Genomic DNA, 57,671 nt, shown 5'->3' with positions numbered 1-57,671 from the left:
AAGGTTTAAATATAGCATATGAACAAGATTGGGATATTATCATATTGGATTGGGATTCATTAAGTATATCGGGACCAGAAATTTGTAGACAAATACGACTTGTTAAAACGACACCGATCATTATTGTGACTGACAATATTTCTAGTAAGGATTGCATAGCAGGGCTACAAGCAGGAGCAGATGATTATATTAGAAAACCATTTGTGAAAGAAGAATTAGTAGCAAGGGTTCAAGCTATTTTAAGGAGAACTGACTATATCCAGCAAAATGAGACAAACTTTTTTCAATTTAAAGATCTCTTTGTTGATACATCTAGCAATATTGTGAAAAAAGGTAGCGAAAATCTCTCGCTTACGAAGCGCGAGTACGATTTACTTGTATTTTTAATTAAGAATAAAAATACAATATTGAGCCGTGAAATGCTTTTAAATCAAGTTTGGGGATATAACGTAGTAGTGAATCCAAATGTAGTAGACTTATATATTGGGTATGTAAGAAAAAAGTTAAAGTGTGAGAAGAGAGACAGGTATATTCAAACGATACATGGCAGAGGCTATTCAATGGTTGAATGATAAAAATAAGATAATAAAATAGTTTCTGTGAAATATGAAAAGAAGGAAACTATAAAAAGAAGATTGCTATTAGGAAATGGTCATTGTTTTGCAGTAGAAATCATGGTTCATAAGGTGCTCAATCTATTGATTAGCACGTGTGTGGACTGACTCTGGTGCGCATTAGATGAGGTTGTATCTAATTTATGTTTAATTTGATTAACTCACACCATTCACAAGATTTTCACAGAATTAATGACTATACTTATTTACAGGATGTTCAAATGAAAATGATTATCAATAGCAATTTAGATACATGAAAGTTACTATCTAATTCAATCTATGGACGTCATCATTTTCGAACTAAATTACATAATAAGGAGTATACGTATGAAAAAAACTATGCTTTTAAAATTAGTAAGTATGCTAGCAATTTTCACTTTAATGTTAGTAGCTTGCTCAGATTCAAGTAAGGAAACTTCGAAAGCTAATAAAGGTGATAGTAGTGATAAACCAAAAACGGTTGAAATCACTGATGCTCATGGAACTGTTAAAGTCCCTGTAAATCCAAAGAATGTAGTTGCTTTAGATAATAGAACGTTTGAAACTTTAGCTGATTGGGGAATTAAATTAGCGGCTGCTCCAAAGGATATCATGCCTGCGGATTCAGCATATAAAAAGGATGATTCAGTTAAAAATATCGGGAATCACCGCGAACCAAATCTTGAAATCATTGCAGCGGCAAACCCTGACCTTGTAATCGTTGGTCAAAGATTTGCTGATCATTACGAAGAAATCAAAAAATTAGTGCCAAATGCAGCTGTTATTGATCTTAATTTTGATGTTTCTGAGAAGGCTACTAAGCCTGGAGAAAACTTAGTAAAAGGACTTAAAGATTCTACAACTACTTTAGGAAAAATCTTTGCTAAAGATAAAGAAGCTAAACAATTAGTAGCTGATTTCGATAAATCTATTGAAAAAGCAAAATCTGCTTATAACGGAAAAGATAAAGTTATGAGTGTTATCGTTACTGGTGGAAATATTGGCTTTGCTGCGCCGCACTCTGGTCGCGTTTGGGGACCTATGTATGAAATTTTCGGTTGGACTCCAGCATTAGAAGTTTCGAATTCTACTGCAGGTCATAAAGGTGATGACGTTTCTGTTGAAGCTATCGCACAAACGAATCCTGATTGGCTTTTCGTATTAGATCGTGATGCTGCAACATCTGATGCAGCTAAGTCAACACCTGCTAAGGATGTTATTTCTAAATCACCAGCTCTTCAAAACACAACTGCTGTTTCTAAAAAACAAGTTGTTTATGCACCAGAAGATACTTACACAAATGAATCAATTCAGACTTATGTAGAGTTATTTGGAAATCTTGCAAAAACTTTAGCTAAGTAGTGTAAAGGGGTACGAAACAGTGTCAAAAAATATGATTTCTAGGGTTGAGAATATTTCTCAACCCCAGTTTTATAATCACAATAAAATATGGACAAAACCTTTTATAATAGCGGTTATAGTTGTTATAATTTTAGGGATTATATCACTGTTTACTGGAGTTTATGATATACGTGGACAAGAGGACGGAATGGAGATGTTTTTCATCACTCGTGTTCCAAGAACAGTTGCATTAATGCTTACTGGAGCTGCAATGGCGATGGCAGGACTCGTAATGCAACTCATTACACAGAATCGCTTTGTTGAACCTACTACAACGGGGACGATTGAATGGTCAGGCTTAGGCCTGCTTTTTGTGTATTTATTATTTCCTGCCCCGACTTTAGTTCAAAGAATGACTGGTGCAATCATTTTTTCTTTTATAGGAACTATGATTTTCTTTCTATTTTTAAGAAGAGTTAAGCTTCGTTCATCTTTAATTGTCCCGATTATTGGATTGATGCTTGGAGCAGTTATTTCTGCAGTGTCTACTTTTTTGGGACTTCTTTTTCAAATGACGCAAAGTATTGAAACTTGGTTCGTAGGTTCATTTGCTAACATTCAGGTGGGAAGGTATGAATATTTATGGCTGATTGTTATCGTTACTTTGCTTATTTTTATGTATGCTAATAGATTGACTTTAGCTGGACTAGGAGAAGATGTCGCAACAAGCCTTGGCGTTAATTACAATAGAATTGTTCTTTTTGGGACTGGTCTTATCTCTGTTGCTGTTGGAATTGTTGCAGCTGTTATTGGACACTTACCTTTCTTGGGATTAATTGTGCCAAATATTGTTTCCATGTTTAGAGGGGATGATCTTAGAAGTAATTTACCTTGGGTTTGTGTGATTGGAATGGGGACAATCACTGCCTGTGACATCATTTCTCGGACAATTATAAAGCCTTTTGAAGTCCCTGTTTCTTTAATACTTGCAACAGTGGGAGCGGTCGTGTTTATTACTATTCTATTGAGACAAAGAAAACCAAGGAGGCTGCGATGATCACATTAGATTATAGAAATAAAGAAAATGTCGAAGTCGATTCTAGCCTTCATAATGAAAGTAGATCAGCTAGTGCTTTTCATTCTAAGAAGGAGGCAAGACGTTATTGGATTGTACTGACAACATTGATTGCTTTAGGTCTCCTTTCTTCATATGGACTTTTAGTTTATAACAATCCAGTTCCGATAGATTCACCTTCTTTTATCCCGGTTGTTAAGAGAAGGATAGTAGCTATTGTTGCAATGATTATTGCTGCAGTTTGCCATAGCTTATCGACAGTTGCTTTCCAATCTATTACGAGCAATAAGATTATTACTCCTTCACTTTTAGGTTTCGAATCACTTTATTCAGCAATTCAAACGAGTACAATATTCTTTTTTGGTGCTAGTGCATTAATAAACTTTAATGGAATTGGGTCATTTTTATTTCAAGTTGTTGTGATGGTCTTCATGAGTTTGATACTTTATGGATGGTTACTTTCCGGTAAATACGGGAATTTACAACTTATGCTTTTAGTTGGAATTATTATTGGCACCGGGCTAAATTCTGTGTCAACTTTCATGAGAAAACTACTTGCGCCTTCAGAATTTGATATTTTACAAGCGAGATTATTTGGTTCTGTTAATCATGCAGACCCTGCATATTTTCCTGTTGTAATTCCTATGATCATAATTGTAGCGTTATTAATTTTTGCTCATTCTAAGAAGTTGAATGTTTTGTCACTAGGAAAGGATGTTGCTACTTCTTTTGGGGTTAAATATCAACCTAGTGTAATTTATACGCTTGTGTTAGTAGCTATTTTAATGTCTATCTCAACAGCTCTAATTGGGCCACTTACGTTCTACGGCTTTTTAGTAGCAACTTTGAGTTATCAGGCGGCGTCAACTTATGATCATAGATATATTTTCCCAATGGCTTTTGCTATAGGATTTTTAATAATGACGAGTGCATACTTTTTAATGTATCATGTATTCCATGCTCAAGGTGTAGTTTCAGTTATTATTGAATTATTTGGTGGAATCATATTCTTAACTATAGTTTTAAGGAAGAGGGCTTTATGATAAAAATCGATAATGTTAAAAAGTTCTATACTGATAAGGTGAAAATAGGACCTTTGGATATTGAAATACCAAAAGCGGGCTTTACTTCTTTAATTGGACCAAATGGCGCTGGAAAGTCTACGACACTATTGATGATTGGAAGACTTTTAGATATGGATGAAGGCCAAATTCAAGTAGCGAATATGGATGTTTCTGAATCCAAATCAAAAGACTTAGCAAAAATTTTGACTATATTGCGACAAGAAAATCATTTTGTAACGAGGCTTACCGTTAGACAACTAGTTGGATTTGGGCGCTTTCCTTATTCAAAAGGAAGATTAACTAAAGAAGATGAGGTTATCATTTCTAAATATATCGATTTCTTAGATTTAACTAGTTTAGAGAATAGATATTTAGATGAGCTTTCTGGTGGTCAAAGACAAAGGGCATATGTAGCGATGGTATTGTGCCAAGAGACTGAATATGTGCTATTGGACGAGCCTCTGAACAACCTTGATGTTGCGCGCTCTGTTCAAATGATGGAGCATTTGAGACGTGCAGCTAATGAATTCGGAAGAACAATTTTGACTGTTATGCATGACATAAATTTTGCAGCTAAATACTCTGATAAAATTTGTGCTATGAAAGATGGACAAATTGCTGCTTTTGGAACAGTAGAAGAGGTTATGGACCCAACACTTTTGACAGATATTTTTGAAACAAAAATAGAAATTATCAATGGTCCTTATGGGCCAATTGCTGTTTATTAGTTACAAAATGAGTATGCAAAAAAAGCTGCTGTCTATATTTTATAGGCAGCAGCTTTTTTTTGCGATTGCCCATTCCGCGGATATTTCATTTGCGACGCTTTGAGCGCTCAGAATATGAGGTTGTATTTATAAAAAAGTTCTTTTACATACGGTGAATGTTATTCTCTCATTTCGAAAATGTCGTAATCAAAAGAGGTGATTAACATTATGATTTAACTCACCTTCAATCATAATTTTGCTATAATAAATAAGTATTTACGTGAAGGAGAGTGTGAAATGAAGTTTAATATCGATCATTACATAGCTAGCGTTTTGCAGTGGATATTGAATATAGCGTTAATTATATTGTCCATTGTTTTATCGATCTTTTTAATTAACGAGACGATTACATTTATTCAATACATATTTTCAACAAAGGAATATACATCGTATAAATTGGTTGAGAGCATCATCGTTTATTTCTTATACTTCGAGTTCATCGCATTGATTATTAAGTATTTTAAGTCGAATTATCATTTTCCGTTACGTTATTTTATTTATATCGGAATTACGGCGTTAATTCGTTTAATTATTGTGTCTCATGAGGAACCAATGGAGACGTTATTATATGCGGGATCCATTCTTGTTTTAGTTATTGCTTTATACATATCGAATATGAGAGATTTGAGAAAAGAGTAGTGCAGACATAAGTTCGCACTACTTTTTTACGTCTTGACATTCAAGTTACTTGAAAGTTTACAATGAAATTAGGGCGTTTGAAATTGAAAAAAATTGAGAAATTAAGTGAAGAAGTTTCTTTTACTTGGAGGTTATAGCAATGAGTCAGGATTTGAAGTTACGTCCTTTAGAACGAGAAGATTTAAAGTTTGTACACGAACTGAATAATAATGCACATATTATGTCGTATTGGTTTGAAGAGCCATATGAGGCATTTGTGGAGCTGCAGGATTTATACGATAAACATATACATGATCAAAGTGAACGGCGTTTTATCCTAGAGAAAGATAATGAGATGGTTGGATTAGTTGAGTTAGTGGAAATTGATTATATTCATCGAAGAACAGAATTCCAGATTATTATTGATCCGAATTATCAAGGACATGGTTATGCAGCGGAAGCGACGCGTTTAGCGATGGATTACGCTTTTTCTGTATTAAATATGCATAAACTCTATTTAGTTGTTGATAAAGAGAATGAAAAAGCTGTACATGTTTATAAAAAAGTTGGATTTATGGTAGAAGGAGAACTTCTCGACGAATTTTTCGTTGATGGTAACTACCATAATGCGATAAGAATGTGTATGTTTCAGAAGCAATATTTTAGAACGAAATAATGGAGTGAAAAGGCTATAGATAATGATTGTCTATAGCCTTTTTGTTATGTTTAACAATAACTATTTATCGTAAAACAATAAATAGTTATTGACTGAGAATGTTAGTGGACTTATTATGATGGTAGTGATAATAGTAAAAAGGAATGCAGATAAATTAATTGTGAAATCAAAGGAGAATATATGATGAAAAAATATTTATTAGCTTCTAGTCCAATATTTTTAGGAGTGTTATGTATCATTATGTTTAATGTAATTGGTTCGGAAGTAAAACGAGATGGAACTTTAGTGGAGCCATTTTACTTAATTCCGTTAGCATATTTATTTACTTTCACTGGAATTGTTGCAATTTTGTGTGTGGCTCTTTTCTCGGTGCTTCGAAAAAAGACAGCGTAATAAAACACTTGTCATGAAATAGAAACATACGATAGGGAAGAAAAATAAAAAGTGAGCTGAATCATGGTGAATCATTATTGTTATCCTGAAAGGCAAGTTGGATCGGCTATTACTTTGGCAGGAGCACAGGGGACAATTCATGCTGTGAATCAAGCGATTCAAATGCAGCAGCAAGCATATTTTGCACAAATGATGCAAGGGCAGTATATGTCGTACTCACAGCCTCCGATGCAAATTGTACATTACGATGTGCATCCAGCGGGTTTATTCTCCATTCCATATGGCGGGACATACTTCTTATGAAAGAAAGCGACTGATAAGAGTCGCTTTCTTTTTTTATATTCCGCCTAGTTTCATTCCAAGGAATGCAAAAAGGATACCAATAATATAAGTAGCACTTAAATATAGAAATAGTATGCCAAAGTTTTTACGATTGAAGAGCTGAATGGACTCTAGTTTAAATGTTGAAAACGTCGTAAAGGCACCCATAAATCCAGTACCTAATAATAATTGCCAACCTGTAGTGACTCCGTTGCCAATTATATATCCAAGTAAAAACGCGCCTGTTATATTAATGAGAAATGTAGCAATTGGAAAGGAAGTTTTATTTCTTTTTTTAAACCAATTAGTAATTGCAAATCGTGTAATAGCACCGAAAAATCCACCTGTTGCTACTAATAAAGCTTCCATCATAAGTGATCACCTTCCGTAAGATGTTTCTTAATTAAGAAATCACCTAGTGTATAGCCAAGACCAGACATAATGAGACCACCAAGTATGCTGCATGATACATATAAGAAAGCCGTACCCCATTCAGAAAGATGGATTAGTTGCACAGTTTCTACACTAAATGTTGAAAACGTCGTAAAGGAACCGATGAATCCAGTCCCAATGCCTGTGATAATTTCTGAAGGCAAGATGTTTCTCCGAGCGATATAGGTAGTCAGCCACGCTAATAAGAAGCAGCCGAGTAAGTTGATGAGCAATGTAGCTAGCGGAAATGAATGATTCCATGAAGTATGAATAGTAAGACCTAAATAATAGCGAGAAAGGGCTCCTAATATACCGGCTATGCCAACGATAATATAAATCAATTTCTTCACCTCTTTAAATAGCTTGCTCAAAAAAATAGACTCCTACCAGTAGTTATACTGGTAGGAGTCATTAGCTAAGCAGCAGTTATGGCGAACTCCATCGCCTATGATTATTACATATAGTGTACTAAAAATTGCGTAGAATTTCCAGTGAAGAAGTGGAGCTGTTTTGTATGTATGTGATGGTTTAAGATAGAGAATTTATACTTATAAACTAAATATAGTGATATAAGGTTTTCGATATGATAAAATGTTTCGTATGTCTGTCATTCGCTTCAGTTAACTGAAAATAAAGAAAAGTAAAATTGGTAGTTTTAGAAAAGGAGTCGTTCGTTTGAAAAAATTATTAAAAATAGTACTTATATGTATTTTAGTAGGGGTGGGAGTTGTAGGTGGTTTTTTAGCGTATATGACACTTACAAAAGAACAGCCGGCTAATGTTATAAGTTTGAAGGCGGAAAATAATAAGGAACGCGTGTTAGCGCTTGGAAATGAATTTAAAGTTACAACATTTAATATTGGATATGCTGGATTAGATAAGGATCAAGACTTCTTTATGGATGGTGGAAAAGGTTCTGGTTCAAGTAGTAAAGAGCAAACGGAAACGAATTTAAAGAAAATGCTTTCGTTTTTACAAAATGAGAATAGTGATTTTACGTTATTACAAGAAGTTGATATAAAATCAATGCGATCTTTTGATGTAAATGGGCATGAATTTTTGAAAAAAGGATTACCTGATTATGCTTCGTCGTTCGGAAAGAACTATGATACAAAATGGGTCCCTGTACCAATTACAAGTCCAATGGGATATGCGGAGGCTGGATTAAGTACGTTTTCTAAATATACAGTTCAAGCAGCGCAGAGGTTCCAGCTTCCTGGAATGGAACCTTGGCCAAAGCGTTTGTTTGATTTAGATCGAGCGATTGTTGAGCATAAGATACCTGTTAATAATGGGAAGTTTGTGAGACTCGTAAATTTACATTTGTCTGCGTATGATGAAGGCGGGAAAATTAGAAAACAGCAAGTAGAGTTTTTAAAAGAATATATGAACAAGCATTATGAAAATGGTGATTACGTAATAATGGGCGGAGATTGGAATCAATTACTTTCGAACGCTCAGTTAAGTGATCCGAAGTTTGTGAAAGAGCGTCCTGAGTGGTTAGTAGAGTTACCAAAGGACTTTACTGATGGTGGCTTTAAGTGGGCTGTAGATCCGTCTGTTATGACGGTGAGAGATGATGTGAAGAAGTATGTGGAAGGTGAAAACTTTGTCACGATTATTGATGGTTTTATCGTTTCACCGAATGTGGAAATTGTAAATGTACAAGGGAAAGATTTAAAGTTTGAAAATAGCGATCATAACCCAGTAAGTGCGGTATTTAAGCTGAAGTAATCTATATGTATAAGTAGAAGGTGGGGCTTCATATATGGAGTGGTTAAAGAGAACTTGTTTTTCTAACCTGGAGAAAGAATCACAGAAAAATCATTTATTGCTGTTCATTACGATTTGTAGTTTCTTTCTTGGAATAATCGCGATTGGGTATTACGGATATATTTTTACAGAGAGAGCAATAGCGTTTTGGGTTTGTGGTATTTCAGTTGTTGTATTTGGAACGCTGTTTACTTTTATAGAAAGCATGGAAGCGATGTATAAATATATCATGACATTTATGTTGCTTATTATGTCTTTCATTATGGTACAAGCTTTTAATGAAAGTCCGGCTGTATTTCAAATGGTCTACTTTACATTAGCAGTTTCACTTATTTATTTAAGTGAACGTCTCGTTATCATTCTCGGCGGAGTGGCGGTTATTATCACATTTATTCTTTGTAGTTATTGGCCGGAGCAATTTTTTGCTTATACAGCGGCATCTGAAGCTGCAAACTTCGCAAGCTTGTTAGCGATCGTAACGATTGCAATGTGGGGCGTAACGAAGATTGGCTCTAATTTGTTAGCTCGTTTAAGTGATGAGAAGCAAGAAGTAATGAGGAAAGCTCAGGAGCTAGAAGAAACGCAAAGACTGATTGAGGAAACGGTTGGGAAACTAGATAATAATTTCAATCACTTAAGAGAAAATATGAATACATCGATGGAGTCGATGAGTGAAATTAATTTTGCTTTTGAAGAGGTGGCAGTTGGCACTCAATCACAATCAGAGATGATGGCACGTTCAGTAGAAGTATTGAACGATATGGAAGGGAATATTGAACAAATCATTTCGCAAGTAAGAAATGCATCGACTCGTGTTGATGAAAGTTTAGAGATTTCAAAGGGTAGTGTACATACTTTACGAAATTTTGAAGCGAATATGAGAAGTTTAAATGATGTTGTTTCACAATCAGGAATTATATTTAGAGATTTAATGATGCAGTCGAAGCAAATCAACGAAATTGTAGATGTAATAACGAATATCTCAAGTCAGACGAGTTTGCTAGCTTTAAATGCAAATATTGAAGCGGCAAGAGCAGGCGAGCATGGAAAAGGATTTGCTATTGTAGCGAATGAAGTATTAAAGCTTGCCGAAGAATCGAATCGCTCTGCGGGGAGAATTCAAGGTATTTTGAAGGAGTTTAGTAATCAGGCAAGTAAAGTGGAAGTACAGGTAGAAAAATCAGAAAAAGTACAAGAAGAATGTAATGAAATGCTAGCAAGTGTTTTAACAAATGTAACGGATTTAGGGAAGTTTATTGATGCAATTAATGATGTAATGAGAGAGATTGTTGGTCATCAAGAAAACTTGCAGGTTAAAACGACAAATATCGTAAAGGATGTTACACATGCTTCTAATGTAATTCAGCAAACTTCTGCGGCTACGGAAGAAGTGTTGGCAAGTGTGGAAGAAGAAAAACATCGAAATGATATATCGGTGAAGACATTGCATACTGTTAGCGAGCAAGTGAAGTTGCTAGAAAATATTTTAGAAAAGTAATATCTCTTAAAAAGGGCACACTATGTGTGCTCTTTTTTCATTTAAATGAATACTTGGTAGTAATTTAATTGCTTTTCTGCGCGTTTTCTGCCAAGCTTAAGGAGATAAACTGAGACTTTAATTAGTGGGGCTATACGCTACTGATTATTAGTTGAACCCCGCAAATAGCGGAATAAAATACTTCAAAGAAAGAATTATATAGGTGACGCATATGATCGAAGTTAAGACTTCTGAACTTAGTGATGGAGAATTTAATAGAGGGGTATTTGCAACTCGTGATATTAAAAAGGGTGAGTTGATTCACTCAGCACCAGTTATCTCTTATCCGAATGAACAGCATGAACACATTGAGAAAACGTTACTTGCTGACTACGCATTTGAGTATGGGGTAAATCATACAGCATTCCTTTTAGGATACGGCATGTTATTTAATCATGCATATAATCCGAATGCAACGTATGATATTGTCTTTGAGAATCACACATTTAACTTCTTTGCTTACAAAGATATAAAAGCGGGAGAAGAGATTCTAATCAATTATAATGGTGAAGTTGATGACGATGAGCTATTATGGTTTGATAAGGAAAAAGAAGAGAACGAAAAGTAAATTATAATAAGTAATAAAAAAGATGCTTTTACATAGGTAAAAGCATCTTTTTTATTGATGAAAATAAAGTAAAGATTACAAAAAAATACCACTTTATTTTCGTATGGTATAGTAAGATACTGAAGGATAGTGTTTTGAAAAAGTAATATATTTTACAAATTGTTGTCTTTCTGATGACATGTCAAGTTTAGTAGCCCATTTGGGTTGCTTTATTATGCAATATATATTTTAATATGAGTGGCACCTCTTATAAATTAAGAGGTTTATAGGTGTCTCGAATTGATTTTGGGTACACTGTATCCACCACTTTAGGTTCGTTCATGTATGTGGGGATATTATGGGCCCGTATAACGGGATAAAAAGAATATAGAAATAGAGGAATCGTAAAATGAATATGCAAGAGGTTTATAAATATTTAAGTACGGTATTGCCTGAAGGTCATGTGAAACAAGATGAAATGTTAAAGAATCATACACATATTAAAGTTGGTGGAAAAGCAGATGTGTTCGTTGCGCCGACAAATTATGATGAAATTCAAGAAGTTATCAAATATGCTAACGAATATAATATTCCAGTTACGTTTTTAGGAAATGGATCGAATGTCATTATTAAAGATGGTGGAATTCGTGGGATTACCGTAAGTTTAATTCACATTACAGATGTGACTGTAACAGGAACGACGATTGTGGCACAGTGTGGTGCAGCAATTATTGATGTATCACGTATTGCATTAGATCATAATTTAACGGGTCTTGAGTTTGCTTGTGGTATTCCAGGTTCAGTTGGCGGAGCTTTATATATGAATGCTGGCGCATACGGCGGTGAAGTATCGTTTGTATTAACAGAAGCTGTCGTAATGACAGGTGATGGAGAGTTACGTACTTTAACGAAAGAAGCATTTGAATTTGGATATCGTAAGAGTGTATTTGCAAACAACCATTACATTATTCTTGAAGCGAGATTTGAGCTTCAAGAAGGTGTGCGTGAAGAAATTAAAGAAAAAATGGATGATTTAACGTTTAAACGTGAATCAAAACAACCTCTAGAATATCCTTCATGTGGTAGTGTATTTAAGCGTCCACCAAATAACTTTGCTGGTAAATTGATTCAAGAATCAGGACTACAAGGTAAGCGAATTGGCGGAGTGGAAGTTTCTTTAAAACACGCTGGATTTATGGTGAATGTTGATAACGGAACAGCACAGGATTACATCGATTTAATTCACTTTGTACAAAAGACTGTTGAAGAGAAATTTGGCGTGAAGTTAGAGCGAGAAGTAAGGATTATTGGAGAAGATCTATAATAATCTTTGAATTAAAAGCGTATAAAAGTATGAATTATTTTAAAATAACATTTGGGCATTGTTGACAATTTGTTTTCAATTCAATATAATGGCTAATAATTTAACAAATAACATACGTTGAAAGAGCCCAGTAGCAGTTTGTCACTGTTAATGAGAGAGCTAGGGGTTGCTGGAACCTAGCACAAACAAACTTGCGAATTACACTCTGGAGTATCTTAGGTAATGCTAAGCGGATTGGCAATCGATATTATTGCTAAGAGTGGTATGAGTAGCTATGCTATTTATACAAACTGGGTGGTAACACGGTGAATAATCGTCCCTATGTCATAGACATAGGGACTTTTTGTTTTCAAAAAAATAGAGGAGATGACAAAAGATGAATATTATTGATGAATTAGAATGGCGCGGCGCCATTAATCAACAGACGGACGAAGAAGGGTTACGTAAGCTAGTAGAAGAGAAAAAGATTTCACTATACTGCGGAGTTGATCCGACTGGTGATAGTATGCATATTGGACATTTAATTCCGTTTATGATGATGAAGAGATTCCAGTTAGCTGGCCATCATCCAGTTATTTTAATTGGTGGGGCAACAGGAACGATTGGTGATCCGAGCGGACGTCAATCAGAACGTCAACTTCAAACGTTAGAAGTAGTTCAGCATAATGTGGATGCGTTAACAGCGCAAATGAAAAAGCTATTTGATTTTGGCGGAAATAGCGAAGTGAAGATGGTAAATAACTACGACTGGACACATGAAATAAACATTATTGAGTTTTTACGTGATTACGGGAAGAACTTTAGCATTAATAGCATGTTAGCGAAGGATATTGTAGCAAGTCGTTTAGATACAGGAATTTCTTTCACAGAATTTACGTACCAAATTTTGCAAGCGATGGACTTCCATCATTTATACACGAAAGAAGATGTTCAACTGCAAATTGGTGGTAGTGACCAATGGGGAAATATTACGAGTGGTTTAGATTTAATTCGTAAGTTAGAAGGGCACGAAGCGAAAGTATTCGGATTAACGATTCCGTTATTATTGAAATCAGATGGAACAAAGTTCGGTAAATCAGCAGGTGGTGCAGTTTGGCTTGATCCTGAAAAAACAACACCATTTGAATTTTACCAGTTTTGGGTGAATACAGATGACCGTGATGTAGTGAAATACTTGAAATACTTTACGTTCTTAACGAAAGAGCGCATTGATGAATTGGCAGTGAAGGTAGAAACAGAGCCTCATAGACGTGAAGCGCAAAAAGTATTAGCGGAAGAAATGACGAAATTCGTTCATGGAGAAGAGGCACTCCTGCAAGCTGTGAAAATTACAGCAGCGTTATTTAGCGGAGATATTAAATCGTTAACAGCCGATGAAATTGAACAAGGCTTTAAAGAGATGCCAACATTCCAGTCTTCAAAGGAGACGAAAAATATCGTAGAATGGCTAGTCGATTTAGGAATTGAGCCATCTAGACGACAAGCACGTGAAGATATTAATAATGGAGCTATTTCGATGAATGGCGAAAAAGTAACGGATGTGGGTACAGATGTTACTGTAGAAAATTCATTTGATGGACGATTTATTATTATTCGTAAAGGGAAGAAGAACTACAGCTTAGTGAAGTTAGGAGAATAATTTGTGTGAAAGGATGGGAGTAGGAAGAATACTTCCATCTTTTCATATACACAATTTAGACATAAAATAATCAGTAAATTTAGATAATTAAAAGGGTTATAATATTCTTCTGCCGAATAAATAAGTTAGAGAAAATTACGGACAAAAATAGCCCGAACCATGCAGGGCATGATTCGGGCTTATATTCAGATTAGTAAGCTAAGCTGAATAGACCTTTAATGTGTGATAAGTAACGAACGTTACTTGCTTCTTTCATTAATGATGCTGGTAAGCCTTTAAGTGGAGTATTGCTTGCTCCAATTGTAGCAACAGCATCTTTACGTCCTAGACTAGCAAGTGTTCCAGAGTTTACAGGTGCGAACTCTTCGAATGCTTTGCCTTCTAGTGCTGCGTATAAGTTGTATCCAATTAACTCACCCATTTGCCAAGCGATTTGTGCAGTTGGTGGGTATGGACGTCCGTCTGGAGCGAAGACAACAGCGCTGTCTCCAGCAACGAATACGTCTTTGTGAGAAGTAGATTGTAGGTATGCATCAACTGTTGCACGGCCACGGTTTACTTCAAGACCTGATTCACCGATTAACGGGTTACCTTGTACGCCGCCTGTCCAAACGAATGTGTTAGCAACAAGTTTTTGACCGTCTTTTAAGTCGATTTCATTGCCAGCAACGTTTGTTACAGGAAGACCTGTTAAGAATGTAACACCGCGTGCTTCTAGGCTAGTAGTTGCACGTTCGATTAAGTGGTCTGGTAATACTGGAAGGATTTTTGGACCTGCTTCAACAAGAAGAAGTTTAACTTCTTTTGGATTTACGCCGTGGCTTTTTGCAAGTTTAGGCATAATGTCAGCAAGCTCACCAACTAGCTCAACGCCAGTTAATCCGCCACCACCGATTACGATTGTAGCATCAGCTTCGTTTTTCGTTTTCGCGTATTCACGAATACGGTCTTCAACGTGTTTGTAGATTTTGTTTGCATCAGCAGCAGATTTTAATACCATGCTGTTTTCTTCTAGTCCTGGAATACCGAAGTAAGCAGTTTTACTTCCTAAAGCAACTACAAGTGCGTCGTAAGATAAAGTAGTGCCACCAGCTAGTTTAATTTCTTTGCTATCAACTGAGAATGACTCAACTGTTGCGATTTTAAGATCGATGTCTTTACCTTTGAAAAGCTTTGTAAGTGGCATTGCAATTGCTTGCTCAGCAACGTTACCAGCTGCAAGGCGGTGTAGTTCAGTGATGATTTGGTGTGTTGGGTATTGGTTAATCACTGTAACTTGTGCTTCTGATTTGCTGTAATATTTACGTACGTTTAAAGCGGCAAGAAGACCGCCATAACCAGCGCCTAAGATGACAATTTGTTTTGACATAGTATGATATCCCCCGTCTTTACTAATTGTTGTTATAAGTTAACTTATTTATTGTTACGTTCTGCACTAATTTGAAGATATGCGTTCACAAAGCGGAACATTTTTTGTGCTTGTGGGTCTTTTAGTAATTTTAATAGACCGAACAGGCCGATAACTTCGTTGCTTTCGTCAGCACGATCTTTCGCTTCGATAGCAGTTGCAGCCATGCCTTTCACTGTATCTTTTACAGGTTCTACAAGCTCTGTGATTGCACTAACAGTGTCGCTTTTTAATACTTCATCAGTAGCAACAGTTTGAGCGAAGTCATAAGACTTAGTTAAAATACTAACAAGCTCAGTTAATTTTGGAAGCTGTTCTACTAGTGTAGTTAATGATTCTTGTACCTCAGGTTTTAACAACTGATCAAGTACATCAAGTTGTCCTTGGCTAGCAGAAATTTGTACAGTTTCTTGTTCTGGCTTTGTTTGAGTCATAGTTTCTGGCATCTCCAATTCTCCTTTACGATAGCAATACTCTTATTTTTGATAGGTAAGATAGTAAACGTTTGCGAAACTTTATACAAAGTTTCACAAAGCACAATAAAATGCCTTTAAATTTATGCCAGCAAGTAAGCTGAAATCATAAATCCAAAACCATAATGTCCTACCTATTATTTATGAACTGTCCGATACATGGCTTGTCCGCATAATGGAAAGTTCCTTTATCGGAAAGTGTATATAATATATATCCTATATTATATACTATATACACCTATGTTAACATAAAAATGATTCCTAATTATTTGATATTAAGCGTATAATGTAGTACTGACAAGGCGTGAAAGCGCATAAATTATTTTGTTAAGGTTAGAAATGTACGTATATATAAATAAAAAAAGGAAAAAATGGACAAATTTATGTTCATTTTTTCCTTTTTTTATTGTTCACCTTCTGTAATTAGCATCGATGTGTTACCGCTTTTTTCAAGGTGACATTCGCCCCAAGTACAAAGGGAATCAAGAATGGATTCTAAAGACCAACCGTAGTCTGTAAGAGAATATTCTACTTTCGGTGGTACTTGATTGTATACCTTTCTTTGAATAACTCCGTCTTCTTCTAATTCGCGTAATTGCTGTGTTAACATCTTTTGTGTAATACCAGGCATGAGACGTTTTAATTCACTCGTTCTCTTTGTACCTTTCGTTAAGTGGCAAAGAATAACGACTTTCCATTTTCCGCCGATAACCTCTAAAGTCGCTTCAACGGGAATATTATATTTCTTCATATAAAAAAATCTCCTTTGATGAATATAGATTTCAGTTCTCCAACAAAAGAAGCCAAATAATTTAAATGTTACTAAAAAGTACCTATAGCACTTTAAAGTACGTACTTTTTATCATGTTGAATATGTTCCATAATAGCATACGTAAGAGGGAAATGAGTAGTACGGTACTAAAAAGTGCCTATGTTACTTTTTGGTACCTATCGTACTTTAAAGTGCGTTCTTCAAAAAAAGAGTGAAGCCATTCATAATAGCATATATCAGCAGTAACATTATTTTTGTAGAAGAAAAAAGGCCTTTTTTCATACTATTATGATTGGATTTCTCGTATTAAGGAGGAGTTCAATTGAATTCATATACAGTATCTTCTTCGGTAGTACAGACGAATCGGAGAAGCATGTTTGCTTTATTAGCACTAGCAATTAGTGCGTTTGGAATTGGTACAACCGAATTTATTAGTGTCGGTTTATTACCATCTATTTCAGAGGATTTACATGTTTCTGTTACAACAGCGGGTTTAACCGTTTCTTTATATGCATTAGGAGTAGCGTTTGGTGCCCCAGTATTAACGTCATTAACAGCTAGTATGTCGCGAAAGGCGTTATTAATGTGGATTATGATTATTTTCATTATTGGTAATGGAATTGCGGCAGTGGCAACAAGTTTTACTGTGTTGCTTATCGCAAGGGTTGTATCTGCGTTTGCACACGGCGTTTTTATGTCGATAGGATCCACAATTGCGGCTGCGCTTGTACCAGAGAATAAACGTGCGAGTGCAATTGCATTTATGTTTACTGGTTTAACTGTTGCGACCATTACAGGCGTACCGATTGGAACATTTATCGGTCAACAATTTGGCTGGAGAACATCGTTTATGGTAATCGTGGCAATTGGAATCGTTGCCTTAATCGCCAATAGTATGCTAATTCCTTCTAACTTAAAAAAAGGTACGTCTGTATCATTTCACGATCAATTCAAACTGATTACGAATGGAAGGCTATTACTTGTATTTATTATTACTGCATTAGGATACGGGGGAACATTCGTAACGTTTACGTATTTATCTCCGCTATTACAAGAAGTAACAGGATTTAAATCAAGTACCGTTACAATTATTTTGTTAGTGTACGGAATTGCAATTGCGATTGGGAATATGGTTGGCGGGAAATTATCAAATCATAATCCGATTCGAGCATTATTTTACATGTTCTTTATTCAAGCAATTGTATTATTTGTTTTAACATTTACAGCGCCATTTAAAGTCGCTGGACTCATCACAATTATTTTTATGGGACTATTTGCGTTTATGAATGTTCCAGGGCTACAAGTGTATGTCGTTATCTTGGCTGAGAAATTTGTTCCAAGTGCTGTTGATGTGGCATCAGCGATTAACATTGCAGCATTTAACGCAGGAATTGCTCTTGGTGCTTACTTGGGCGGTATTGTAACGAACTCGTTAGGGTTAATTCATACGGCCTGGGTAGGCGGCATCATGGTAGCAGGGGCTGTAATTTTAACAGCGTGGAGTATGACATTAGAAAAAAGGGATTAAGTGAAATAAGGGAGAGAAAATATAATGAAAAATTTACAAAGTACAACAACATTGCATAACGGTGTAGAAATGCCTTGGTTCGGTTTAGGTGTATTTAAAGTAGAAGATGGACCAGAACTTGTAGAAGCAGTAAAATCGGCGATTAAAGCAGGATACCGCAGTATTGATACAGCTGCGATTTATGGAAATGAAAAAGCAGTTGGAGAAGGAATTCGCGCTGGTATAAAAGAAGCCGGGATTACTCGAGAAGATTTATTTATTACTTCAAAAGTGTGGAATTCGGATCAAGGATATGAAACGACACTTGCTGCATATGAAGAGAGCTTAAAAAAATTAGAGCTAGATTATTTAGACTTATATCTTGTCCATTGGCCTGTAGAAGGGAAATACAAAGATACGTGGAGAGCGTTAGAAACACTGTATAAAGAAGAACGTGTGCGTGCAATTGGCGTAAGTAACTTCCAAATTCATCATCTGAAAGACGTATTAGCAGGTGCAGAAATGAAACCAATGATTAACCAAGTGGAATATCACCCTCGTTTAACACAAAAAGAATTACAAGCGTTCTGTAAAGAGCAAGGTATTCAAATGGAAGCATGGTCACCACTTATGCAAGGTCAATTATTAGATAACGAAACATTACAAGAAATTGCTGATAAGTATGATAAAACGACAGCTCAAATCATTTTACGTTGGGATCTTCAAAATGAAGTTGTAACAATTCCGAAATCAACGAAAGAACACCGCATTATTGCAAATGCTCATATATTTAATTTTGAATTAACGAAAGAAGATATGGAGAAAATTGATGCGTTAAATGAAAATCATCGCGTTGGTCCAGATCCTGATAACTTTGATTTCTAAACTTATAGTGGAGAGAAGGGGTGCAAACAGTTTGCACTCTTTTTTGTTTTGCTTATGCATAAAAAAAGTTTCTAACTAAATAATAAGCAGAAGAAAATTTGTTATTTCATAAGGGGTTGTAAACATGAATATAAAAAGATCGTTCAAGCTAATGGCCGCTTTTCTGAGTGTTTTATTTGTATTTGCGAACTTATTATTTCCACTTCAAAAAGCATTCGCGGAAGTTATGGATCATACAAAGTATGAAATGGATTGGAGTTATAGTAGGTCAAAGAAGAAACCAATTCGAACAGAGCTTATTAAAACAGCAGATGGAAAAATTGCCTTTTGCTTAAATGTAGATTTGAAATCTCCAAGCGGTCAAGATTTACCGGAAATGGGCAAAGTGGATATTAATGTATACCGTGTACTGTTAAATGGGTATCCGCAAAAGAGTCCACAAGAATTAGGTGTTTCTGATTGGAGAGAGGCACATTATGCAACGCAGCTTGCAGTATGGAATGCGTTAAAACAAATTGATATTAATGATTTAGATTTCCGTAATAAAAATGTAGAAAAGGTAACGAAAGATATCGTTGCAAAAGCAAGTGCTAGTGAAGAATTACAAGAAATTACGATGAGCGTAATACCGTCAGAAGAACAACAAGCAGTGTTGAAAAATGATTTCTTTGAAACAGGTTTATATACAGTAGAAACAAATGCGAAAAGCGGAACATATAAAGTGCAAGCAACAGGTGCACCAGAAGGCGCGAAATTTGTAAATGAAAAGGGCGAAGCAAAAACGGAATTTAATGTAGGAGAAAAGTTCCGCATCTTAATTCCGAAACAAACACCAGCTGGTGGGTTTAGCTTTAAAGTATTAGGAAATTTAACAAAGTTACAAGGGATTGCACATAAAGGGACACCGACTATTCAAAATGCAGTTGTATTACTTGAGCGTAGTGAAGAGAAAACAAGTCCGGAGTTATCGGTAAGTTGGAAAACAACAAATGGTCATGATAATAATAAACCACATACTCCAAATGAACCACATAAACCTAATCAAAAGAGATAATGAAAAAGCATTGGCTTGTGCCAGTGCTTTTTTTATATGAATTTTAAAATTATATCAGGAAAATCATATGTAGAATGAAAGCGCTGTTTATACAGTTTGAACTTTATTTTGAAGTAATATAAATATAGTAAAATCCAAACGTTAAAATTAATAGATTTCATTCACAAAATTGTAACATTATTCTGATTGAAAAGGCTATCAAACAAAGTATAAAGCGTGTAAAATTCAGTTGAAAAAAATACCTATATATGGTTATATATGAAGAATATGTAATATTCTATTTGTTATTTACAACTTTAGATGTATAGATGACAATACTGAAAATATATTGTTTATTATTCTCTTTTTATGTAGAGAGAACTCATCACAAGAAGAGAGAAGTGAGGAGGATACAGTACATAAAAAATTTTATAATATAAGAAAGCGAATACATGGAGAGAGATGCGGTAGTAAATGATACAGGTGCGCGAGGTGTTAGTCTATTCACTAAATGTTTTTATAAAAATAATAGGATTTCTTATTAGATGAATATACATAGGATGGTTTCTCTAAATAAAGGAACAGGGGACACAGATTATGTCGAAGAAAAAGAGTAGTAGGGTATTAGTGGCTGGGATATGTATATCTACATTATTATCGCCAGTAGCTTTCGAAGCATCGAAAGGATATGCAGCACCTTTGGAAGAAAATAAAGGTGGAAAATTAGAAGAGGTTAAAGAGAATAAGTTTGAGCAAAGGACGTTTCATGTACCTGGAAAAGGTGATATAGAAAAGGAAACGAAACGCTTAAAAGTAAGTTTTCACCTTTCGGTTAACGAACCGACTGGAATTTATGCAGCGCCAAACGAAGAGATTACAATTGAAATAAAAGGAACGCAGTCTATTCAAGCTTTTATGGGAACGAGATCATATGATGAAAAGGCCCCTGAAAAGTTTGATTTAAAACCTGGTAAAAATGTTATTTCATCACCAAATGGTGGTATTTTATATTTTTACAATATGAACGACGAAGGTGAGGTAACGGCTTCTGTTACGAATGGTGGTAGCCATTTTCCTTTGTTTATTTTAGGTAAGCATACGAAAAAAGATTTTGATGAAATGTTGAAGAAATATAAGGATCCTTATGCAGTTGAATTAAAAGGGGAGAGAAGTTTAATTACTGCGAGTTATAATGCTGTTCAAGATCATATGAACGATACAGATCCAACAAAGTTAATGAAATTACATGATAAGATTATTCGTTTGGAAAATGCAGTAGCAGGATTATCTGAGGACGGTATTGGAGTCGCAAAATCTCCAAATCATTACGTTCAGTTTGTTGAAAAACGGAATCCGGATGAAGATGATTATATGTTTGCAACAGATTATCGTACAGCATATATCCCAAAAGTAATGAATAGAGTATTGGATTTAGAAGTACTTGAAAAGGATGGTTGGGGACCATGGCATGAAGTTGGACATTTACATCAACAAAGGCCGTGGGACTGGGATGCTGTTGGGGAAGTAACAGTCAACATTTATTCTTTAGCAGTACAAAAAGCATTAGGGAATAAACTAGACATGGAAGAACATTATGAAAAATCATTTGAGTATTTAGAAAGACCTATTGCCGAAAGAGTAATTGATGAAATTGATCCGCTTACGATGTTTTGGCAATTAAATATCGTTTATGGGGAAGATTTTTATCCTACATTGCATCAAGCGTATCGCTTGTTATCTGAAGAGGAAATGCCTACTTCTGATGAAGAGAAAAAGCAAATGTTTGTTTATATGACATCAAAAGTGGCAGGACAAAATTTAGTTCCATTCTTTAAAGAATGGGGATTAACTCCAAGTGATGAGACTAGAGAAAAAATAGAAAAATTAAATTTACCTAAATTAGAAAAAGAAATATGGAAAGCTACAGATAGTAATGATATTCGCGAGAAGCAAGTTGAACCGTATAAAGTTCCGTATGGTGAACCTGCTAATGAGGTACAAAACCTTGTAGTTGGTACGAATTTTGATGAAGAAAAAGCGGGTAAACTTGTTCAAAATTTAGGTGAGAATGTAAAAGTAACAGGTAAGATTATATGGTCTAAATTAGACGCTGGAAAACAGGAAGTGTTAGTAGAAATTGAGGATGAGAAGGGAAATAAAAATTCAATTCCTGTTCAAGTTAATGGTATTTATGGTGACAGTATCATTTTTCAAGGAATTTCAAATGATGTAATGTCAACAGTGACGCTTCGTCACAATGAAAAAGAATTAAATGTAAACTTTACTAGTAATAAAATACATTACCGTTTTGAAAAAGAAGCATATATGGGTTTGACAGTATATGATCGAAATGGAATTGAAAAGAAACGTGTATCAGCAGAAGGGCAAGAAACTGGAAAAAGATTTGCTGAACTAAATGGAGTGGATTTTGAATATGGAGATGTAGTGAAAGTATTCCATGCAGAACCAAGCCGTCTGAAATGGTACCAAAATAATAAACTTGCAGATCAAGGGAAAGCTAAAAATAAAAAAGAAAAATTCTTTAAAATTACTCCGCAAGGGTTCGAATTAAAAGATAGTTTACAAGAAGTGACGGCGAAACCACAAAAAGTAGTAGTTGGAATGGATGTAGACAAACTAGATCCGAAAGAATTCGTACAAGTAAAAGATGGAGAAGTGGTTGGGTTTGTAGAGAAACCAAATACAACAAAAATCGGTGAACAAAAAGTAAAAGTAGAAACGAAAGATCGTTTTGGGAATAAGCAAGTGACAGAGGTACCTGTAGAAGTAGTTTATGGAGATAGTATTGTATACGCAGGATATGGCGATGATATTGCTTCAATTGTAACTTTAAAGCACGAAGAGAAGAAATTCCATGTGACTGATATGGATAGCGAGATTCATGAGTATTTTAATAAAGAGCTATACATGGGTATCACGTTATACGATCGAGATGGAAAAGAGAAAAAACATGTAACAGCAGAGGGACAAGAAACATCAGAGAACTTTGCGAAGCAAGTGAATGGTATGCAATTCGAGTATGGAGATGTAGTAAAAGTATTCCACGTAGAACCGGATCGTTTGAAATGGTATCAAAATAATACCCTTACTGGTCAAGGTGAGAAAAAAGGGGCAAAAGAACTATTCTTCAAAGTGACAGAAAAAGGCTTTGAGAGAATGGATATGTTGCAAGAAGTAACAGCGAAACCGCAACAAGTAGTAGTCGGAACAGATATTGAGAAGTTAGACGCAAAAAACTTTGTTGACGTGAAAGATGGAGAAGTAGTTGGATTTGTAGAAAAACCAAATACATCAAAAATCGGTGAACAACAAGTGAAAGTAGAAACGAAAGATCGATTTGGAAATAAGAAAGTAACAGAAGTACCATTAGAAGTAACGTATGGAGACAGTCTTGTATACCAAGGGCTTAGTGACGTTATCCGTTCTATTGTAACGGTAAATCATGACGATCAGAAATTACATGTGACGTATACAAATGAACAAATTCATAGCTACTTTAAAAATGAATTATATATGGGAATTACGCTATATGATCAAAACGGAATGGAGAAAAAACATGTAACAGCAGAAGGGCAAGAAACTTCAAAGAATTTTGCTGAACAAGTAAATGGAACTTCATTCCAGTATGGAGATGTAGTGAAAGTGTATCATGCCGAGTCAGGTCGTTTAATTTGGTACAAAAATAGTGAGTTAGTTGGAAAAGGAGATAAGAAAAAGTTTAAAGAAATTTCCTTCAAGATTACTCCAAATGGCTTAGAACAAGTGCAATAATAAAAAAAGCTCGTAAAACATTATGTTTTACGAGCTTTTTTTATTACTCAGCTTCAGAAACTACTGTGAAGCGTTCGTTTACGTGTTTTGGATTTTCGATTTCATCAAGTGCTGCAACTGCGAAGTCTTCGTAACTTACGTAGCTATCACCTTTTGCGTTAACAAGAAGATTGTCTTGTCCAGCTGTATAAGAACCAGTACGTTTTCCTAATGCGAATAGTGCAGAAGGGCTGATGAATGTCCAGGTAATATCGTTTGTTTGTTGCAGAATTTCTAAGTTTTTACCTTGGTTTTGAGCTGTTGCAAGGTATTCATTTGGGAAACCTGGCGTATCAAATACACGCGTTGTTTTCTCTTCGTCTACAAATAAGCTTCCAGCGCCGCCAACTACAAGTAATTTTGTGTTAGGTGCACCTTTCATAGCTTCAATTAGTACGTTTCCTGCATCTACGTGAAGATGTTCTTCTCCTGCTGGAGCGCCGAATGCATTTACAACTACATCAAATGCTTGTAGGTCATTAGATGTAAGAGCGAATACATCTTTCTCTAAAACTTTTATATTTTCTTCTGTAATTTTTGCAGCGTTTCTTACGATTGCAGTTACTTCATGTCCGCGATCTAATGCTTCTTTTAAAATACGACTTCCTGCTTTACCAGTTGCTCCGATGATTCCGATTTTCATAATAAATCCCTCCAAAGTGTTTTGTTAAAGTGTATATCTGAAAGTAAATGAATTCGTTGTAATAAGGTTTGTTACAACCTGATGTAATCATTATAGTTACAGGTTGGTGTTTTTGTCAATGGGATAGTTTGTAGATTTACTATTTATTTTAGTATGCACAGTTAGAGGGAGGAGAGTCATAAAGATATTGTTACTTCGTGTCTGGCTAATATTTGGAAATTGCAAATTGTCGAAAAATGTTGATTTTTAAATGTTTTTTAAATATAATTCGTTTTATGGAGAAAAGGAGGGGGTTAATTGTATGAATATTTTAGAGCAATTTGTTTCATCAACGAATACAATTCTTTGGTCATATATTCTTATTGCAATGTTAATTGGTTTAGGTCTTTATTTTTCTATTAAATTGAAATTCGTACAAATTACTCATTTAGGGGAAATGGTTCGATTAATGAGTGATGGATTAACTGGAAAGACGCGTAAAAAAGGTAGTGTATCTTCTTTCCAAGCGTTCTGTATGAGTTCAGCAGCTCGTATTGGAATCGGGAACTTAGCCGGTGTAGCGTTAGCTATTTCTATGGGAGGACCTGGAGCGGTATTTTGGATGTGGGTTATTGCGATTGTCGGAGCGTCTTCAAGTTTCGTGGAAAGTACGCTTGCACAAATTTATAAAATAAAAGATGGCAGTGGCTTCCGTGGTGGTCCTGCTTATTATATGGAAAAAGGTTTAAATAAACGTTGGATGGGAATTTGGTTCTCTATCCTTATTACAATTAGTTACGGATTAATTTTCAACTCCGTACAAGCAAATACAGTTACATTAGCATTTAAAAATGCTTTTGGTATTGAGCGTTACGTTGTTGGGATTGTATTAGCAGTATTAGTTGCGGTTATTATTTTTGGTGGCGTGAAAAGTATCGCGCGTATGTCTGAAATGATCGTTCCGCCAATGGCACTTATTTATATTGCAGTAGCAGTTTTCGTTGTTATTAAAAATTATTATTTAATACCGGACATGTTTACAGAAATCTTTAAAGGTGCATTCGGTTTAGATTCAGCTGTAGGTGGCGGTATTGGTGCTGCGATGAAATATGGTATTCAGCGTGGATTATTTGCGAATGAAGCAGGTATGGGTAGTGCACCGAATGCGGCAGCAACAGCGGATGTAACACATCCAGCGAAACAAGGATTTATTCAAACAATTGGAGTATTAGTAGATACATTTTTAGTATGTACATCAACAGCATTTATCGTACTATGTTCTGGTGCATATAAAGCAACAAATTTAGAAGGTATTGAATTAACACAAGTGGCGTTAAGTTCACAAATTGGTTCGTGGGCAAGTAGCTTCTTGGCGATTATTATTTTCTTATTCGCTTTCAGTTCACTTCTAGGAAACTACTATTATGGTGAAACGAACATTGAATTCATTAAACAAAGTAAAACTTGGTTAACGATTTACCGTATTGCGGTAGTGGGAATGGTACTATTCGGTTCTGTTGCCACACTTCAAGTTGTATGGAATATGGCGGATTTATTTATGGGACTAATGGTAATCACAAACTTAATCGCGATTACACTTCTTGGCCGATTTGCATATGCTGCTTTGGCAGACTATGTAAGGCAAAAGAAACAAGGGAAAGATCCAGTCTTCAGTGCAGATTCTATTCCTGGTTTAACGAATACAGAGTGTTGGGATAAGCCAATGGTAACGGATAAAGAAAAAGCAGTGTAATGAAAAGGTGAGCATCGAGATAAATTCGATGCTCGCCTTTTTTGTTGTAGTAAATGATGAAAAGGGTGAGAGGGAATTATTAATATAATTTTGTTTGTTCATTATTCCCGTTATTTGTAGAGAACGCACTGTCTTAAAAGTATGACCGGTCGAATGGGATGAGTGATTGAGTATTGGATAAATGCACGTACTAGTTATATTTTTACGTAAAAAAACATATATGTTAAGAAATTTAACGCGTCCATGTTATAAAACCTAACATAAAGTTCTTGATTACTAAAAGTTTTTAGAATATAATTTTCTTATTGTTAGGAAGAGGGGGCAATGCAATTATGGATTTTTTAGCTAAGGTAATTGGGGATGTAAATAATGTCCTTTGGTCATATGTCATTATTGCGATGTTAATTGGGTTAGGGCTTTACTTTTCATTTCGTGTGAAATTTGTCCAAGTTCGTTACTTCGGTGAAATGATTCGATTGCTTGGGGATGGGGCAAGTTCGAAAACGAGGAAAGCTCAAAAAGAGAAGAGCGGTGTATCATCGTTCCAAGCTTTTTGTATGAGTACAGCTTCTCGTGTAGGTACTGGTAACTTAGCTGGTGTAGCTATCGCAATCTCAGCAGGTGGACCAGGAGCGGTATTTTGGATGTGGTTAATTGCGGTAATTGGGGGTGCTTCTGCATTTGTAGAGAGCACATTAGCGCAAATTTATAAAGTAAAAGATGGGAATGCATTCCGTGGTGGTCCAGCGTATTATATGGAAAAGGGTTTAAAGAAACGCTGGCTAGGAGTTGTCTTCTCTGTTCTAATAACAGTTAGTTTCGGATTAATTTTCAACGCCGTGCAGTCAAACACAGTAGCGGCGGCTTTTGATGGAGCATTTAACACAGATGGTAAGTTTGTAGGTCTGTTTATGGCTGGTTTACTTGCAGTCATTATCTTCGGCGGAGTAAAACGTATTGCACGTGCGGTTGAAATGATTGTTCCAGTAATGGCAATTATATATGTAGCAGTGGCATTATTCGTTGTTGTAACAAACATTACGGCAATTCCATATGTATTTAAAGAAATTTTCTTACATGCTTTCGGAATTAAAGAAGTAGTAGGTGGGGGATTAGGAGCTGCGATTTTACTAGGGGTAAAACGTGGATTATTCTCAAATGAAGCAGGTATGGGTAGTGCGCCGAACGCAGCTGCGACTGCAAACGTAACGCACCCAGTTAAACAAGGTTTCATTCAAACTTTAGGGGTATTTACAGATACATTATTAATTTGTAGTTGTACAGCATTTATCATTTTATTATCAGATGTGCCTGGAGCGGCCGATTTAAACGGAATTCAATTAACGCAACAAGCATTAAGTCAACATATCGGACCGTGGGCTTCTATATTTGTAGCAGTTGCAATCTTCTTGTTTGCATTTAGTTCATTAGTAGGTAACTACTACTATGGTGAAACGAATATTGAATTCTTAAATGGAAGTAAAGTGTTATTAAATGCATACCGTATTGCTGTACTTGGTATGGTTGTTTTAGGATCTGTAGCAACAATTCAAATCGTTTGGGATTTAGCAGATTTATTTATGGGGATTATGGCTGTTATTAACTTAGTGGCGATTGTATTCCTTTCTAAGTACGCTTTCGCGGCATTATCAGATTACGTTAAGCAAAAGAAACAAGGAAAAGATCCAGTATTCTATGCGGAGTCTATTCCAGGTTTGAACAATACAGAGTGCTGGGATAAGCCAGCAGTAGCTGATAAAGAAAAAGCAGTATAATGAGGTGAGCATCAAGTGAAACTTGATGCTCATTTTTTTGTTTTATCCTGCTATTTGTGAACAGTAAAACTCTCGATTGATACGGGCTAATAATCAGTGGGGATGATACTGATTAAAGTTTCGCTATATAATGTAAAAGACGAACATTCATGAACGTTTTATAATAAAATGTAATTTTTTTAAGAAAAGTGCGGATATGAGTTGTGATTTATGTTAGAATGGAAAATGCCTTTGAAACAAGAGGTTTTATGATCTTTCCTATCCGATTGAAGGTTTTAGAGGAGAAATGGAAAGTTCGGATTATTTCTTATTTCAAGTGGTCAGACGTTCAACGTTAATGAAGAGTTAAATGGAGGATTTTATTAATGAAGTTTGTTATGTTTCTTGTAGGATTGCTCGTTGTATTTGTACTCGGTTTTCTTATAAGTGCCGATCGAAAGAAGATTAAGTATAAACCAATCGCAATTATGCTTGTTATTCAGCTAGCGTTAAGTTATTTCTTATTAAACACGCAAGTTGGTTATATTTTAGTAAAAGGAATTTCAGATGGATTTGGCGCGCTTCTTGGATATGCAGAAGCTGGAATCGTTTTCGTATTTGGCGGTCTTGTTAATAAAGGAGAGGTTTCATTCTTCTTAACAGCGTTATTACCAATCGTATTCTTTGCCGTTTTAATCGGAATTCTGCAACACTTTAAAATTTTACCGATATTTATTCGTGCTATTGGTACTGCGCTAAGTAAAGTAAATGGTCTAGGAAAATTAGAATCATATAACGCAGTAGCAGCTGCCATTGTTGGGCAAGCGGAAGTATTTATTACAGTAAAAGATCAATTAAGTAAAATCCCAAAACATCGTTTATATACATTATGTGCATCTTCCATGTCGACAGTATCAATGTCAATCGTAGGTTCTTATATGAAAATGATCGAACCGAAATATGTAGTAACAGCACTTGTATTAAATTTATTTAGTGGTTTCATTATTATTCATATTATTAACCCGTACGATATTACAGAAGAAGAAGATACACTGAAATTAGAAAATAAGAAAAAACAGTCATTCTTTGAAATGCTAAGTGAATATATTATGCTTGGTTTCACGATTGCAATCACAGTAGCGGCAATGTTACTTGGTTTCGTAGCATTAATTACAGCAATTAATAGCTTGTTTGATTCAATGTTCGGTATTACATTCCAAGCTATTTTAGGATACATTTTCTCACCATTAGCATTTGTAATGGGTATCCCGCAAGCAGAGATGGTAACAGCGGGACAAATTATGGCAACAAAATTAGTATCAAACGAATTTGTTGCGATGCTGGATCTTGGAAAAGTAGCTGGTGATTTATCAGCTCGTACAGTTGGTATTCTTTCTGTATTCCTTGTATCATTTGCGAACTTCTCATCAATCGGAATTATCGCAGGTGCAACGAAAGGTATCGATGAAAACCAATCAAATGTTGTATCATCATTCGGTCTACGCCTTGTGTACGGTGCGACATTAGTAAGTATTCTATCAGCGATTATCGTTGGTGTTATGTTATAAACAAAGATGGCCCTAGCTTATAGCTAGGGCTATTTTTTATGGTAAATTTGCATGAAAAAACCAATTAGTTAGGAATATATTAACATATAAAAATCTTTTAAAATTTATATTGCATTTCGATTAGATAACGCTTACAATTTGATTTGTAGGTGGTATCAATTTCAGACTTTCAAGTATGGTAGGAGAGAAGAAGCTACCTTTTATAAATTGCAATTTATGTAAACGCTTACTGATTTTAGAAAACAGTTGAATAATATTTAGGGGTTTTAAATTTTTTTAACATCAATGGTCAGACGTCATTCGTTATACGACCAATAACTCGTGGGAGAAGTGGAGGATTCACATATGAAGATCGTAATGTTTCTAGTCGGTTTACTTGTAGTATTTGTACTAGGGTTCCTTATCAGTTCAGATCGTAAGAAAATTAAATATAAACCAATTGCACTTATGCTTGTCATTCAATTGGTACTTGCGTATTTCTTACTAAATACAAAGGTCGGATTTGTATTAGTAAAAGGGATTGCAGATGGGTTTGGAGCTATTTTAAAATTTGCGGAAGCAGGGGTTAATTTCGTATTTGGTGGTCTAGCAAATGATGGACAAGCACCATTCTTCTTAACAGTATTATTACCAATTATTTTCTTAGCAGTACTAATTGGGATCTTACAACACATTAAAGTATTACCGATTATCATTCGTGCAGTCGGTTTCCTATTAAGTAAAATTAACGGCTTAGGAAAACTAGAATCATATAATGCAGTAGCAGCTGCAATTGTTGGTCAAGGTGAAGTATTCATTACAGTAAAAGATCAACTAAGCAAATTACCGAAAAATCGTTTATACACACTTTGTGCATCTTCCATGTCAACAGTATCGATGTCAATCGTCGGTTCTTACATGAAAATGATTGATCCAAAATATGTAGTAACAGCACTTGTATTAAACTTATTTAGTGGATTCATTATCGTTCATATTATTAATCCATATGACGTAAAAGAAGAAGACGACATTTTAGAATTACAAGAAGATAAAAAACAAACATTCTTTGAAATGTTAGGCGAATATATTATGCTTGGTTTCTCTATCGCTGTAACAGTAGCGGCGATGTTAATTGGTTTCGTAGCATTAATTACAGCAATTAACGGTGTGTTCGATTCAATTTTCGGAATCACATTCCAAAGCATTTTAGGATACGTTTTCTCACCATTAGCATTCGTAATGGGTATTCCAACATCAGAGATGCTAACGGCAGGACAAATTATGGCAACGAAATTAGTAACGAACGAATTCGTTGCAATGCTTGACCTTGGAAAAGTAGCTGGCGATTTATCAGCTCGTACAGTAGGTATTTTATCTATCTTCCTTGTATCATTTGCAAATTTCTCATCAATCGGAATTATCGCAGGTGCAACGAAGAGTATCGATGGCAAACAAGCAAACGTTGTATCTTCATTCGGATTAAAACTTGTATACGGTGCAACGTTAGTAAGTATATTATCAGCGATTATCGTTGGGGTTATGCTTTAATAAATTAAGAAAAGCAATGAGCGTAGGCTCATTGCTTTTTTATTTAACTTGCTCTATCTAAGTCTCTTTTAAATTGTGGTTTCTCCAAATAAGTTCCAAGCCTCCATATATACTCAACAGGACCCATTCGATATTTTCGCAGCCAATATGTGCTAACAAATAATTGAATTGTATAGATTCCAATCGTTAAAAGAATACCGAAGAAATATCCTATTTTACCGAATAAGCCAAAGCCGTATGCGTAAAAAATTGTTGTTGTGATAATGGACTGGGCTAAGTAATTACTAACCGACATTTTTCCCATATTGGCCATGTATGTTAGTAGACGGGTTGCTTTTTTGTAATGGAATAATAAAATAATTGTGCTTCCGTAAAAGAAGGTCATGGTTACTGGTGTAAGGCCGTCTTGTAACATAAGTACAATAGGATGTTTGACGAACATAGCTGAAATTTTGATTGTAAAAGAGAAAATACCAGTAAGAAGCCAGATCCTTTTGACAGCAGAGATATGTTTATCAATCTCAAATAACCACCCTTTTTTTCCTACGTACATACCGATTAAGAAAAGTGGAGATAGGAAAATGAGTGTAAAAAGTGTTATAAAGGTTAATCCGAAGAAACCGTCAATGCCTATATATTCGAAAGGATTTTCAGTTAACCTAAAGTTGACATGATCCATATAGCTTCCAGTCTCATGAACTTTATGTTCTTTTTCAATATAAGGAGCAAAATCAGTAACATTTGCATTTGGGTCAGTTGAATAAGTCATAAGTGTAAGGAGTGCGAGTAGAATAGTTGCCCAAATTAATAATGTTTTTGGCTTTCTGTTTATAAACATCAGTAAGAAAATCCCGATGAGGCCATATGAGAATAAAATATCCCCGGACCAAATGAGCACGCCGTGAATAAAACCTAGTAGTAAAAGAATAAGAATACGACGTAAATATGTAGGGGAAAACTTTTTTCCTTTTGCGACAATGCTTTTTTGTAACAAAATAATGCTAAGACCAAATAAAAAAGAGAATAAAGAAATGAAATTTTGTGTGCCGAAAAATTGAATAAACAAATTAGCACCTTTATCGAGTCCGCCAAATATATAGGATGGTTTTTCATTAGCGAAGAACCCGAATTGAATTAATGTTATATTAACAAGTAAAATACCAAATAAAGCGAAGCCACGCATGGCGTCAACAACTTCTACACGTTGATTCATTTTTTCTCTCCTCGTATATTATTTTATATTGAAAATAATACCATTTTATAGTGGACGCTATGTCAAATATGAGGAAATTTAAGGTGATTTTAAGCTAGAGAGAAAATAAAAAAATCACCTTAATACATTCATTAAGGTGATTGAAATACTACTCAGTTGGAGGCGTAAATGTACGTTTCTCTAATTCAGCGTCTAGCATAAATAGTGCGTTTGAATCGCTTGTAATACGTTTTAATTTTTGGATGATGCTATCGAATGAAGATTCTTCTTCTACTTGCTCATCGACGAACCATTTTAAGAATGTAATTGTTGCATGCTCACGCTCATCCCAAGCGATATCAGATAAGTTGTAAATACGCTTCGTTACTTCACGCTCGTGCTCAAGTGCCACTTCAAAAGCGTTCAGTACAGATTCGTATTTGTTATTTGGATTATCAAATCCAGTAATAATAGCGCGCTCACCGCGGTCATTAATGTAGTTGTAAAGCTTCATTGCGTGGAAACGTTCTTCTTCAGCTTGTACAAGGAAAAAGTTAGCGAATCCATCGTAGCTCTCAGCTGTACAGTAAGCAGCCATTGCCATATAAGCATGGGCAGAGTAAAATTCAAAGTTCATTTGATCGTTTAATGCGTCGTGCAATTTTTTAGATAACATAAAATCCCCCTTAGTATTGTGACAAGAATATTATACCATAATTGATAATATTCTCATTTGGATACTTCGAACCTTTTCGAAAGCTTTGTGACGTGTGCCTCCATAATGTCTTGTAAATCTAAATCATATTTTTGTGAAAGAATAATAAGATTAGATAGTACATCACCAAGTTCTTCTTTTAACTCTTGTTTTAGCTCTTCTTCTGTTTTCACTTTTTCGTCAGGACGATCACGGCCGATTTCAATGGCACGAACAACGCGTGAAACTTCCCCAACTTCCTCTGTTAAGAAATTTAAGCGAATAAAGGAATTATACTGTGACCAGCTTCGTTTTTCGTAAAATTCCTCCACCCATCTTTGAAATGCGACGATATCCATTTCTTCCTCATCCCTTCAATATGTTGTACAATGTTCATTGTATCATAACAATATATAGTTTCGGGGTGTAGGAATGAGAAAGATTTGTGTGTTTGCAGGTTCCAACTTAGGGGAGAGACCTGAATTTAAAGAGCAGGCAATAGCGTTAGGAAAAATGTTTGTTGAGAACGATTATGAGCTTGTATACGGTGGTTCTTGCGTTGGATTAATGGGAGAAGTGGCAAACGAAGTTCTTCGCTTAGGCGGACGTGTAACAGGTGTTATGCCGCGCGGTCTATTCCGAGGAGAAATTGTTCATACAGGGCTAACAGAATTAATTGAAGTAGAAACGATGCACGAGCGCAAAGCGAAAATGGCAGAGCTTGCGGATGCTTTTATTGCATTACCAGGCGGATACGGAACGTTTGAAGAGCTATTTGAAGTAGTATGTTGGTCACAAATTGGTATACATAATAAGCCGGTTGGTTTATTGAACATAAAAGGCTTTTATGGACCAATTTTGCAAATGGTTGAACGTGCAGCAGAAGAAGGGTTTATGAATCCATCAAATAAAGAGTTGATCGTTTCAGCTGAGACGGCAGATAAACTAATTCATGCAATCCAAAATTATGAGCGTCCTGTTTTAGGAACGAAGTGGAAGCAGCTATCATAATACAATTTTATAGATATTTTTGGAAACACATGTCATTTTACTTTGAAAAGGCATGTGTTTTTAATTTGGTTAAATATGTTAATGTTAAGATATAATGTTTTTAGAAAAGGAGAAATAGATGGAGGAGTTTGTGTATTTACGTCCTGTTTTTAAAAGTATATTAGTAGCATCTATTCTTGTTATGCTAATTGTTTCAACACAGAAGAAAGAGCTAATTAATGAATTTTCGCTTTGGTTTATTTCGATATTGTGTATCGGTGTTGCCGCGATAACGTTGTTTATGTCTGGGTTTATCGTTGACGAGTATAATCTAGCTGGGGATGCACAGAGTTTTGGCATGTTTATTGCAATTGGCTGTATTAGCGGTTTGAATTTTATTATTTATTATAGACGGCAATAAAAGAAGGCATTCCGTATTACTTTGGAATGCCTTTATCACTTTGATTACTTTGTTTTTTATACAGGTACCAGCCACCCCAGCCGCCACCAATTGCTACAACAACGAGGAAAGCATAGTCTTTAACCTCGACACGTATATTGAAAATATTAGCTATAAGTAAGAGAATCCCAACTGTTATTAACGCAAAAAATGCTCTAATTAAGTAGTCTTTCAACTGAACCACTCCCGCCATTTAAGTAGTAAATGATGAATATGGAAAAGCTTTTTTGGATCTATTTTACTAAAGGATGTTACCTATATTTTAACATAAAAGGGATTGTAATATATTGATAAAAGTAGAGGAGAGGGGTGCTAATATTTTCGTGTTTTGTCGGTAAGTCGATATATTTGATGGAATCGCCGATATATCGGGAAAATCGCTGATATATTTAATAGAATCGCCGATATAATGCAAAAATCGCTGATATAAATTTCATGTACTGATATGCGCGATTAACCCCATAGAAAAAAGCGACTCTGAACGAGCCGCTTCCGCTTTAAATGATATCCAGCTCCGGTGACTAGAACAGTCGGTCATTTCGCGCCTTCCTGTGAGGCAAAAAGCGCCTCACAGGAAGGCGCTCCAATGCCCTCTTGTTCTGAGCAAGTCACCTCCGCTTTTAATATTATCCAGCTCCAGCGGCTAGAACAGTCGGTTGTTTCACTCCTTCATTCGAGGCAAAAAGCGCCTCGTAATCAGGAGTTCCAACACCCTCCTGTTCTGAGCAAGCCGCTTCCGCTTTTACATAATATCCAGCTCCAGCGGCTAGAATCTCCGGTCATTTCGCTCTCTCGCTCGAAGCAAAAAGCGCTTCAAGGTCGAGAGCTCCAATGTCCTGCGATTCTGAACGAGCCGCTTCCGCTTTTAAATATATTATTGATTCAAGAACGCGCGTAGCATCCAAGCGTGTTTTTCTAGTTCTGTGTAGATGCCTAGTAGTAGGTCAGATGTCATTTCGTCATCAGAGTTTTGAGCGATTTCCATGCCTTTTTTCAGTTCGACTAGCATCATTTCGTAGTCTTTCATGATTGATTCAACCATTCCTTCTGCAGTTTCGCCGTATGCTGCTTCTTGAATAGAAGATAGTTCTAAGTATTCTTTCATTGTTGCTACTGGTTTGCCGCCAATTGCTAAAATGCGTTCTGCAATTTCGTCGATGTGAGTAGCTGATTCTGTGTAAAGTTCTTCGAATTTCTCGTGTAATGTGAAGAATTGAGGTCCTTTTACGTACCAATGGAAGTTGTGTAATTTTGTGAATAAAACGCTCCAGTCTGCTACTTGTTTGTTTAATACTTCGATTACTTGTTTGTTCATTATGATCAATCTCCTTTTGAGTTGTTATGTTATATCAATTACTAATTTATAATCATTATAATCTAGTAATTTGTATAAATCAACCCTTTTGCTGGAATTAATTTGAACAAATTATGAACTGTTATAAATAAAAATCCCTATTACGGTGAAGTAATAGGGATTTTGTTTGATATATAGCTCTTGTTCTAAACGAGCCGCTTTTGCTTTAAATTGTATCCAGCTCCAGCGGCTAGAATCTCCGGTCATTTCGCTCTCTTGCTCGAAGCAAAAAGCGCTTCAAGGTCGAGAGCTCCAATGTCCTGCGATTCTGGACGAGCCGCTTCCGCTTTTAATTATTACACAGCCTTCTGTTTCTCTTCTACATCCTGTCCATCCCAACACTCTGTATTCTGTAAGCCAGGGATAGAACTTGCAACGAAGACAGGATCTTTTCCTTGTTTCTTTTGCTTTATATAGTCTACTAAAGCTGCGTATGCAAACTTGCTAAGGAATGAGATGGCAATTAAGTTTGTGAATACCATTAGTCCCATAAAGAAATCAGCTAAACTCCAAACTGTTTGAAGGGCAGCGATAGATCCGAAGAACACCATTCCGACAACTGCAACACGATAAATCAGTAACCATGTTTTGCTTTCTTTAATGAATGCGATGTTTGTTTCACCATAATAGTAGTTTCCTAGTAAAGAACTGAAAGCGAATAGGAAAATAATGATCGCTAAGAAAGTACTTGCCCACGGTCCGATTTGTGAACTTAATGCACTTTGTGTTAATTCAATACCTTGTAAATTTGTTCCTTTGTACAGTCCGGAACATAATACGATAAATGCTGTTGATGTACATACTAAGAATGTGTCCACGAAAACACCTAATGCTTGAACAAGTCCTTGTTTTACAGGATGAGATACATCTGATGTTGCTGCTGCGTTAGGAGAACTACCCATACCTGCTTCTGTCGCGAATAGACCACGCTGAATTCCGAACTTGATTGCTGCTCCAATACCACCAGCGATAGCTTGGTCTAAACCGAATGCACCATTAAATATTTCCATAAAAATGCTTGGTAACATAGTGAAGTTGTTAATAACGACAAAAATTGCCACACCAATATAAATAATTGCCATTGGAGGAACAATCATTTCTGTAATACGTGAAATGCTCTTGATACCACCGAAAATAATAACTGCAACTAATAAAGCTAATAGAGCTCCTACGATCGTTCGCTCTAATCCAAAAGCATTTTCAAACGCTATTGTTACCGTATTTGCTTGTACTGAATTGAAGATTAATCCGTACGCAACTGTAATAAGAAGTGAGAACCAAACACCCATCCAGCGTTTGTTTAATCCTTTTTCCATGTAATATGCTGGTCCACCACGGAACCTGCTGCCATCTTTTACTTTATAAATTTGCGCGAGCGTACATTCTACGAAACTAGTAGCTGCTCCGATAATTGCGATAAACCACATCCAAAATATTGCACCAGGTCCACCCATTGAAATGGCTAATGCTACACCAGCTAAGTTTCCGATACCAATGCGCGCTGCTGCACTTAAGCAAAATGCTTGGAATGGAGAGATGCTATCTTTCTTTTTTTCTTTTCGATTAAACCCTTTACTAATTAAACTGACCATCTCACGGAAATGAGTAATTTGGACGAATTTTAATTTGAAAGAGAAATAAAGACCGAAGCCGATTAGCATTGCAATAAGAATATATGACCATAAAATATTATTCGTTACCTCAAGGAATCTGCTAAAGATATCAACCATATAATACACTTCCTTTTTTCCGTAATAAGAAAATTATATGCAAAAAATATACGAGAATCAATTTTTCTAAAAAATTATGTTACATAAACATATTTTGTGTTATGATTATGTTACATCGTAATATTTTTAGAATTATTTACATTTTAAAAAACTAAATGTAAAGCGAGAAAGAGGGGATAATTTGAAAGAAGAAACTTTATTGAAAGTAAGCCTTAAAAGTTTGAAAATGAGAAGTAATATATTTTTTATCATTACATCTTTAAGTATCTTTTTAGGAGCCACTTATTATTACAATAAAAGATTTCCAAGTCACAGGTATCCTGAATGGTTAGAATTTCTAAAATTGATTTAATGAACAAAAGACAGAAAAACAGAAAATTTAAATAAAGAAGTTATGGAGGAGCTAAATATGAATATTAGAGAAAGTGAACTTCCGGGTATTGGTTATAAGTTTCAAATCGTTACGAAAGGTAACGAAAAGATGGTGATTGTTATTCATGATGATGGACGTAGAGAAATGTATCATTTTGATTCAGATCATGAAGAAAGCATCTCAAGTATTTCATTACGTGACTCAGAGGCAAGACAAATTGCAGCAATATTAGGTGGAATGGTATACAAGCCTAGAGCATTAGAAAATGTTGAAATGGTCTTTGAAGGTTTAGCGATTGAGTGGTTTAAAGTAGAGAATGCTGCTCCAGCGCTTGGAAAAACAATCGGTGATCTTGAAATAAGAAAAACATATAGCGTAACGATCATTGCAGTTATGAAAAAGAATATGAAAAAATTATTTAATCCAGGGCCAGAAACGGTAATTGAAGAAGGCGATATGCTTGTAGTTTCAGGCGAGAGAGAAGAAATTAAAAAGATTATTAATGAGTTACTTTCGAATAGGGGGACTGACTAGATGGATACGTTAATTTTTGAAGTTGGTACAGCGTTAGTATTAGTTGCAATTGCGGCAGTAATTGCTGGAAAGTTTAAATTCTCAGTAATTCCGTTTCTAATTGTTCTTGGAATGTTAGTAGGGCCACACGCGCCGACAATAGGTGTTATCGATTTCAAGTTTATTGAAAGTGCAAGTGTCATTTCCTTCCTTGGACGGATTGGGGTTCTGTTCCTTCTGTTTTATCTAGGACTTGAGTTTTCGATGAAAAAACTAATAAAATCTGGACGTTCTATTGCGATTGGCGGAACGATCTATATTTTAATTAACTTTTCACTTGGGTTATTATACGGATTTATAATGGGATTCCCTTTACTAGAAATCTTAATTATTGCGGGTATTATTACGATTTCTTCTAGCGCTATCGTTGCAAAGGTGTTAGTGGACTTAAGAAGAACTGGTAATAATGAGACCGAATTAATTTTAGGAATTATTATGTTTGAAGATATATTCCTTGCTGTATATTTATCAGTTGTCTCTGGTTTAGTTCTAGGGGATCATGCTTCCTTCCTAGGTGCTCTTACTTCAATTGGAATTGCTCTAGGATACATGCTTCTATTCTTTATTGTAGCTAGAAAGGCGACGCCGTTATTAAATAAATTGCTCAATATTAGTTCAGATGAAATTTTCATTATTGTAGTATTTGCTTCGTTATTCTTTATTGCAGGTTTCTCGGAAACAATTCACGTTGCCGAAGCAATTGGAGCACTTCTTTTAGGATTAGTTTTCTCTGAGACAGAGCATAGTGACAGAATTGAGCATCTCGTTGTTCCATTTAGAGACTTTTTCGGAGCTATTTTCTTCTTTAGTTTCGGATTAAGCATTGATCCGTTTTCATTAGGCGGAGCGATATGGTTAACGTTAGGTGCTGTCCTTCTTACAATCATCGGTAACTTTATTGCAGGAATGATTGCAGGGCGACAAGCTGGATTATCTCATAAAGCGTCAACAAATATTGGATTAACAATCGTTTCAAGAGGAGAATTCTCCATCATTATGGCCAATATCGGAATCGCCGGTGGTTTAATGTCAGTCTTGAAACCATTCTCGGCACTATACGTGCTTATACTATCCATCTTAGGTCCACTTCTGACGAAAGAGTCAAAGAATGTATATAAATTTTTAAATAAAATCTTTAAGTGGGATACGAAGACTAGCTAATTTTAAAAAATAAAAGTACAAGATATTTACTGCTTGTACTTTTATTTTTTGCAATGAAAAAAGTAAAGAGAGGTACATAATGTTAGGAGAGTTGATTCATTCCGTTTTAGTTTTTCTAGAAGGACTTGGTTATTGGGGAATTATGCTTGGATTGATGTTAGAGGTTATTCCGAGTGAAATCGTATTGTCTTATGCAGGTTATTTAGTATCAACAGGAAGCATTACGTTTTGGGGCGCTGTCGCGTTCGGTACAATTGGTGGTGTAATCGCACAATTATTCATTTATTGGATCGGTCGATACGGAGGAAGACCCGTCCTTGAGCGATATGGAAAATATATTTTAATTCAAAAGAAACATATTGATTATGCTGAAGATTGGTTTAATCGTTACGGAACTGGCGTTATTTTTACAGCGCGTTTTATTCCTGTTGTGCGTCATGCTATTTCGATACCAGCAGGGATTGCAAAAATGTCACATGCTAAGTTTATTACGCTAACTACATTAGCTGTTATTCCGTGGTCAATTGTATTTGTATATTTAGGTTTTAAATTAGGAAGAGAGTGGGAAAGTATTAATAAAGTCGCTGGGCCATATGTGAAATACTTTGCACTTGCTGCTATTGTTTGTACAATTGGTTACTTTGTATTAAAAAAAATGATGAAAAAAAAAGTGATTACGTAAAAAGAATCTATGCTGACATAGATTCTTTTTTTATTGTCATTTTTCGAAAGGGGAAAGAGTAGGTTTAATATTTTACATATTGTGGCATACATATAGGAAAAGGGAGTTTGGAAAGGGGATTATAGAAAAATGGAACTCCAGTTTCAAAATGTATATCAACAGGTGGAGAATTGGTATGTGTTGGATTCGGAGCTTCCTTGGGATGTCAAAAGGCTTAGAGATGATTTGTTTTCACTGATTGAAGTATGTAAAACACCAGTTATTTTTTGTGATACGTGTGATGCGAATCATGTGCTTCTATCATTAGGAGAAGAAGAAGAGGAATTCTTATTCCCAGTAGGTGGTTTTTATCATAAAGAAAAACAATTAATTTTTGTTTGCATATGGGAAGAGTATGAGCAGGTGCTCAAAACACTACTGCATGAATTTCGCCATGCGATGCAGCATAAGAGGGAAGTATTGTATGTTGGAAGTGAATTGTACGAAGATAGATGGATTGAGAAAGATGCGAGAAAGTTCGCGGAGAGGAAGTTAGATGAATATAAAAATAGAAAGTTAATGTAAAGCATAGTGGAGAAATGGCACTGTGCTTTCTTTATTAATTACTAAAAGTAAGTGATTGACTTTTATAAAGTTTAGTTCTAAACTAATGGTATGAAATGAGCGAGGTGATAGAATGAAGACAGAAGATAGACTCGGATTACTATTATGGTTTCGTTTATCACGTTTTTATAACAAAAGTATTCGTGAGACGAATCAGCATTTGAAAGAATGGAATGTATCTGCCGCTCAGTTTGATGTGCTAGCTCAAGTTGGAGGACATAATCGTCTAACGCAGCAAGAGCTCGGAAATAAACTATTTGTTACGAAGGGAAATATCACGCAGCTATTAAATAAAATGGAGCAGCTGGAGTGGATTCATCGTGAACAAGAAGGTACTACAAAATATATTTCGTTAACAGAAAAGGGAAAAGCTTTATATGAAGAAATCGTCCCGCCTCAAGAAACGTTCCAAGCGGAGCAGTTTCAAAATTTAAATGTAGAAGAACAACATCAATTATTACAATTACTAAAAAAATTACAGTGAGAAAAATTTTAAAAATAAATCTTGAATTCGAGATAATATGAGGTGAAGGATATGTTTAGAAAAGTTGATCATAAAAATATGGGAAGAGCAAATCACGGTTGGTTAAATACACATTTCCATTTTTCCTTTGCGAATTACTATAACCCAAATAACATGAACTTTGGAGCATTGCGTGTAATTAATGATGACCTAGTAGCGGCACAAACTGGTTTTGATATGCATCCGCACCGCGATATGGAAATCATTTCGTACGTTGTAGATGGTGCTTTAACACATGAGGATAGCATGGGGAACCGCGGAACAATTGAGCGAGGACATGTTCAATATATGAGTGCTGGCACAGGTGTATTTCATAGCGAGCATAATTTAGGAAATGAAACACTACGTTTATTACAAATTTGGATTTTACCAGATCGTGCGGATCATAAACCAAACTATGGTGAGTTTACATTTGATTGGAGTAAGCGTGAAAATGAATGGTTCCATATGGTATCTCCAGTAGAAGGAGAGGCACCAATTCGTATTCACCAAGATGCGAATTTATATTCTTTATCGTTAGATGCTGGAAAAGAAATTCATTTCCCGGTGCAAGAAGGCCGTCAATTGTACCTTGTACAAATTGAAGGGAGTAGTGTAATAAATGGTGAAAATCTTGTTATGCGTGATGCAGCAGAAGCGATAGAAGAGGATATTCATATTGAAGCGAAAGAACGATCACACTATTTAGCAATCGAATTGAAAAAATAATAGAACGTTTATGGAAAAGAGGACATCGAATGGATGTCCTCTTTTTTTGAGTGGAATTGTCAGAAAAAATTTTCTCAATATTTAGAAAAAGGTATTAGCCCGGAAAATAAGAATTGTATAAAAGTGTCAAAAATCTTTATGGGAATGGGGAATGTTATAGTGAAAAAGCAAGTCATTTCATCAGCATTAGCGTTAACTGTTATAGCCGGAGGATTTGGAACATTTGGAGCAACGACAACGAAAGCGGAAGAACAAAAAATTCAATATCATCAAGAATTTAAAACACCTGCATACATAGGTGAAGAATGGAAAGCACCGGAAGGACTAGATAAAAAAGAGACGGTCTTTCAATATTTAGAGAGTAAGAAAGATATGTTTAAATTAGCAGGAAATATTGATAAACACTTCAATGTCGTTGGAGAGGAAAAAGATGCTGAATCTGGTACGACACATGTGAAGTTAGTTGAGAAGCATAATAACATTCCTGTGTATGGTTCAGATCAAACTGTTACACTTGATAAAGAAAATAATGTAAAAGCATTCTTCGGACAAGTTATTCCGAATTTAGAGGATAAAAATATTCCTGCGTTTGCAAATATTAGTGCAGAGCAAGCTGAAACGATTGCAAAGGCAGATATTGAAAAAGAAGTTGGTAAAGTAAAGAATTATGACGGTGTGAAAAAAGATTTATTTGTGTATGAAAAAGATGGGAAGTACTATCTTGCATACTTAGTTAAAGCATCGATTTCAAAACCAGCTCCAGGATATTGGCATTATTTTGTTGATGCAACGAATGGAAATGTGATTGAGAAATATAACGCTGTAGATCACATTACAGGATTTGGTTACGGAGTATTGGGCGATAGACAATCATTTGAAATTGCTCAAGATGAGAAAACAGGAGCGTTCAACTTATTTGATGGTAAACGAGGACAAGGTGTTCACACATTTGATGCAGAAAATATGGATGAAAACTTGTTTAATTTATTCTCACAATGGCTTGGATATACAGGAGAAGAGGTTGAGAGTAAATCTAAGTTCTTCGAAGATAAAGCAGCGGTTGATGCGCATGTAAATGCAGGAAAAGTATACGATTACTACAAAAAGACATTTAATCGTAACTCTTTCGATGATAAAGGTGCGAAGCTTATTTCTACTGTTCACGTCGGAGAAAGCTGGAATAACGCAGCTTGGAACGGTGTACAAATGATGTATGGTGATGGCGATGGAAAAACATTCATTCCATTATCTGCTGGACTAGATGTTATCGGTCATGAATTAACGCATGCTGTAACTGAACATACAGCAAACCTTGTTTATAAAAATGAGTCAGGTGCGTTAAATGAATCGTTATCTGATATTATGGGTGTCATGGTTGAGAAGAAGAGCTGGGATTTAGGTGCTGACATTTATACACCTGGAAAACCTGGTGATGCACTTCGTTCTCTGAAAGATCCAGCATCTATTCCAAATCCATTAAAACCAGGTGAAGGTTACCCAGATCATTACAATAAACGCTACACTGGAACAGCTGATAATGGCGGCGTTCATATTAACAGTAGTATTAACAATAAAGCTGCATATTTAGTATCTGATGGCGGAGAGCATTACGGTGTGAAAGTAACTGGAGTAGGCCGTGAAGCGACAGAAAAAATTTATTACCGTGCTCTTACGAAATATTTAACTGCAAACTCTGACTTTAAGATGATGCGTCAAGCTGCTCTGCAGTCAGCTGAGGATTTATATGGTAAAAACTCTAAAGCTGTACAAGCTGTAACGAAAGCTTATGATGCAGTAGGCGTAAAATAATAAGAGAAAAAGACCTGACTAGGATGTCAGGTCTTTCTTTATTTAGTCACGAATACCTAATGCGATTTTCGCCATACGTGACATGCGTTCTTTAGACCAGGGTGGATTCCAAACGACATTTACTTCTATTTCATTGACTTCAGGTACGTTCGTTGATAATACTTTTTTAACGTCTGATACAATTTGCCCAGCCATTGGACAACCGATAGAAGTCATCGTCATCGTAATGACAGCATTATTATTTTCATCTGCTGTAACGTCATAAACTAATCCAAGATTAACAATATCAACACCTAGTTCAGGATCAATAACAGCTTCTAAGTTTGCATATAACTTTTCTTCAAATGCTTGTTGTGACATGTATAGCACCCCCTACATATTAATGATATCGGTTCTCATTATAACGGATATATATATAATATGCAGGGAATGAGCTCAAAAAAATATTCCTCTTGAAAGAGGAATATTTTTTGAAAGCTATTCAGTTTTGAAATGAGATACGAGTTGATCTAATTCTTCAACTGTTTGTTTCATTTGTTTAGCAGTTTGTGTCATTTCATTCATCGTAATGACTTTTTTCTCAGCAGATTGTGCTGTTGTCGCTGTTTCACTAGATACTTCAGTCGAAATAGAAGCGATGTTATTCAGTGAAGCGTTCATTTCTTCAGCGCTTGCAGCCATTTCCTCAGCGGTTGCTGAGATGTCTTGCATTTGAGTAGATACTTTATTTACTTGTTCCACAATCGTTGTGAAAGAGTTGCCGGCTTCACGAATGACATGAATGCCTTCAAATGCTTCCGAACGGCCTTGGGACATCATAGAGCTCGCAGTTTCAGTGTCTTGTTGAATTTGATGTAGTAGTTGGTTAATATCTGTTGCCGCTGTTTTAGATTGTTCAGCAAGTTTTCGAACTTCGTCAGCTACGACAGCAAAACCTTTTCCTTGTTCGCCAGCACGAGCTGCTTCGATAGATGCATTTAAAGCAAGTAAGTTTGTTTGTTCTGCGATATTAGAAATAGATTGAACAGCTGTATCAATATATTTCGTGTGGGTGATTAGACGTTCGACCACTTCTGACGTAGCATTTACCGCGTCGTGTATCGTTGTCATTTGGGAAACGGATTTTTGAATAACTGAACTTCCATCGTTAGCCTGTTCAGATGTAGTTACAGCAAGTTCAGTTACAGATGAAGCAGATTCAGCAATACGCTGAACGCTTACTGTCATATCGTCCATTGCAGTTGAGCTTTCTTCCATACTAGAGGCTTGCGATTGAATATTTGCATTTAAGCTAGACATCGAGCTTTGAACTCTTATTGTTGCCTCGCGTGATATATTCGTCTTTTCTAGCATATTTTCAGAAGCGTTTTGTACTTCTACGGATGTTTTTTGAACACGATTGATAATATGTTGTAGGTTTTCTAACATTTTATTAAATGATGTTGCAATCGTACCAATTTCATCATTACTATTTACTTGTAGGCGGGCTGTTAAGTCACCTTCTTGAGATGATAATTCTTTTAGCTTACTATCAATTTGTTGAATTGGTTTTACAAGTTTACCAGAGAACCACCATGCAAGAATGATAGCTACGATAATACAAATAACAAGTGATAAGAAGATAACATATTTAATTTGTAGTGAAGATTGATCAATTTTTTCGATAGATTGATCACGTAACTTAGCTTGTTCATTACTGTAATTTGTGAAATCACCAATTACTTTATAAACAGAGCCATTCTCTGTAGAAGCTACTTGTAAAGCTTCTTCCCACTTTTGTTCTTTTGCAAGGATGAAGACTTTTTCTTCAATAAATTTTCTCCAAGTGGACCCTAAATTCATTGTATCTTTCACGGATTGAGAAATATTTGGATTAGAAAGAAGTTTATCTTTTGAATCCTCCAGACGTTTACTCATCTCGTTAAACTTGTCTAATTCTACTTGATCGTGTTGTAGTAAATAACCTCTTAAAGCAGAAAGTTGTACTTGATAAGCGTCTCCACGCTCTTTCAATTCTGTTGCTAGAGGAGAAATTTCTTTTTGTAATGTTTCAGCTTTACGAGATTGGTCAATAGCAAAAAATAAAATAAAAGCTAAGGCGATGCCAAATAAAGCGCAAATCGTTCCCATCATGAACATTAGTTTTTTTCGAATGCTAATAAAATTCATATGATAAAAAGCCCCCTTTGTGAAATCTTAGTATTAGAATTAATTAATGTAAAAAATCGAAAGAAAGCTTTACTCCATCTGGAATAAAGCTTTCCTCTTTCCTCTAGGAATTATAGCAGACGTAATGAGAGATAGAAAGAGATATTTTAAGGTTAAAAAAAGAGAGACTGTAAATCTCTCTTTTTAACAACTTGGAGCTCATAGAAGTATAAAGGAAAGTTTCGCTTTAAACGTTTGTTTTGAAATGAGAAACGAGAACTTCAAGTTCTTGTACGGTCGTTTTCATTTCAGAAGCTTTTTTAGCAACGACACTCATTTTATTTACTTGGTCACCAGCCGAAGTTGCTGTTTGTGATGTTTCGGCGGCAACTTCATTTGAAATAGAGGCGATGTTATTTAAAGCTGCATTCATTTCTTCTGAACTTGCGGCCATTTCTTCAGCAGTTGCAGACATTTCTTGCATTTGTGTAGAGACTTTATTAATGTGGTTAACAATTTCTGAGAATGAAAATCCAGCGGTACGAATGACTGTAATCCCTTCCGAAGCCTCTGACTGACCTTGTGTCATCATTTCATTTGCTATTTTTGTGTCAGCTTGAATTTGATGAAGTAAATGGTTAATGTCAGTTGCTGCTAGCTGAGATTGTTCAGCAAGTTTTCGTACTTCATCGGCAACAACGGCGAATCCTTTTCCGTGTTCGCCAGCACGTGCTGCTTCAATTGAAGCATTTAAAGCGAGTAAATTCGTTTGTTCCGCGATATTAGAAATGGATTGAAGTGCAGTATCAATATGATTCGTATGTGTAATGAGTCGCTCTACTACTTGTGATGTAGCGTTAACAGCTTCGTTAATTGTATGCATTTGTGTAATAGATTTCTCAATGACTTTATTCCCACTATCTGCTTTTTCTGAAGTTGTAACAGCTAGGCTAGCAACAGAGGAGGCAGATTCTGCAATACGCTGAACACTCGTTGTCATATCGTCCATTGCAGTTGAACTTTCTTCGATGCTTGAAACTTGTGAACGAATATTATACTCAAGAGCATTCATAGTTTCTTCGGTTTTTGCTGTATTTTCCATAGAAGCAGTGGTTTCGATAAACACATTTTCAGACGCTTCTTTTACACTTGTGGATGTTTGTTGCACTTGTTTTATGATACGTTGTAAGTTAGCGAGCATTTGATTAAAGGAATTGGCGATATCACCAATTTCATCTTTACTCGTTACGTGTAATCTAGCAGTTAAATCGCCGTCTTGAGAAGCTAATTCTTTTAATTTCTCATCAATTTGTCGTATCGGTTTAACGAGTTTACCAGAGAACCACCATGCTAATAAAATAGATGTTAACGTACATGTAATGAGTGAGAAGAAAATAATATATTGAATAAGAGATGAAGAAGACTCTACGTCAGCAATTAATGCGTCACGTTTATCATTTTCTTCATTTGCATATTTAGTAAAACGACTTAAAAGATCGTTTACATAATCGGTTTGAGCTAAAGCGATTTTGGATGCTTCGTCCCATTTTCCTTCGCGAGCGAGAGGGAGGACTTCATCATCTATGACGCTTCGCCATTTTGCTCCCATTAAAATCGCCTCTTTCATTCCTTCTGGGAGTTTTTTATCACTTGTTACTTTCTCTCTAGTATCAGCAAGTTTTTTTCCTTCTCGGTTGAATTTATCCAATCCTTTTTGATCATGTGACAGTAAATATTCTTGTAAACCGGCAACTTGTGCTTGGAACCAATCACCACGTTCTTTTAAAATTGTTGCTCGTTTTGATACATCATTTTTTAACGTTTCAATTTCGCTTGCTTGGTTCATAGCGAATGAAAGAATAACAATAAGAGCAATACTAAATAAAGAAGAAATGCTTAAGAGTGTGAACAGTAGTTTTTTGCGAATACTAACATATTTCATCGTTACCCCTGCCTTTAAAAACTATTTATTATGATTTATAAATATCGAGAACGACATTAATAAAAACATCATTATGAAGTTATTAATCTGTTCAATGAAAATTATAGCAGATAATGGAAGATGGCAGATTAATATGAGTAAATGTTCTTAAAATGTATACATTTGTATATCAAAAAGTTCATAAATAAAAATGAGAAATGCTATTGTAATTTGAAATAACATCATGTATACTTCTAATTAGTTGATAACGATTATCAGTATCAACTGTAACATTACTCTTCGTTATGTTGGTCATACCCCTTTTTGACGACGTAAGTCAGAGACGAAATGTTGAAATATCTTGTGTCCTATTCTACAGAATTATGGTAATCTCCAACCTCAACTTATATGCGTGAGCATGCAAAAAGGATCCTATCCGTGAAGGGATCCTTTTTTGCATGCTGTCGCAATTAATGTATATAAACCAGGCACACGATCTTCAATTTCTTCCGGTGCAGTAGGAGGGAAGACCCACCTTTGATGAGACCCGTGTTCTTCAACTAGTTTTTCAATTTTAAAATGTTCTTCCGCAAGTGTTGTAATAATTTCTCCTAGCGTCCAGCGACGGATGGTTGTTTTAGGTAATGATTCTTTCTGCGCTTCTGTCAGAAGGATGCTATAAGCAACATCATCTTCAATCAATTCTTCATCGAAATAATTTCCATTGGCCCGAAATGATGGGTGGTCTACTCCTAATAATTTCGTGTAAACAGGATGATAGTCACGAAGGATAAGCGTTCCATCTCCTTTAAGCAAGGTAGCAATTTTTTGAAAGAGCGGTTTTAAATCTAGAAAGTAATGGAGTACACCAAGTTCCAGTAATACGATATCAAATGATTCGGAGAGCTGCACATTTAGTACATCAGAAACGACATACTGGATAGAGACACCTGCTGCTTCCGCAAGTTCATTTGCATATTTTGCATTACTTGCCGAAATATCAACAACTGTTACGTCAGCTCCTAAAAGAGCGAGAGCAACGGCTTTATTGCCTTTTGAACCGAGTAAATTAATAATATGTTTTCCTTTTGGAGATTGTATGTAAGGTAAATAGTGATCTACCTCGCGCACGGGATCTTTCATAAGCTTTTTCGCATAATTGGCCGGTGCCCCGTGGCGATTCGTCCAAGCTTCATAAGCAGCTGCATTCCAGCTTTTTTCATTACGTGCGCTTAGTTGTTTTTGATTCAATCGTATCACTCCTTTTGTGAACGTATAGTTATTCTATGAGAGGATAGGATTTCCTTTTCTTTCTGAATAAAAGTTTGATTTTTCTGCAATTAAGTCGTAAAATACGTGTTATATATATAAGCGTTGAAAAGGAAAAGTAGAATGAAATCATTCTGTCCAGAGAGCTTCGGTAGCTGAGAAGAAGCAAGAATATTCATTTGAACAATGGCCTTTGAGCTTCGTTCTGAACTTATCAAATGATAATAGTAGGCGGCGACGAGAGTTGGTACTCGTTATCAAAACCACAGTATAAGAGCATATAGCTCCGTACTTGTTAAGGCTAATTATGTGAGTAATTGGCGAAATAAGGTGGTACCGCGACTGTTTATACAGCCCCGCCCTTATCTTTTTTAAGATAAGGGTGGGGCTTTTTTATATTTAAAAGGAGGAATGTAAGATGAGTATTTTTATTGGAGGCGCTTGGCCGTATGCAAATGGTTCGTTACATCTTGGACATATTGCAAGTTTGTTACCTGGAGATATTTTAGCACGTTATTACCGGGCAAAAGGTGAGAATGTGTTGTATGTTTCGGGAAGTGATTGTAATGGAACACCGATTGCAATTAGGGCAAAACAAGAAGGTGTGACGGCGAAGGAAATTGCTGATAAGTATCATGAAGAATTCCAGCGATGTTTTCATAAACTTGGTTTTACGTATGATTGCTATACACGTACAGATAGCGAGCACCATCATGAAACTGTTCAAAAAGTTTTTTTACGTTTATTAGAAGAAGATTATATTTATAAAAGGACAGTGGAACAAGCGTATTGCGAAGCGTGTACGCAGTTTTTACCTGATCGTTATGTAGAAGGCATTTGTCCACATTGTCATGAAGCAGCAAGAGGAGATCAATGCGATGCGTGTTCAGCTATTTTAGATCCACTCGATTTGCTAGAAAAGAAATGTAAGTTATGTGGTAGTACGCCATCCGTGCAGGAAACAGAGCATTTTTATTTTGCATTGCATACATTTCAGCAGCAAATTAAAGAGGTAGTAGAAATCGCAAAACAAGAAGGAACATGGCGTGACAATGCGATTCAGCTAACAGAAAGGTATGTAAAGGAAGGATTACAAGATAGGGCCGTATCACGTGATTTACCAATCGGGGTATCAATACCAGTAGAAGGGTATGAAGATAAGAAAGTTTACGTATGGATTGAAGCAGTGACAGGATATTATTCGGCGAGTAAACATTGGGCTGAAGAAACAGGGAAAGATGATCAAGAGTTTTGGGATAGAGAAGCGAAAACATATTATGTGCACGGAAAGGATAATATTCCGTTTCATTCCATCATTTGGCCAGCAGTATTGCTTGGAATAGGAGAAGGAGCAATTCCTCGTCATATCGTTTCAAATGAATATTTAACAGTTGAAAAAAGAAAGTTATCTACAAGTAAAAACTGGGCAGTATGGGTGCCTGACATATTAGAACGCTACAATCCAGATTCTATTCGTTACTTTTTAACAGTAAACGCACCAGAAAATCGTGATACTGATTTTTCATGGCGTGAATTCATTTACAGTCATAATAGTGAATTGTTAGGTGCATACGGAAACTTTGTGAACCGGACATTAAAGTTTATTGAAAAGTATTATGATGGCATTGTACCGAATGGAATGATTAATGAAGAGCTGAAAGAGAAGATAGAAGGATTATATATATATGTAGGAGAATCAATTGAGCAAACTAAATTTAAGGTGGCGTTAGAAACAATATTTGATGCAGTACGTTTTGCAAATAAATACTTTGATGAGAGGCAGCCTTGGAAACAAAGGGAAGATGATCCAGTTTCATGCGAAGAAACGATTTATAACTGTGTGTATCTTATCGCTAATTTTGCAAATCTCCTTGAACCGTTTTTACCATTCTCAAGTGAAAGAGTTAGAAATACATTATCGATTGTGAACCGAAATTGGGAGCCTCAAAATACGTTGCCGAATAGAATTGATAGTGTGCAGCCACTATTTGAACGAATTGATGTAAAACAAATTGAGTATGAAATAGAAAAGCTATATGGAGCGGTAAAGTGAGATAGAGAAAAAGAAAAAGACCTTTCAAATCAATGAAAGGTCTTTTGTTACGCAGTAGGATTCTCTTTCTTATTCTTTAAGAAGAAAAGCACAGCAAGGATCACGAGAATAATAGCTGCAATATCATATGTTATTTTGAAAGTAGTATTAAAGTTTAAGTACTCTACTAAAGGGGTTTTGACTGCTCCAGCATATATGCAAATGGGAATGATGAGCACATCGTAAAATTTCTTTTCTTTCATATATCTTATTAGGAAGAAGATACACATAATGGCAAAAAAAGCTACGCTTAAAATAGTCATTTATACCTCCAAATAGATTTCAAATTATACCATATTGTAACTGTATTTACATTTATATGCAAGTTTCTATTTTCATGCACTATGCACGCTTCTATGCTTCTTTGCTTTCCTAGAGGTAAGCAGCTGAGGAGTAAAAATTCCAAGTAGTATAAAGAGTATCCCAATCCACTGCATGAAGGTTACGACTTCATGTACAAGTGTAATAGAAGCGATAATGGCCGTTGGTAATTCAGCTGCTCCTAGTATTGTACTAAGTCCTGTTCCTACTTTCGGTACACCAATTGAAAAACAAATGACAGGTACGACAACGCCGAACAATCCGAGGAAGAAAGCGTATTTCCAAAGACCGGCTTGCAGGGTACCATCCGTTAAAAAGGTTGGCGGGAAGAATAGGCATACGATCAGAGTAGCACTTGTTGTCATAAGAAAGCTTTTCGTATAAGGCGGAACTTCTGTAGCAACACGCCCACTTGCAAAAACATAGAATGAAAAAGAGACAGCGGCTAATAGACCAAAGATAATACCTTTCGTGGAAAAGTTTTGTCCGAGACCTTCAAAGACACCGCCTGCAAACAATGTTCCAGTAAATAAAATAATGATAGATATAACTTTCTCACGGTTTGGTAATGTTCGATTAGCGATTGCTTCTATAACGACACCAATCCATGTGAACTGGAAGAGTAGGACAACAGCGATAGATGCTGGTAGTTCTTCTACAGAAATAGCGTAGAAGATACCAGTCATACTCATTGTTGTGCCAACTGTTAGTAAGGAAAAGAATTGCTTTTTTGTTACTTTATGACGTGAAACGAAAAGAACGACCAGAAGAAGCCCGATCCATCCGAAGACATATTGTCCCCCTAATAGTTGATGTGCTGAAAATCCATCAATGAATCCGAGTTTGAAAATAGTTGAAAGTACGCCGTAGCTACAAGCTCCGAATAAAACAAGTAATGAATACTTAAATTTCTCCATGAAGATCCTCCTTTTAAATAATAAAAAACGCCCGCTATCCAAATAAGGATAACGGGCGAACGAAACAGAGTAAGATACTCTACAAAATTCCGCCATTCATACGAAGTATGAATTTGGGGTATGAAATTGTAGTAGGTTTTTTACATTGCTTTTGGGAATACAATAGAACATTTTACACCTTGAGGCGTGTTTTGTATCCCATAAGGAAACTGATGTTTATCTAATATTTGTTTTACAATATATAGCCCAAGGCCACTACCTTGTACTAATCCGTGTTTGCCAGGGTTTGCGCGATAGAATGGCTCAAATAAATGGGCAAGTTTATCCTCATCGATTTGTGAACCTGTATTTAATACTTCTAATGCGTAACCGTTTGGCTTTTCATAAAGCTTTATATATACATGCTGATGGTCAATTGTGTAATGAATTGCATTTGAAATAATGTTAAAAATAGCAGTTTGAATAAATTTAGAATCAGCTAAAATTTGTACATCTTGCTTAATGTTAGATTGAACATTTAATTGCTTTACAGATACAAAGTAATCTACTTTCTTCATAACATCCTCAATAATATTAGTTAATGAGATAACTTTTAAATCAGGTTTAAATTGAGGGTTTTGTATTTTGGATAATTCCGACATTTTTTCCGTTAATATGTTAATGTCTTGCATCATTTCATAGGAACGTTTTAAATATTTATCTCTATCTTTATAAGCTCCAATTCCGTGAATCATGCCATCTAGTTGTCCCATAACGGCTGCGATTGGTGTTTTTAATTCATGGGAAACCATAGACATAAATTCTTTACGAGATTGTTCTAATTGTTGTTCCTTTTTGAGTTCATTTCTTAAATCTTGATTGCTTGCATGTAAATTCTTCACTATATTTGGGACCTGTGAAGCAGCTACTTGCAAATTAAAATCTGTTTGATCTGTATTTTTGTTAAGTAGCTTTTTATCTGAGAAATCAAGATTCATAATATCTTTTAAAGCATCACTCATAAATTGAAAAGGTTTGGCAATTAGTTTCGTATAAATTAAAGATCCGAGTAAAGATAATGCAAGCATTGTCGCACCAATATGTGGAGCTAATTGCTGCAGTGCATCTGCTAATTTTGGATAATCTTGTGTATCATTTGTGTTATTTGCTGCATTTTGTTTATGTAAGGCATCATTAGTAGCGACTTGCTTTTCCATTTCTGTAAGTGGAGTAGAAGTGCTGTTTTTCCCCGCAATATTTTGGGTATGTTCTTTTGCTTTTACAGTTTGGCTAGGCTGCAAAAGGTGATTTATGGCTGTAGAGAGTGCTTTATAATCTATAATAGAAGATTGGAAATTGGAAATCATACTCTCTGAAACAGCCTTACTTTGATTCGTTTTACTTTGGTCGTTTTGTTTGTCTGAATCCGCTTGTTCTGTAGACAGCGCTCCATTTTCTTTTGCAAAACGTTCTTTATCGTAGTTTGAAGCTAGAAAATAAATAATTTGATAAAGACAAAGTGATAAAAGAATACAAAATAATAAGGTTTTGATGAAAATATTTTTGGTGATGTTGTCTGTACTACGATTCGATTTTGTAGCCAATGCCTTTCACCGTTTTAATATAAGGAATCCCTAATTTTTTTCTTAAGTTTTTAATATGTGTATCTATAACTCTTACATCACCATAATGTTCATAGCCCCATACCTTATTCAGCAAATCACTTCTTGATAATACTTTTCCCCGATTTTGCAGTAAAGTATATAAAATTTCAAATTCTTTTGTTGTTAATTCAATTTGATTACCATGAACATAAGCGGCATAGGCTGTAGAATTTAACATCAATTCATGGAATTGTAGTATAGTTGCAGCTTCTGCTTCCTTCGTTGCTGCCCTTCTTAATACAGCCTCTACACGTTTAATAAATACGGTGTAATGGAACGGTTTCGTAATATAGTCATCAATGCCTAACTCAAATCCTTTAATTTCACTTTCTTCATTATGTAAGCCTGTTAACATAATGATCGGTACATCAGATTGTCCTCGCATAATTTTACAAATACTATAGCCATCTATATCTGGTAACATCACATCAAGGAGGACAAGATCGTATGAATTTTTTTGGAAAAGAAGAATACCTTCTGTTCCAGCGCCAACGACATCAACAGTAAAGTTTTGTGCCATTAGAAATTCACGAATCAGTTCTTGTATATCTGGGTTGTCTTCAATCACCAGTATATGCGTCATAGTAACACCTCCTAAATAACGCTTTTTACTGCAATATTCGAATTCATCATTTTTTGGATAACTCAAATTGTTTATACATATAATAAGCCCCCGCTATAAAGTCATCATGAAAGTAGCAAGGGGAATGGTTTAGAGAAACTGAATATTTCAGAATTACATTAGTTCTATTATAGTATGTATTGTAAAATTTATAAAATATTATAACTGTATAATTTTAATATCCATGTTTATCAATGTTTTGATATTGCTTAACGAAACCTATTCTTATTATATATGTAAATACAGTTGTTTTGCTACTGTAAATGAATAAATAAAATAAGCCAAGATATAAAATTCTTGGCTACACATAAATCTTGTTTTTAGGTTATTTTACAGTGACGGTAGCTTGCTGCTGAATACGCTCAAATAACCAGTGTATATCATTGTTATACATACGAATACAACCAAGTGTTGTCCATTTGCCTATTGCTTGATTATTGTTAGTACCATGAATCGCATAAGTTGTTCCGTAAGTTCCTGCCATGTTTAGTCCGAGCCAACGGTCACCAAGTGGATTACGTGGATCGCCGCCTTTAATTTTTCCTGTATAGTAAGGACGGTTTTTAATTTTATTAACGATTTGAAAAGTACCTTTAGGCGTAGGTGTGGCTGCTTTTCCAGTAGCGACAGTAAAACTCTTTATAAATTGTCCGTTTTGATAATAATCCATTTTATTTAACTGCGTATTCACGATAAGCTGATCGTTTGTTGTAGCTGCCTCAGCATTTGTGAATGGAATAGTTAAAAATCCTAATGATAATAGTGCGCTTAATAATAGTTTTTTCATTATATTCTCCTTTTTACTATTGTAATAGTCTTACATACAATGAATTTGCAATCCTCGTAATACTTTATTTACATTTTCATCTAATGTTTCAAAGAACGTAGTAATCTTTGGATTTTGTTTGTTGTTTTTATCAATAAGTAATCTTTCATTTAGTAAAAGTTCACCATGTAGTCCAAAACTTTGAACTTGAATATTTAGCTCATCTTCAGTTTCAGAAATAATTGGTAAGAAGTAGTGGAAAGCTTTCGTTGGAATGATGTAACTTTTACCAATCATGCTTTCTTGATTTGAATTAATCCATTTTTTCGTAACAATCTTAATGTTCTTTTTTGAAACGATAAAAGACAGTGTTGTAGATTTTGTTAAACTTACGTCAAATTCACTTGTTTCACATATGTGTAAATTAAAAACGGTTTCATTTTGATGAGATTCAACATTTGTATTAATAAAATCATGCATTTTATAAGCTTCCATTTCTTATTCACCCTTTTTTCAATTTCGAAAAACTACTTATATTTATTCAATTTAATGCTTAGTCATATATTAGTTAAATTTTTCAACAAATTCCGATATAATCTTACAATACGTATATGAAGCTAATATGAAGTTAGTATGAGTTTGTGGTGGTTTTTTATTGAGAACAAAATAAGGTGACTTTAAGTGTTAAAAACTGGATAAAAAATGTATATTAATGCCCTTGTGTCGTCTGATATATAGTTGTTAGCTTATTTTAAAACGATAATGGATAGCAGCAAATAATGAACAGAAAACTTTAGTGTGAGCCTTACAAAAATGTAATAAAAATGTAAGCTATTGTGATAGTTATTTCGACAATTTTTTTATACAATAATAGTAAGAAGTTGTACGTGATTGAAAGGAGAGATGACATGGAATGGGTTCATGAATTATTTCAGCAGTACGGGTACTATGTTGTACTTGTTGGTTTGCTGTTAGAATATATTGCACTTCCGTTTCCGGGAGAGCCAACGTTAGCATATGCGGGGTTTTTAGCACAGAAGGGCGATTTAAGTTTACCGATTTTAATTATCCTATCCTTTATTGGGACAAGTGTAGGAATGACAATTCAATACTTTTTAGGAAATAAATTAGGTATGCCCTTTATTCAAAAGTATGGGAAATACGTATTTTTAACACAAAGAAAAATCGACTTAACAAGAATGTGGTTTGATAAGTATGGATACTTCCTTATTTTTATCGGCTTCTTTATTCCTGGTGTACGTCATTTTACAGGATATTTTGCAGGAATTATTAACTTACCATTCCGTCGTTTTGCGATTACAATTTACTCAGGTGCTCTATTTTGGGTATCATTCTTCTTAATCGGTGGTTACTGGTTAGGTGGCAACTTACATGATATTTTTGGAGTGCTAGAAGATCATATCGGTAAAATCATTGTTGGAGTTATCGTTATCGTAGCAACTACGTTAGGAGTACGTTTCCGCAAACAGCTAAAACGAGTATTGTTACAAAACGCAAGTTAATATGGAATCCATTCTATGTCAGAATTTAGGAAGGCAGTGCAGACGCACTGCCTTTTTATTTTATATTCCAATCTATTCTCAACTTTCCTTTTAACTTATTGCCATTAACTATAATGTAATACGTTCCCGTCTTAATTGCTGCAAATTGGTATGTATTAGGACCGTTTGAAGCTAAATAATTTTCTTCCTCTTGAAACTCACTAGCCATTTTTACGGCTCCCATGTAGCCATCCGGATTTTCAGCTCGTGATTCAATGGTAAATTCTAATATGTCACCTCGTTTTAGTTCAATGGGGACTTTATGTTCACCACTAAAATGTTGAAAAGATGCTTCGAAAGAGTTTTCTGTTTTTGTTTCGACCCA

56 protein-coding genes, 1 riboswitch and 2 other annotated features (2 of these 59 only partly in view) are annotated in these 57,671 nt (G+C 35.4%); of the genes, 33 read left to right on the top strand and 23 right to left on the bottom strand.

Annotated features, from left to right (window positions below; translation table 11 throughout):
• From CER22_RS08915 to CER22_RS08875, 9 genes are all read left to right on the top strand, one after another.
• Window positions 1-572 carry the 3' portion of a response regulator transcription factor gene (locus CER22_RS08915; protein ID WP_087983994.1) on the top strand. 106 nt of this gene lie to the left of the window's left edge, so 572 of the gene's 678 nt are visible here — the last part of the coding sequence; its start codon lies beyond the left edge, outside the window; the stop codon is at window positions 570-572.
• A gap of 369 nt (window positions 573-941) precedes the next feature.
• Window positions 942-1,955 (top strand): siderophore ABC transporter substrate-binding protein, encoded by a 1,014-nt coding sequence (locus CER22_RS08910; protein ID WP_088608589.1) that lies wholly within the window; start codon window positions 942-944, stop codon window positions 1,953-1,955.
• Between the two features lie 19 nt (window positions 1,956-1,974).
• Window positions 1,975-2,991 (top strand): ABC transporter permease, encoded by a 1,017-nt coding sequence (locus tag CER22_RS08905; RefSeq protein ID WP_046960060.1) that lies wholly within the window; start codon window positions 1,975-1,977, stop codon window positions 2,989-2,991.
• Window positions 2,988-4,052, top strand: coding sequence for an iron chelate uptake ABC transporter family permease subunit (locus CER22_RS08900; protein ID WP_088608588.1), 1,065 nt, complete (start codon window positions 2,988-2,990; stop codon window positions 4,050-4,052). The genes CER22_RS08905 and CER22_RS08900 overlap by 4 nt, the downstream gene beginning before the upstream one ends.
• Window positions 4,049-4,801, top strand: coding sequence for an iron ABC transporter ATP-binding protein (locus CER22_RS08895; RefSeq protein WP_000590056.1), 753 nt, complete (start codon window positions 4,049-4,051; stop codon window positions 4,799-4,801). Before CER22_RS08900 ends, CER22_RS08895 begins: the two co-directional genes overlap by 4 nt.
• Window positions 4,802-5,077: 276 nt before the next feature.
• Entirely contained in the window at window positions 5,078-5,479 is a 402-nt protein-coding gene (gene psiE / locus CER22_RS08890) for a phosphate-starvation-inducible protein PsiE (protein ID WP_000671178.1), read from the top strand.
• A gap of 139 nt (window positions 5,480-5,618) precedes the next feature.
• Window positions 5,619-6,134 (top strand): spermidine N1-acetyltransferase, encoded by a 516-nt coding sequence (gene speG / locus CER22_RS08885; RefSeq protein WP_088064778.1) that lies wholly within the window; start codon window positions 5,619-5,621, stop codon window positions 6,132-6,134.
• 180 nt (window positions 6,135-6,314) lie between these two features.
• Window positions 6,315-6,527 carry a DUF3955 domain-containing protein gene (locus tag CER22_RS08880; protein WP_088064777.1) on the top strand — a complete coding sequence of 71 codons (213 nt, stop codon included), beginning with the start codon at window positions 6,315-6,317 and terminating at the stop codon, window positions 6,525-6,527.
• 63 nt (window positions 6,528-6,590) lie between these two features.
• On the top strand, window positions 6,591-6,830 hold the full coding sequence (locus CER22_RS08875) for a DUF3947 family protein (protein WP_046955610.1): 240 nt from the start codon (window positions 6,591-6,593) through the stop codon (window positions 6,828-6,830).
• Between the two features lie 33 nt (window positions 6,831-6,863).
• Here CER22_RS08875 and crcB (CER22_RS08870) read toward each other — a convergent pair whose 3' ends face one another.
• Window positions 6,864-7,220, bottom strand: a complete 357-nt coding sequence (gene crcB / locus CER22_RS08870; protein WP_088608587.1) for a fluoride efflux transporter CrcB — start codon at window positions 7,218-7,220, stop codon at window positions 6,864-6,866.
• Window positions 7,217-7,621, bottom strand: coding sequence for a fluoride efflux transporter CrcB (gene crcB / locus CER22_RS08865; protein WP_179211913.1), 405 nt, complete (start codon window positions 7,619-7,621; stop codon window positions 7,217-7,219). The genes crcB (CER22_RS08870) and crcB (CER22_RS08865) overlap by 4 nt, the downstream gene beginning before the upstream one ends.
• A gap of 54 nt (window positions 7,622-7,675) precedes the next feature.
• Window positions 7,676-7,735: riboswitch (Fluoride riboswitch) on the bottom strand.
• A 220-nt stretch (window positions 7,736-7,955) separates the two neighbouring features.
• Between crcB (CER22_RS08865) and CER22_RS08860 the strand changes: the two genes are divergently transcribed.
• The 5 genes from CER22_RS08860 to tyrS all read left to right on the top strand — a co-directional run bounded on the left by CER22_RS08860 (window position 7,956) and on the right by tyrS (window position 14,100).
• Window positions 7,956-9,014, top strand: coding sequence for an endonuclease/exonuclease/phosphatase family protein (locus CER22_RS08860; RefSeq protein WP_088608586.1), 1,059 nt, complete (start codon window positions 7,956-7,958; stop codon window positions 9,012-9,014).
• A 34-nt stretch (window positions 9,015-9,048) separates the two neighbouring features.
• Entirely contained in the window at window positions 9,049-10,551 is a 1,503-nt protein-coding gene (locus tag CER22_RS08855) for a DUF4077 domain-containing protein (protein ID WP_088064774.1), read from the top strand.
• A 211-nt stretch (window positions 10,552-10,762) separates the two neighbouring features.
• Window positions 10,763-11,158: an SET domain-containing protein gene (locus tag CER22_RS08850; protein WP_000573650.1), complete on the top strand. Its 396-nt coding sequence runs from the start codon at window positions 10,763-10,765 to the stop codon at window positions 11,156-11,158.
• Window positions 11,159-11,546: 388 nt separating this feature from the next.
• Window positions 11,547-12,461 (top strand): UDP-N-acetylmuramate dehydrogenase, encoded by a 915-nt coding sequence (murB, locus tag CER22_RS08845; RefSeq protein ID WP_048542427.1) that lies wholly within the window; start codon window positions 11,547-11,549, stop codon window positions 12,459-12,461.
• Between the two features lie 108 nt (window positions 12,462-12,569).
• Window positions 12,570-12,785, top strand: a binding site (T-box leader).
• 52 nt (window positions 12,786-12,837) lie between these two features.
• Window positions 12,838-14,100 carry a tyrosine--tRNA ligase gene (gene tyrS / locus CER22_RS08840; protein WP_088608585.1) on the top strand — a complete coding sequence of 421 codons (1,263 nt, stop codon included), beginning with the start codon at window positions 12,838-12,840 and terminating at the stop codon, window positions 14,098-14,100.
• A gap of 190 nt (window positions 14,101-14,290) precedes the next feature.
• Here tyrS and CER22_RS08835 read toward each other — a convergent pair whose 3' ends face one another.
• From CER22_RS08835 to CER22_RS08825, 3 genes are all read right to left on the bottom strand, one after another.
• Window positions 14,291-15,469, bottom strand: a complete 1,179-nt coding sequence (locus CER22_RS08835) for an NAD(P)/FAD-dependent oxidoreductase (RefSeq protein WP_000043194.1) — start codon at window positions 15,467-15,469, stop codon at window positions 14,291-14,293.
• Window positions 15,470-15,513: 44 nt separating this feature from the next.
• The gene (locus tag CER22_RS08830; protein ID WP_088608584.1) at window positions 15,514-15,954 is read right to left on the bottom strand and encodes a DUF1641 domain-containing protein; all 441 of its coding nucleotides are present in this window, start codon (window positions 15,952-15,954) and stop codon (window positions 15,514-15,516) included.
• A 430-nt stretch (window positions 15,955-16,384) separates the two neighbouring features.
• Window positions 16,385-16,732: a winged helix-turn-helix transcriptional regulator gene (locus CER22_RS08825; RefSeq protein ID WP_000760478.1), complete on the bottom strand. Its 348-nt coding sequence runs from the start codon at window positions 16,730-16,732 to the stop codon at window positions 16,385-16,387.
• 394 nt (window positions 16,733-17,126) lie between these two features.
• Here CER22_RS08825 and CER22_RS08815 point away from each other — a divergent pair, with 394 nt between their 5' ends.
• The 4 genes from CER22_RS08815 (at window position 17,127) to CER22_RS08795 (ending at window position 23,970) form a co-directional block, all read left to right on the top strand.
• On the top strand, window positions 17,127-18,281 hold the full coding sequence (locus CER22_RS08815; protein ID WP_179211912.1) for an MFS transporter: 1,155 nt from the start codon (window positions 17,127-17,129) through the stop codon (window positions 18,279-18,281).
• Window positions 18,282-18,305: 24 nt separating this feature from the next.
• A complete protein-coding gene (locus CER22_RS08810) occupies window positions 18,306-19,145 on the top strand; it encodes an aldo/keto reductase (protein ID WP_060488090.1) in 840 nt (279 codons plus the stop codon).
• 124 nt (window positions 19,146-19,269) lie between these two features.
• A complete protein-coding gene (locus CER22_RS08805) occupies window positions 19,270-20,199 on the top strand; it encodes a thioester domain-containing protein (RefSeq protein ID WP_088064771.1) in 930 nt (309 codons plus the stop codon).
• A gap of 576 nt (window positions 20,200-20,775) precedes the next feature.
• Complete coding sequence (locus CER22_RS08795) at window positions 20,776-23,970, top strand: putative mucin/carbohydrate-binding domain-containing protein (RefSeq protein WP_088608581.1); 3,195 nt, start codon at window positions 20,776-20,778, stop codon at window positions 23,968-23,970.
• A 43-nt stretch (window positions 23,971-24,013) separates the two neighbouring features.
• Here CER22_RS08795 and CER22_RS08790 read toward each other — a convergent pair whose 3' ends face one another.
• Window positions 24,014-24,652, bottom strand: a complete 639-nt coding sequence (locus CER22_RS08790) for an NAD(P)-dependent oxidoreductase (protein WP_048542416.1) — start codon at window positions 24,650-24,652, stop codon at window positions 24,014-24,016.
• A 301-nt stretch (window positions 24,653-24,953) separates the two neighbouring features.
• Here CER22_RS08790 and CER22_RS08785 point away from each other — a divergent pair, with 301 nt between their 5' ends.
• From CER22_RS08785 to CER22_RS08770, 4 genes are all read left to right on the top strand, one after another.
• Entirely contained in the window at window positions 24,954-26,384 is a 1,431-nt protein-coding gene (locus CER22_RS08785) for an alanine/glycine:cation symporter family protein (protein ID WP_088608580.1), read from the top strand.
• A gap of 332 nt (window positions 26,385-26,716) precedes the next feature.
• Window positions 26,717-28,159 carry an alanine/glycine:cation symporter family protein gene (locus CER22_RS08780; protein WP_088608579.1) on the top strand — a complete coding sequence of 481 codons (1,443 nt, stop codon included), beginning with the start codon at window positions 26,717-26,719 and terminating at the stop codon, window positions 28,157-28,159.
• A gap of 365 nt (window positions 28,160-28,524) precedes the next feature.
• Window positions 28,525-29,706: a NupC/NupG family nucleoside CNT transporter gene (locus CER22_RS08775; RefSeq protein WP_000673848.1), complete on the top strand. Its 1,182-nt coding sequence runs from the start codon at window positions 28,525-28,527 to the stop codon at window positions 29,704-29,706.
• A 345-nt stretch (window positions 29,707-30,051) separates the two neighbouring features.
• Complete coding sequence (locus CER22_RS08770; protein ID WP_046960038.1) at window positions 30,052-31,233, top strand: NupC/NupG family nucleoside CNT transporter; 1,182 nt, start codon at window positions 30,052-30,054, stop codon at window positions 31,231-31,233.
• Window positions 31,234-31,276: 43 nt separating this feature from the next.
• On the opposite strand, the gene CER22_RS08765 is transcribed toward CER22_RS08770, so the two are convergent.
• The 3 genes from CER22_RS08765 to CER22_RS08755 all read right to left on the bottom strand — a co-directional run bounded on the left by CER22_RS08765 (window position 31,277) and on the right by CER22_RS08755 (window position 33,478).
• Window positions 31,277-32,446: a DUF418 domain-containing protein gene (locus CER22_RS08765; protein WP_088608578.1), complete on the bottom strand. Its 1,170-nt coding sequence runs from the start codon at window positions 32,444-32,446 to the stop codon at window positions 31,277-31,279.
• Between the two features lie 148 nt (window positions 32,447-32,594).
• Window positions 32,595-33,101 carry a ferritin gene (locus CER22_RS08760; RefSeq protein ID WP_088608577.1) on the bottom strand — a complete coding sequence of 169 codons (507 nt, stop codon included), beginning with the start codon at window positions 33,099-33,101 and terminating at the stop codon, window positions 32,595-32,597.
• A 53-nt stretch (window positions 33,102-33,154) separates the two neighbouring features.
• Window positions 33,155-33,478: a MazG nucleotide pyrophosphohydrolase domain-containing protein gene (locus tag CER22_RS08755; RefSeq protein WP_000355764.1), complete on the bottom strand. Its 324-nt coding sequence runs from the start codon at window positions 33,476-33,478 to the stop codon at window positions 33,155-33,157.
• Window positions 33,479-33,566: 88 nt separating this feature from the next.
• On the opposite strand from CER22_RS08755, the gene CER22_RS08750 reads away from it, so the two are divergent.
• On the top strand, window positions 33,567-34,130 hold the full coding sequence (locus CER22_RS08750; RefSeq protein ID WP_170955601.1) for a TIGR00730 family Rossman fold protein: 564 nt from the start codon (window positions 33,567-33,569) through the stop codon (window positions 34,128-34,130).
• A gap of 118 nt (window positions 34,131-34,248) precedes the next feature.
• Window positions 34,249-34,530: a hypothetical protein gene (locus CER22_RS08745; protein ID WP_088608576.1), complete on the top strand. Its 282-nt coding sequence runs from the start codon at window positions 34,249-34,251 to the stop codon at window positions 34,528-34,530.
• 16 nt (window positions 34,531-34,546) lie between these two features.
• Here CER22_RS08745 and CER22_RS08740 read toward each other — a convergent pair whose 3' ends face one another.
• The 3 genes from CER22_RS08740 to CER22_RS08730 form a co-directional block, all read right to left on the bottom strand.
• The gene (locus CER22_RS08740; RefSeq protein ID WP_000656314.1) at window positions 34,547-34,744 is read right to left on the bottom strand and encodes a hypothetical protein; all 198 of its coding nucleotides are present in this window, start codon (window positions 34,742-34,744) and stop codon (window positions 34,547-34,549) included.
• A 699-nt stretch (window positions 34,745-35,443) separates the two neighbouring features.
• The gene (locus tag CER22_RS08735) at window positions 35,444-35,884 is read right to left on the bottom strand and encodes a Dps family protein (protein ID WP_001041898.1); all 441 of its coding nucleotides are present in this window, start codon (window positions 35,882-35,884) and stop codon (window positions 35,444-35,446) included.
• A gap of 335 nt (window positions 35,885-36,219) precedes the next feature.
• Entirely contained in the window at window positions 36,220-37,653 is a 1,434-nt protein-coding gene (locus CER22_RS08730; protein ID WP_088064763.1) for an alanine/glycine:cation symporter family protein, read from the bottom strand.
• A 409-nt stretch (window positions 37,654-38,062) separates the two neighbouring features.
• Here CER22_RS08730 and CER22_RS08720 point away from each other — a divergent pair, with 409 nt between their 5' ends.
• The 7 genes from CER22_RS08720 to nprB all read left to right on the top strand — a co-directional run bounded on the left by CER22_RS08720 (window position 38,063) and on the right by nprB (window position 44,085).
• The gene (locus CER22_RS08720) at window positions 38,063-38,560 is read left to right on the top strand and encodes a cation:proton antiporter regulatory subunit (RefSeq protein ID WP_001026071.1); all 498 of its coding nucleotides are present in this window, start codon (window positions 38,063-38,065) and stop codon (window positions 38,558-38,560) included.
• Window positions 38,561-39,760, top strand: a complete 1,200-nt coding sequence (locus CER22_RS08715) for a cation:proton antiporter (protein ID WP_088064762.1) — start codon at window positions 38,561-38,563, stop codon at window positions 39,758-39,760.
• A 79-nt stretch (window positions 39,761-39,839) separates the two neighbouring features.
• Complete coding sequence (locus CER22_RS08710; protein WP_088064761.1) at window positions 39,840-40,442, top strand: DedA family protein; 603 nt, start codon at window positions 39,840-39,842, stop codon at window positions 40,440-40,442.
• 129 nt (window positions 40,443-40,571) lie between these two features.
• Window positions 40,572-41,006: a DUF3920 family protein gene (locus CER22_RS08705; RefSeq protein ID WP_000422822.1), complete on the top strand. Its 435-nt coding sequence runs from the start codon at window positions 40,572-40,574 to the stop codon at window positions 41,004-41,006.
• A 112-nt stretch (window positions 41,007-41,118) separates the two neighbouring features.
• Window positions 41,119-41,529 carry a MarR family winged helix-turn-helix transcriptional regulator gene (locus tag CER22_RS08700; protein WP_000845460.1) on the top strand — a complete coding sequence of 137 codons (411 nt, stop codon included), beginning with the start codon at window positions 41,119-41,121 and terminating at the stop codon, window positions 41,527-41,529.
• A 51-nt stretch (window positions 41,530-41,580) separates the two neighbouring features.
• Window positions 41,581-42,276, top strand: a complete 696-nt coding sequence (locus CER22_RS08695; RefSeq protein ID WP_088064759.1) for a pirin family protein — start codon at window positions 41,581-41,583, stop codon at window positions 42,274-42,276.
• A gap of 159 nt (window positions 42,277-42,435) precedes the next feature.
• The gene (gene nprB / locus CER22_RS08690; RefSeq protein ID WP_048542397.1) at window positions 42,436-44,085 is read left to right on the top strand and encodes a neutral protease NprB; all 1,650 of its coding nucleotides are present in this window, start codon (window positions 42,436-42,438) and stop codon (window positions 44,083-44,085) included.
• A 42-nt stretch (window positions 44,086-44,127) separates the two neighbouring features.
• Here nprB and CER22_RS08685 read toward each other — a convergent pair whose 3' ends face one another.
• The 4 genes from CER22_RS08685 to CER22_RS08670 form a co-directional block, all read right to left on the bottom strand.
• Window positions 44,128-44,445: a metal-sulfur cluster assembly factor gene (locus CER22_RS08685; RefSeq protein ID WP_000082523.1), complete on the bottom strand. Its 318-nt coding sequence runs from the start codon at window positions 44,443-44,445 to the stop codon at window positions 44,128-44,130.
• A 117-nt stretch (window positions 44,446-44,562) separates the two neighbouring features.
• Window positions 44,563-46,254 (bottom strand): methyl-accepting chemotaxis protein, encoded by a 1,692-nt coding sequence (locus CER22_RS08680; protein ID WP_088064758.1) that lies wholly within the window; start codon window positions 46,252-46,254, stop codon window positions 44,563-44,565.
• Window positions 46,255-46,480: 226 nt separating this feature from the next.
• Complete coding sequence (locus tag CER22_RS08675; RefSeq protein ID WP_088608575.1) at window positions 46,481-48,175, bottom strand: methyl-accepting chemotaxis protein; 1,695 nt, start codon at window positions 48,173-48,175, stop codon at window positions 46,481-46,483.
• 411 nt (window positions 48,176-48,586) lie between these two features.
• Window positions 48,587-49,405 (bottom strand): class I SAM-dependent methyltransferase, encoded by an 819-nt coding sequence (locus tag CER22_RS08670; protein ID WP_088608574.1) that lies wholly within the window; start codon window positions 49,403-49,405, stop codon window positions 48,587-48,589.
• A gap of 114 nt (window positions 49,406-49,519) precedes the next feature.
• Window positions 49,520-49,790, top strand: a binding site (T-box leader).
• A gap of 51 nt (window positions 49,791-49,841) precedes the next feature.
• Between CER22_RS08670 and metG the strand changes: the two genes are divergently transcribed.
• Window positions 49,842-51,476: a methionine--tRNA ligase gene (gene metG / locus CER22_RS08665; RefSeq protein WP_088608573.1), complete on the top strand. Its 1,635-nt coding sequence runs from the start codon at window positions 49,842-49,844 to the stop codon at window positions 51,474-51,476.
• Between the two features lie 47 nt (window positions 51,477-51,523).
• On the opposite strand, the gene CER22_RS08660 is transcribed toward metG, so the two are convergent.
• The 6 genes from CER22_RS08660 to CER22_RS08635 form a co-directional block, all read right to left on the bottom strand.
• Window positions 51,524-51,778 carry a hypothetical protein gene (locus CER22_RS08660; protein ID WP_088608572.1) on the bottom strand — a complete coding sequence of 85 codons (255 nt, stop codon included), beginning with the start codon at window positions 51,776-51,778 and terminating at the stop codon, window positions 51,524-51,526.
• A gap of 72 nt (window positions 51,779-51,850) precedes the next feature.
• Window positions 51,851-52,753, bottom strand: coding sequence for an EamA family transporter (locus tag CER22_RS08655; RefSeq protein WP_088608571.1), 903 nt, complete (start codon window positions 52,751-52,753; stop codon window positions 51,851-51,853).
• 140 nt (window positions 52,754-52,893) lie between these two features.
• Window positions 52,894-54,336, bottom strand: a complete 1,443-nt coding sequence (locus tag CER22_RS08650) for a sensor histidine kinase (protein ID WP_088608570.1) — start codon at window positions 54,334-54,336, stop codon at window positions 52,894-52,896.
• Entirely contained in the window at window positions 54,314-54,979 is a 666-nt protein-coding gene (locus CER22_RS08645) for a response regulator transcription factor (RefSeq protein WP_000148835.1), read from the bottom strand. The genes CER22_RS08650 and CER22_RS08645 overlap by 23 nt, the downstream gene beginning before the upstream one ends.
• Before the next feature lie 364 nt (window positions 54,980-55,343).
• The gene (locus tag CER22_RS08640; RefSeq protein WP_000735054.1) at window positions 55,344-55,805 is read right to left on the bottom strand and encodes a L,D-transpeptidase; all 462 of its coding nucleotides are present in this window, start codon (window positions 55,803-55,805) and stop codon (window positions 55,344-55,346) included.
• A 30-nt stretch (window positions 55,806-55,835) separates the two neighbouring features.
• Window positions 55,836-56,279 (bottom strand): DUF3978 family protein, encoded by a 444-nt coding sequence (locus CER22_RS08635; protein WP_000388758.1) that lies wholly within the window; start codon window positions 56,277-56,279, stop codon window positions 55,836-55,838.
• Window positions 56,280-56,692: 413 nt separating this feature from the next.
• On the opposite strand from CER22_RS08635, the gene CER22_RS08630 reads away from it, so the two are divergent.
• Window positions 56,693-57,307, top strand: coding sequence for a DedA family protein (locus CER22_RS08630; RefSeq protein WP_088064752.1), 615 nt, complete (start codon window positions 56,693-56,695; stop codon window positions 57,305-57,307).
• Between the two features lie 55 nt (window positions 57,308-57,362).
• On the opposite strand, the gene CER22_RS08625 is transcribed toward CER22_RS08630, so the two are convergent.
• Window positions 57,363-57,671, bottom strand: the end of a protein-coding gene (locus tag CER22_RS08625; protein ID WP_087981955.1) for a hypothetical protein. 483 nt of this gene lie beyond the right edge of the window; only the last 309 of its 792 coding nucleotides appear in the window; its start codon lies beyond the right edge, outside the window; the stop codon is at window positions 57,363-57,365.

It is taken from the genome of Bacillus sp. K2I17, from assembly GCF_002209985.1.
In the GTDB taxonomy this organism is placed as follows: Bacteria; Bacillota; Bacilli; order Bacillales; family Bacillaceae_G; genus Bacillus_A; species Bacillus_A wiedmannii.
This window is presented reverse-complemented; position numbering and strand designations above follow the sequence as displayed.

What these genes read in the sequence shown, in the direction of transcription:
- CER22_RS08830 (WP_088608584.1), bottom strand. Translation starts at nt 15,954, where the DNA reads ATGCCAGAAACTATGACTCAAACAAAGCCAGAACAAGAAACTGTACAA.
- CER22_RS08910 (WP_088608589.1), top strand. Translation starts at nt 942, where the DNA reads ATGAAAAAAACTATGCTTTTAAAATTAGTAAGTATGCTAGCAATTTTC.
- CER22_RS08825 (WP_000760478.1), bottom strand. Translation starts at nt 16,732, where the DNA reads ATGAAGAAATATAATATTCCCGTTGAAGCGACTTTAGAGGTTATCGGC.
- crcB (WP_088608587.1), bottom strand. Translation starts at nt 7,220, where the DNA reads ATGATGGAAGCTTTATTAGTAGCAACAGGTGGATTTTTCGGTGCTATT.
- CER22_RS08805 (WP_088064771.1), top strand. Translation starts at nt 19,270, where the DNA reads ATGAATATAAAAAGATCGTTCAAGCTAATGGCCGCTTTTCTGAGTGTT.
- CER22_RS08635 (WP_000388758.1), bottom strand. Translation starts at nt 56,279, where the DNA reads ATGGAAGCTTATAAAATGCATGATTTTATTAATACAAATGTTGAATCT.
- CER22_RS08815 (WP_179211912.1), top strand. Translation starts at nt 17,127, where the DNA reads ATGTTTGCTTTATTAGCACTAGCAATTAGTGCGTTTGGAATTGGTACA.
- CER22_RS08850 (WP_000573650.1), top strand. Translation starts at nt 10,763, where the DNA reads ATGATCGAAGTTAAGACTTCTGAACTTAGTGATGGAGAATTTAATAGA.
- CER22_RS08710 (WP_088064761.1), top strand. Translation starts at nt 39,840, where the DNA reads ATGTTAGGAGAGTTGATTCATTCCGTTTTAGTTTTTCTAGAAGGACTT.
- CER22_RS08680 (WP_088064758.1), bottom strand. Translation starts at nt 46,254, where the DNA reads ATGAATTTTATTAGCATTCGAAAAAAACTAATGTTCATGATGGGAACG.
- CER22_RS08900 (WP_088608588.1), top strand. Translation starts at nt 2,988, where the DNA reads ATGATCACATTAGATTATAGAAATAAAGAAAATGTCGAAGTCGATTCT.
- metG (WP_088608573.1), top strand. Translation starts at nt 49,842, where the DNA reads ATGAGTATTTTTATTGGAGGCGCTTGGCCGTATGCAAATGGTTCGTTA.
- tyrS (WP_088608585.1), top strand. Translation starts at nt 12,838, where the DNA reads ATGAATATTATTGATGAATTAGAATGGCGCGGCGCCATTAATCAACAG.
- CER22_RS08735 (WP_001041898.1), bottom strand. Translation starts at nt 35,884, where the DNA reads ATGAACAAACAAGTAATCGAAGTATTAAACAAACAAGTAGCAGACTGG.
- CER22_RS08660 (WP_088608572.1), bottom strand. Translation starts at nt 51,778, where the DNA reads ATGACTATTTTAAGCGTAGCTTTTTTTGCCATTATGTGTATCTTCTTC.
- CER22_RS08755 (WP_000355764.1), bottom strand. Translation starts at nt 33,478, where the DNA reads ATGGATATCGTCGCATTTCAAAGATGGGTGGAGGAATTTTACGAAAAA.
- CER22_RS08645 (WP_000148835.1), bottom strand. Translation starts at nt 54,979, where the DNA reads ATGACGCATATACTGGTGATTGAAGACAACCCAGATATACAAGAACTG.
- CER22_RS08795 (WP_088608581.1), top strand. Translation starts at nt 20,776, where the DNA reads ATGTCGAAGAAAAAGAGTAGTAGGGTATTAGTGGCTGGGATATGTATA.
- CER22_RS08695 (WP_088064759.1), top strand. Translation starts at nt 41,581, where the DNA reads ATGTTTAGAAAAGTTGATCATAAAAATATGGGAAGAGCAAATCACGGT.
- CER22_RS08700 (WP_000845460.1), top strand. Translation starts at nt 41,119, where the DNA reads ATGAAGACAGAAGATAGACTCGGATTACTATTATGGTTTCGTTTATCA.
- speG (WP_088064778.1), top strand. Translation starts at nt 5,619, where the DNA reads ATGAGTCAGGATTTGAAGTTACGTCCTTTAGAACGAGAAGATTTAAAG.
- CER22_RS08685 (WP_000082523.1), bottom strand. Translation starts at nt 44,445, where the DNA reads ATGTCACAACAAGCATTTGAAGAAAAGTTATATGCAAACTTAGAAGCT.
- CER22_RS08675 (WP_088608575.1), bottom strand. Translation starts at nt 48,175, where the DNA reads ATGAAATATGTTAGTATTCGCAAAAAACTACTGTTCACACTCTTAAGC.
- CER22_RS08630 (WP_088064752.1), top strand. Translation starts at nt 56,693, where the DNA reads ATGGAATGGGTTCATGAATTATTTCAGCAGTACGGGTACTATGTTGTA.
- CER22_RS08640 (WP_000735054.1), bottom strand. Translation starts at nt 55,805, where the DNA reads ATGAAAAAACTATTATTAAGCGCACTATTATCATTAGGATTTTTAACT.
- CER22_RS08855 (WP_088064774.1), top strand. Translation starts at nt 9,049, where the DNA reads ATGGAGTGGTTAAAGAGAACTTGTTTTTCTAACCTGGAGAAAGAATCA.
- CER22_RS08835 (WP_000043194.1), bottom strand. Translation starts at nt 15,469, where the DNA reads ATGTCAAAACAAATTGTCATCTTAGGCGCTGGTTATGGCGGTCTTCTT.
- CER22_RS08705 (WP_000422822.1), top strand. Translation starts at nt 40,572, where the DNA reads ATGGAACTCCAGTTTCAAAATGTATATCAACAGGTGGAGAATTGGTAT.
- CER22_RS08895 (WP_000590056.1), top strand. Translation starts at nt 4,049, where the DNA reads ATGATAAAAATCGATAATGTTAAAAAGTTCTATACTGATAAGGTGAAA.
- CER22_RS08775 (WP_000673848.1), top strand. Translation starts at nt 28,525, where the DNA reads ATGAAGTTTGTTATGTTTCTTGTAGGATTGCTCGTTGTATTTGTACTC.
- CER22_RS08780 (WP_088608579.1), top strand. Translation starts at nt 26,717, where the DNA reads ATGGATTTTTTAGCTAAGGTAATTGGGGATGTAAATAATGTCCTTTGG.
- murB (WP_048542427.1), top strand. Translation starts at nt 11,547, where the DNA reads ATGAATATGCAAGAGGTTTATAAATATTTAAGTACGGTATTGCCTGAA.
- CER22_RS08730 (WP_088064763.1), bottom strand. Translation starts at nt 37,653, where the DNA reads ATGGTTGATATCTTTAGCAGATTCCTTGAGGTAACGAATAATATTTTA.
- CER22_RS08785 (WP_088608580.1), top strand. Translation starts at nt 24,954, where the DNA reads ATGAATATTTTAGAGCAATTTGTTTCATCAACGAATACAATTCTTTGG.
- CER22_RS08790 (WP_048542416.1), bottom strand. Translation starts at nt 24,652, where the DNA reads ATGAAAATCGGAATCATCGGAGCAACTGGTAAAGCAGGAAGTCGTATT.
- CER22_RS08810 (WP_060488090.1), top strand. Translation starts at nt 18,306, where the DNA reads ATGAAAAATTTACAAAGTACAACAACATTGCATAACGGTGTAGAAATG.
- CER22_RS08770 (WP_046960038.1), top strand. Translation starts at nt 30,052, where the DNA reads ATGAAGATCGTAATGTTTCTAGTCGGTTTACTTGTAGTATTTGTACTA.
- CER22_RS08655 (WP_088608571.1), bottom strand. Translation starts at nt 52,753, where the DNA reads ATGGAGAAATTTAAGTATTCATTACTTGTTTTATTCGGAGCTTGTAGC.
- CER22_RS08765 (WP_088608578.1), bottom strand. Translation starts at nt 32,446, where the DNA reads ATGAATCAACGTGTAGAAGTTGTTGACGCCATGCGTGGCTTCGCTTTA.
- CER22_RS08720 (WP_001026071.1), top strand. Translation starts at nt 38,063, where the DNA reads ATGAATATTAGAGAAAGTGAACTTCCGGGTATTGGTTATAAGTTTCAA.
- CER22_RS08880 (WP_088064777.1), top strand. Translation starts at nt 6,315, where the DNA reads ATGATGAAAAAATATTTATTAGCTTCTAGTCCAATATTTTTAGGAGTG.
- CER22_RS08875 (WP_046955610.1), top strand. Translation starts at nt 6,591, where the DNA reads ATGGTGAATCATTATTGTTATCCTGAAAGGCAAGTTGGATCGGCTATT.
- psiE (WP_000671178.1), top strand. Translation starts at nt 5,078, where the DNA reads ATGAAGTTTAATATCGATCATTACATAGCTAGCGTTTTGCAGTGGATA.
- CER22_RS08760 (WP_088608577.1), bottom strand. Translation starts at nt 33,101, where the DNA reads ATGTTATCTAAAAAATTGCACGACGCATTAAACGATCAAATGAACTTT.
- CER22_RS08745 (WP_088608576.1), top strand. Translation starts at nt 34,249, where the DNA reads ATGGAGGAGTTTGTGTATTTACGTCCTGTTTTTAAAAGTATATTAGTA.
- CER22_RS08715 (WP_088064762.1), top strand. Translation starts at nt 38,561, where the DNA reads ATGGATACGTTAATTTTTGAAGTTGGTACAGCGTTAGTATTAGTTGCA.